The following is a 55,179-nucleotide window of genomic DNA, read 5'->3' on the forward strand; positions in this document are numbered from 1 at the left end:
GTCAAGGGTGGCCGCAGGCCATCGCGCAGCGACGCGACGCAGGAGCGCCCTTGAGGGACCGGCCCGACACGGAGAGACGATGAGACTGACGGGAACCCCCCAAACCCACTCTGATACCGCCCAGATGGCTCCCGCCACCGAAGCCCCCGCCGTGCGATCCGACCCTGCCCGCTCGGCTTCCGCCTGCCAAAGCCCCCGCCGCAGGTCCCGATCCCGGCCGCCGCACCGCTCCCGCCCCCGCAGCCCCCGCCGCACGCCCCGACCCGCACGCCCGGCTTCCGCCGCCCCCGTCCCGCCGCGCAGTGTCATTCCGCCCGCCCGGCTCCCGCCCACCGCAGCCCGCCCGCGCCCCGACCCGGCGCGAAGCCCGCCTCCCTACTGCCCCACGCGGCCGTCGATGCGTTCCCGTAGGAAGTCCGCGTGGCCGTTGTGGCGGGCGTACTCCTCGATCATGTGGACCAGGACCTCGCGCAGCTCCATCGGCTCCCCGCCGTTGTCGCCCGTGACGTCCAGGCTCGTGGCCTGGGCGACGAGTTGTTCCGCGAAGGCGACTTCGGCTCGCCAGGTCGCCCATGCGTCCGCGACCACCGCAGCGTCGGCCACCGCGCCGGTGAATTCCCCCGCGCGGTCCTCCTCCGAGCGGTAGTGCCGGCGTACGTCCTGGCCTGCCATGACCTGCCGGAACCAGTGCTGCTCGACGCCCGCGAGGTGACGTACGAGACCCAGCAGGGACAGGTTGGAGGGTTCCACCGAGCGCCGCGCGAGGGCCTCCGCATCGAGGCCCGCGCACTTCAGTGCCAGCGTCAGCCGCTGGTCGCGCAGGTAGCCGGCGAGCACGGCCCGCTCGCCCTGGAAGCCGCCGTCGGTCCGGGTGTCCTCATCGGGGTGGACGAACATGTTGGACCAGCCGAAGTGCCGGTCTGAGGAGGACGCGGGTGCGGGGCCGGCGGAGGGGCCCGTGGGGGCGGTGGTGTCGGTCACGCGCACGAGCGTGATCGTTGCGCGTGCCCCCCGCAACGGAATATCCGCCGCTGCTCCGCCCCGTCCCGCATCCGACCGCCGCTCCCACCTACCACCTCGCCGCGTTAGCCGCGTAAGCCCGTCAGCTGCGTCAGCCGCGCGAGCCGCCTCAGTCGCCTCAGCCCGCTATGGCCTCGTACAGCGAGAACACGGCCAGCGCCGCCATCACCGCGGCCGCGATCTTGGTGATCAGCCGCAGCGGAACGTACTTCATCAGGGTGCGCCCGCCCAGGATTCCGATGCCGGCGACCGCCCACAGGGCCAGGACGGCGCCGATGCCGACGGAGACGGGGTCGTCGTAGCGTGCGGCGAGGTTGGCGGTCATGATCTGGGTCAGGTCACCGAACTCCGCCACCAGGATCAGCATGAAGCCCGCCCCGGAGACCTTCCAGAAGGACTGGTCGGCAGGCGGCTTGACCTCCTCCTCCCCGTCGTCCTTCTTCAGGAGCAGCATCGCGGCGCCCGCGAGGAAGAGGACGCCGACGACGGCCTGGACGAGCCGGTGCGGGAGCAGGGTGAGCACGCTGCCTGCGGCGATGGCGAGGGCGACGTGTACGGCGAAGGCGGCGGCGACGCCGGCGAAGACGTAGGAGGCGCGGTAGCGCGTGCCGAGCATCAGGCCGGCGAGGGCCGTCTTGTCGGGGAGTTCGGCAAGGAAGACGACGCCGAAGGCGATCGCCGTGATGCTGAAGCTGAACACGGGGGTGGAACCTCAATCGGTCGGGCAGGACGCCATCGGGACCGAGAGACCTGGGGTGTATCAGGGGTCGCTTCGGCTCGGCGGCGCCCTGGCGTGCGTATGCGCGTACGGAACGCGCCTACACCTGAACAGGACACTGCGGCCGAAGGTCTCGCTGGCCGACCGCTGTGCGCGGCCTGCCTCCGGGCGCCGGCTGGGGTGACCCAGCAGTATGTCGACGGTCCGGCGAAGAGCTACTCCCCTTCTGCTCCGGACAGAATACGCGACGGCCCCGGCGCGCCGGGATGGGCCTTTGGTGCCTGCCGGCTCCGGATCTGCCCCGACTTACCCCGTCCTGCCTGGGCCGGCCCGACCCTGCCCCGTTCCGCCGGCCTCACCCCGCGCCATCCGCCTCACCGCGTTCCGCCCGCTCAACCCCCACACCGCCCGCCTTGCCGCGTTCCGCCCGTCCCACCCCGCGCCGCCCACCCCGCCCCGTTACGCCCCACCCTGCCCCGCAATGCCCCGCCCCAAGTATCCTCGCGGCCGCCTCACCCGTCCCTTTGGCCACGGAATCTCAACTTCCACTTAAATCCGGGGCGTTGCGCGCCTTGATGTGACGTGCTCATGTCGCCAGGCTGTCACCTGGCGCCCATCCCCGCGACATCCGGCGCCCCCAGCATGGTCACGCCCCACCGGGGCGCGTACGGCCACATCCCCCACCCCCAGGGAGCCCCACATGGCACTCATACCCCGCGTCTACGCGCGTCGAATCGGCGTGCTCGCGTCAGCAGCCGCGCTCGCCGCACTCACCTCCCTCCTGAACGCGCCGACCGCCCAGGCCGCCCCGCCCACCCCCATCAGCGCCTCGGCCGCCCGCTCGTACCTGGCGACGGTCACGCCCAAGGCGGAAGGGTCCACCAGCGGCTACAGCCGCGACCTCTTCCCGCACTGGAGCACCGTCTCCGGCAGCTGCAACACCCGGGAGACCGTCCTCAAGCGGGACGGCGTGAACGTGGTCCAGGACTCCGCCTGCGCCGCGGTGAGCGGAAGCTGGTACTCCGAGTACGACGGCGCCACCTGGACCGCGGCCTCCGACATCGACATCGACCACATGGTTGCCCTGGCGGAGGCCTGGCGTTCCGGCGCCAACGCCTGGACCACCAGCAAGCGCCAGCAGTTCGCCAACGACCTCACCCGCCCGCAGCTCATCGCGGTCACCGACAACGTCAACCAGGCCAAGGGCGACCTCGACCCCGGCAAGTGGCTGCCGCCGCGGACGGCCTACCGTTGTACATACGCGCGGATGTGGGTCCACGTGAAGCAGCACTGGGGCCTGAGCATGGACTCCGGTGAGAAGACGGCCCTGGTCAACCTCCTCAACGGCTGCTGAGAAGTCGGCCGATCTTTCCCCCGTCAGGGGGAGGCGTGGCTCCCCTTCCCCGTCGTAACGTGATCGAAGGGGTTACGGAGGAGGGGGAGTCGCATGGCCGGACTGCGTCTGGGGCCGCTGCTGCGCTACGTCGACTGGGACACGGGCGGGTCGGCCACGATATGGGTAGAGACGGACCGCCCGTGCACGACCGAGGTGCGGTGCGCCGACGGGGCGGGCGGCAGCACGCGCACCTTCCAGATAGCCGGTCACCACTACGCGCTGGTGCCGGTCACCGGCCTGACCCCGGGCGCGACGACGGCTTACGAAGTGTTTCTCGACGGCCGGCAGGTGTGGCCGCTGCCCGACAGCGGCTTCCCGCCGAGCACGATCACCGCTCCGGCCGTCACGGGCGCCGGCCGGCCGTCGCCCGGACTGCGTGTCACCTTCGGTTCCTGCCGGCAGGCCGCGCCGCCGGCCGGCCGGCACGGGCCGCACGGCGCGGACGCACTCGACACCCTCTCAGCGCGGCTCGCCGCCGATCCGGAGGCGGTGCGCCCAGACCTCTTGCTGCTGCTCGGCGACCAGGTGTACGCCGACGCGCTGTCCAAGGAGACCCGTCAGTGGCTCGTGGCCCGGCGGGATCTGCGGGAGCCTCCCGGCGCCCAGGTCGCGGACTACGAGGAGTACACCCGGCTGTACTACGAGTCCTGGCTCGACCCGGAGATCCGCTGGCTGCTGTCGACCGTCCCGAGCCTGCACATATTCGACGACCACGACGTCATCGACGACTGGAACACGAGCGCGTCGTGGGTGGCCGAGATGCGGGAGACGCCGTGGTGGCGGGAGCGTGTGCTCAGCGGCCTGATGTCGTACTGGGTGTACCAGCACCTGGGTAATCTCTCGCCCTCCGAGCTGGCGGCCGACGAGTTGTACGGGGCGATACGGCAGACCCCGGACGGTACGGACGCGCTACGGGCCTTCGCGTCCGCGGCGGACGCCGACCCGGCCACGGTGCGCTGGAGCTACCGGCGCGACTTCGGCCGGACCCGCCTGCTGATGGTGGACACCCGGGCCGCGCGGGTGCTGGCCGAGAACGGGCGGGCGATGCTCGATCCGACGGAGCAGCAGTGGCTCCGGGAGAACGCCCTCGCCGGGCACGGGGGTTATGACCACCTGCTGATCGGGTCCTCGCTGCCCTGGCTGATGCCCCCGCTGATCCACGATGCCGAGACGTGGAATGCCGCGCTGTGCCGTGGGGAGCGCGGGCCGCGGTGGGCCCGGATCGGGGAGAATCTGCGCCGGCGCAGCGACCTGGAGCACTGGGCGGCGTTCCCGGCCTCGTTCGCGGCGCTGACGGATCTGATCGAGGAGGTGGGGACGGGTCCCCGGGCACCGGCGACGGTGTGCGTGCTGTCGGGCGACGTCCATCACGCGTACGTGGCAGAGCCTCGGATACCGAGCACGGCCCGGGTGTTCCAGCTGACGTGTTCGCCGGTGCACAATTCCATCCACACCGCGGTGAAGTGGGGATTCCGGCTGGGCTGGTCGCGGACGGGGCGGTGGCTGGGACGAGGTTTCTCCCTGCACGGGCGGACGGGGCGGCCGCCCCTGAACTGGCGGCGTACGGGGGGACCCTGGTTCGGGAACCAGCTGATGACGCTCGCACTGTCCGGGCGGACGGCGCGGCTGCGGCTGGACCAGGCGCGCAAGAAGCGCGAAGGGGCGCGGCTGGTGACGGTGCTGGACCGGGAGCTCACCGGTACGGAGTAGCGGAACCCGTCGGGCGCCCGGCGTTACGGGGCGGCGCAGTTGACGGGGCGGCGGCGTGGGAGCCGCCCCGGGCACCCGGGGCATGAACGCCGGGCGTACGCTGTATGGCTGTCAGCCGCTCCTGCCGCTCCCCGCGACGTCGCGGCGCTTCGTGCCGCAGCACGTCAACCGGACTGGGGAGTCCCGTTTTGTTTGAGACGCTGGGGTCGCTGACCGCGAGCCCATGGATCTACGCCCTGGTGGCGGTGTCCGTCGTGCTCGACGTCTTCCTTCCGGTGCTGCCGAGCGGCGTGCTGGTGATCACCGCCGCAGCGGCCGCGGCGGCCGCCGGGGCGGCGGGGGCGGCGGGGCCGGTACCGGTGCCCGAGCAGGTGCCGGACATCCTGCTTCTGCTCGTGATCGCCACGACCGCCTCGGTGCTGGGGGACATGGCCGCGTACCGGCTGGCACGGCGCGGCGGAGCCCGGCTGGACCGGGCCATCGCCCGTTCCCGGCGGCTGACCCGGGCCCATGAGCGCCTCGGCACCGCTCTCGCGCGGGGTGGCGGCGCCCTGGTGGTGATCGCCCGCTTCGCCCCGGCCGGGCGCTCGGTGGTGTCCCTGGGCGCGGGCAAGACGCAGCGCAAGGTGGCGGAGTTCCTGCCCTGGTCGGTCCTGGCGGGCATGGCCTGGGCCGGTTACAGCGTGGCCCTCGGGTACTTCGGGACGCAGTGGCTCGGCACTCAGTGGCTCGGCAGCGCGGTCTCGATCGTCGCCCTCTTCGCCGCGGGCGCCGTGGCGGCCTTCCTCGTCCGCCGCCCGATTCCGCCGACGGCGGCTCCCGCAGCGTAGGCGGCGCGGGCAGCGTGGCGCGGCCCAGGCGGCGCGGCACGGCACGGGCGGGGCGGCACGGGCGGCGCGGCACGGGCGGCACGGCACGGGCGGGGCGGCACGGCACGGGCGGCCTCGTCGTGCTGGCCACCGCGGGTCCCCCGGGCGGAGCAGTGGGTCACCCGTTCACCCGGCCCCGATCGCCGCCCCCGCCCCTGGCTCCTAGCGTCCACAGCACGGCGCGCAACCGAATCCGCGTCACATCCGTGCCCTGGCCGCGCCGTTTCGAGGAGCCGAGGAGTTCTCTCCATGCCCGACAAGCCGCCTGCCACATCGCCCGCCACGCTGTCCGCCACCGCGCGTCGCCTGATGACCGTCGCCGCCGCGACCCTCATCGTCGCCGCCGCTCCCGCCACGCTCGCCTATGCCATCCCCTCCGCCGGCGTCTCCCCCTCCACCGTCGCCCCGGGCGGCCGGGTCGCCCTCAACGTCGAAGGCTGCGGCACCCGGACCGGCCGGGCCACGTCGACCGCCTTCGGCGAGGTACGGCTGGCCCCCGGCAACCTGGACGCCACCACCCTCTTCGGCACCGCCACCGTCCTGCGCAACGCCACTCAGGGCACGCACCGCGTCGTCTTCGAGTGCGGCGGCCCGGGCGGTGAGCGCGTCACCGTCTCGCTGCAGGTCGCCCCGGGCGCGGCACGCGGCGGCGCGGGCGGCAGCATCGGCTCGATGAACCCGTGGCAGATCGCAGTCGGCGGCGCCCTCGCCGCAGGTGCGCTCGGCGCCGGGGTGTGGGTGCTGCGCCGCCGCGCCGCGGCCTGATCCCGGGCCCAGGGCAGCGGCTCCGTACGAGGCGGACCCGCAGGCGCCTACCCGGCCTGCAGGTGGCGGGCCGGTGGGTTGCGGGCATGCAGGAGGCGGCTCGCGAGCCGCCGGCGACCTGCGGCGCCGCCCGCACGAGCGAGCCGCCTCGGGGTCACGCCGGGGCGGCCTGCCCCCGTACGTGTACCCCGTCGAGCAGCGCCGCGGTGGCTTCGGCGACGGCGTCCACCGCCGCTTCGAACACCTCGCGGTTGTGCGCGGCCGGCACCCGGAATCCGGACACCTTCCGTACGTACTGCAGGGCGGCGGCGCGGATCTCCTCCTCCGTCGCCTTCTCGGGGATGGCCGGCGGGCGCAACGTCTTAATGGAACGGCACATACCTCTACTATCCCGCTACCGGGGCAGCTCGGCCCCGGAAAGTTTCATGATCAGTCCCGCTTGGAGCCGGCCCTTCAGCCCCGGGTCCTCGACCGTCTCGAGCAGCCCGATGGCCTGCTGGGTCGTCTCGGCGGCCCGCCGGTCGTCGCGCAGGGAGGCGGTCTGGTCGGCCATGTGCTGGAGCGCGATGTCGGCCCGCCGGTGGAAAAGCTGCCCGATCAAGGTGGTCATCAATCCGGCCGAGCTTGTGACGATCCCGAGGTAGAACTCCCCGCCGGCTTCGGCGTTCCACACCGCCAGCCCCACCCCGACGAGCAGGATCGCCGCCCCGACCCCGGCGAACCGCTGGCTCGTCGCGAAGCTGCTGCGCGCCTGGGTCAGTCCGTAGGCGTAGTACTCCACCAGGATCGGGGTGAAGTCGTCCCGCCGGTCGCCGAGTCTCGCCGGGGCGCGGGGGTGCGGGAACCGGCCGACGTCCTCGAATTTCCCGGCCCCGGGCAGGGCGGAGGGACCGCCGGGTTCGCCGGGGCCGGCAAGGGTGCCGCCGGGGCCGGGCGGCTCGTTGAGATACGCGAGCAGGCGCGCCCGTTCCTCGGCCCGCTTCCGTTCGAACCCCGCCCCCAGGGAGCGCTCCAGCAACGTCAGCAGCACTGCCGCCGCGACCACCGCCACGACCACCCCACCCCACGCGAGCCACTCGCCCATCTCCCGACGATCCCACGCCCCGACGCAGCGGCCAAGGGCGCGGAAGCGCTGTGGCACAGTGGCTCAGTGGCTCAGTGGCCGAACAGCCTTCGGGAGAGCGGGTAGGTGGCAGGCATGCAGGAGCTCGGCAAGGGTGGGAACACGGCTATCGGCGCGGAGCGCATCACCGCCGAGCTGCACTGCGCGGGTGACCCCGTCGACCTCAGCGCCCTGTTGGTCGCGGTGGACGGCAGCGTCCGGTCCGACGGCGACATGGTCTTCTACAACCAGCCGTCGGCCGAGGCCGGTGCGGTCCGCCACCTCGCCGCCGACGCCGGCGGACCCGAGCGCATCGAGGTGACCCCGGGGGCCCTGCCCGCCGACGTGGACCGGGTGGTCCTGATCGGGAGTTGCGATCCCGACGACGCCGCCCGCACCTTCCGCACCGTGCAGGACGTACGGATCCGCGCCACTCAGGAGGGCGCCGGACCGGTCGAGTTCCCTCTCCCACCGCTCACCGACGGTGAACGCGCCGTCCTGCTCCTGGAGATCTACCGCCGCGGCGCCGGATGGAAGCTCCGCGCCATCGGCCAGGGTTACGCGGACGGCCTCGCGGGCCTGGCCACGGACTTCGGCGTGCAGGTGACGGAGCCGCCGACCGGGACCGTGACACCGGCGAGCGCCGAGCCGCGCCACGACGCTCCGCCCGCACCGGTACCTGCACCCACACCCGCATGGGCTCCGGCACCGGCACCGGCACCGGCACCGGCACCGAGCATGGTCAAACCCCCGCTCGGCGCAATCAGCCTCGACAAGGGCGGCCAGGCCTCGATCAGCCTGGACAAACAGGACCGCGACCTGATGGTCACCGCCGCCCTGGAGTGGGACGGCGGCAGCGCCCAGCGCCGGAAGCGTGGCGCCGACCTGGACCTGTACGCCCTGTTCGTGCCGGCGTCGCAGGCCCTGCGCGGCGTCACGGAACCCGGCACCCTCGTCAAGTCCCGCCACGTCCCCCAGGGCTCCCCCGTCGTCCCCTCTACCTCCGGGGGACCCAAGGCCCCCGGGGACGACACGGGCGTCGTCTACTACAAGCGACTCGGCTCGCTGAGCGAGCGGCCCTTCATCCGGCTGGACGGTGACGCGCGCGAGCCGGGCTGCGAGACGCTGCGGATCGTGCGCCCCGAGGAGCAGGGGTACGTCCTGCTCTGCGCGTACTCCGCGCTGAGCAACGGCTTCGGCTCGTTCCGCAGCTTCGGGGCGAAGGTGGTCGTCACGGACGGCCGCGGCTCCACGGTCACCGTGCCCCTCTTCGAGAACACCAAGACGCGCTACTGGGTCGCGATCGCCCTGGTCGACTTCACGGACTCGAACGCTGCGGCCATCCAGCACATCGAGGCCTACAGCGCCCGGATGACCGAACGCCGTCCGGTCCTGCACGCGGACGGCGCCATCGAGATGAACGGCGGCCCGGTGGAGTTCAAGCGCCCCTGACCGAACCCTCCCCGCCAGGCGGTGAGCATGCGTCGCTGATGCGGACGAACCATCCCGAACCTAGACTGGCCGAGGCATGAAAAGTCGCCGACGAGGGAGACCCACACCATGGCCAAGCGAGGCAACAAGCGGCGCGCCCGTAAGAAGAAGAAGGCCAACCACGGCAAGCGCCCCAACGCCTGACCCGAAGGAACGACCCCCGACCACACCCGGCCGGGGGTCTTCCCGCTGACTGCCGCGAACGGCTCCGACCGGACGGGCTTCCCGCCTGCGCGCCGGCCGTACCGGATCCATGTCGATGCCCTCCCCCAGCCGACTCCCGAGCCTGCCCCGTCGGCCATGCCATGAGGCGGGCATGGTGCAACCCTCCGGGCCGGCGCGAGAATTCAGCGCTTCATGGCCCTGTAGCGCTTGAGAAGCGCGCTGATCTTCCCCGGGTCCGCCCCGCCGTTCAGCTCGGCCAAGAGGCCGTCCGGGCACACCTCGTAATGATCACCCCACCAGCGCCGCCCTTTGTTGTCCCAGACGCGGTAGCCGCCGGGCACGCCTCTGGCCACGTAGCGCCGTCGGCTCACGTCCACGGTCCGACGTGCCTGGTACCGCGTTCGCGCATGTCTCCCCCTCGTGATGAGCATGGACCGCACAGTAACGCGAGGTCGGCTCGCTTCCGCGCTGCCGGCATTGCGCCCGACACCTGCATCGCTGCCCCCGCGTGCGCTCTCGCGGTTCCTCAAGGGGGGACCCTATGGGGGAATCAAAAGTCAGGGTCGGAGTGGGCGCTCCGAACGTGATACCGCCGTGCATCATGCGGGCTCACGAGCGCGCGCGGGACGGCCACCAAGGTGTCCACACTCAGACACTCAAGGCGTGTGGGCACGGTCTGCACGCCGTTCAGTACGAGAAGTTGGTCAGCGGCCTGGACCAACTCGGCCCGGAACCGGTGTCGTGCTCCTCGCCTACGCCTGCTCGATGGAACGCGGTGTGATGCGCCTGGAAAGGGGAGAGGCCGAGCTCCACTACTCCCGGCGTGGGAGATCGGAGATCGTGAGGCTCCGGTGGGAGAGCGTGGACCGGGTCATCCGACTGCACGACGCGCGGCACGGGACGGCGAGATCTAGATACAAAAGGCCCCCCGCCATGATCGGCGGGGGGCCTTCGTACTGGTGGGCGCGGACGGTTTCGAACCGCCGACATCTGCTTTGTAAGAGCAGCGCTCTACCCCTGAGCTACGCACCCGTGGATGAGTGGACAGCCTACATGGCGGGCACACCCCCCACGCAAACCCGTTCCCGTGGGGGAGAATGGATCGGGGCATGGCGGACACGGCACGGGAGAGGGATTGTGACGACGGCATCCCGGCGGTGGTTCGGTGGGCGGGACGAGAGTCGGCGGGCGGATGCGCAGGCGGCGAAGGATGCCGCCGCGGCCGCGTTCTACGAGCTGGATACGGCACAGCGGGATCTGCGGATCTCGATCGAGACGATCGCCGCGGCGGACGGGTCGCCCGCCGCGCGGCAGGCGACCGAGGGGTTCGCCGCGCTCGGGCAGCGGATCGACCAGGTCAGTCACGTCTACATCGAGGCGGTCGACGCGCACGACTTGGACCGGGCGGAGCTGGAGGCCTCGGTCGCCACGCGGGCGCGGGACCAGCTGACCCGGGCGCGCGACGAGCTGGTGCGGGTCAAGGGGGAGCTGGAGCGGTTCGCTCAGGGGCTGCAGCCGCTGCTGGACAAGGCCGAGACGCAGCTCGCGCGGGTTGCGCCGGCGCGGGAGCGGGCCAGGGCGGCGCTGATCGGAGCCAGCGAAGCGCTGGACGCCGTACGGGCCAAGGGGATGCGGGCCGATGATCTGGCGGCGCGGCTGGCGGCGCTGGGGCCCGAGCTGACCAAGCTGAACCAGGGCGCGGCACAGCACGGCGTGCAGGAGACGGTGCAGCGTGCCGACCGGATCCTGCGCGACGCGGAGGCGATACGGGCGGAGGCGGCGCGGCTGCCGGAGCGGGCGGCGGAGATCGACCGGCGGCTGGTGAGCCTGCGGACGCGCGCGCAGGCGCTGCGCAACCGGGCGGACCGGGTGGATCCAGTGCTGAGCGAGTTGCGGCGGCGGTTCGCCGCGGAGTGCTGGCAGGACCTGCAGCACGTCCCCGACCAGGCGGTACGGGAGGTAGCGGAGGCGGAGGACCGGCTCAAGGAGGCCGGCCGGGCGCGGGACGAGCAGCGCTGGGCCGAGGTCGGGACGCTGATCGAGGCGGTCCGCGGCTCGCTGGACGCGACGGACGAGGCGGTGTCGGCGGCGCAGGACCGGCTGACGCGGCTGGAGGCGGTGGCGCGGGATCCGCAGGCGGAGGTGGACCGGACCCGCTTCGCGATCCGGGACGCGCAGCGCCTCGCGATGGCGGGCCGCAGCGTGCCGGATCCGCGGCATGCTGGGCCGCTCGACGATGCGGTGGCGCGGGTGGGCAGGGCGCTGGCGGGCATCGAGGGGCGGCACCCGGACTACTGGGCGTTCCTCCTCGAGATGAAAGACGTACGGACGGCCGTGAACCGGGTGGTGAACGAGATCCGGGCGGAGCGCGGGCACGGCTGAAGCAGCGGCCGAGGCGGCCGGACCGGACCCGGTCGGGCGGAGCGCGGGCACGGCTGACGCAGCGGCCGAGGCGGCCGGACCGGACCCATTCAGGCGCAGCGACGGCAGGCCCATCCTGCCGCCGAAGGGGACGGACCGGACCCGGTCAGGCGCAGCGCGGGCAGGGCCGAGTTGTCCCGGGTCGCAGGGCGGCGGATGCTGGAGGGACGAGCCTGAGTGACGCCTGCCCGAGGGGTGGGCGTCCCGAGGCAGAGGAGGGCGCGGTATGGCTGCCCACACGTTCCACACGTCCCGTGCATCCCGGTCCCGCGGAACCGCGAGGGCCCCGGTCCCACATGAGCATGAGTCTCATGGCGGCTCCTATGCGCCTCATGCGCTCTACGGGTGCCACGAGCCCCACGAAAACTATGCGCCGTACACAGCCCACGAGCCCTATCCGCCGTCCCATCCACCCCAGGACTCCCCCGGGATGCTGCGGCGCCTTCTGCGTCCCGTCAATGCCCGGCTGGACGAGCATCTTCCCGTCGATCACAAGCTCAGCAAGGTCTACCGGGTCGGCGCCGGCCTGACCGGGCTGCTGCTGGTCGCGTTCGGCATCCTGGGGCTCATCGACCGGGTGGGGTTTTTCGACACCGGTGGGGACACGGTGCTCGCCCTGAACACCAACGGCGCGCTGAGTGTCCTCTCCATCTGCATCGGGGGGCTGCTGTTCGTCGGGATGGTGATCGGCGGGGTCTTCGCCTCCACGCTGAACATCGTGCTCGGGGTGGCGTTCATCCTGAGCGGATTCGTCAATCTCGCCCTGCTGGACACCGGTTTCAACTTCCTGGCCTTCGAGATCCAGAACGTGCTGTTCAGCTTCGTCGTCGGCGTGATGCTGATGTGGTTCGGGATGTACGGGCGGGTGGGCAGCGCCCTGCCGCACGACAATCCGTACTGGCGTGCCCGTCACCCCGAGCAGGCGGCCCGGGAGGACCGGGTACGGGCGGGCATCGGACGGCCCGTGGCGTAGCCGCACGCGAAAGCGTGCAGCGCACGCAGGCGGCGCACGTAGCGCAGCGGAGCCGGGCGCGCTTAGCCTGTGCGCATGCCTCGATACGAATACCGCTGCCGGACCTGCGACGACACCTTTGAGGTCAGCCGGCCCATGGCCGAGTCCTCCGCGCCCGCCGACTGCCCCGCCGGGCACGCCGACACCGTCAAGCTGTTGTCGGCCGTCGCCGTCGGCGGGACCAGCAGTGCGCCCGCGCCCGCCCGGGCGGCGGGCGGCGGGGGCTGCTGCGGTGGCGGCGGCTGCGGCTGATCCCCGGCCCGCCCGCCGGGCAGCACACCTAGCGCTTGCGCGACAGGGTGAGGCCGTCCGAGATCGCCAGGAGGACGGAGTCCATGCGCGGGTCCGCCGACACGTGGTCGTTGAAGGCGCGGACCCCCGCCGCCGAGCCGGTGGCCGACGCGTCGAGGACCGTGCCGTGGTACAGCGTGTTGTCGGTGACGATCAGGCCGCCCTGGCGCAGCCTCGGCACGAGTTCCTCCCAGTAGGCGATCTGGCTCTCCTTGTCGGCGTCCACGTAGGCCAGGTCGATGTGGGGATCGGCCGGCATCGCGCGCAGGGTCTCCAGGGCGGGTGCGATGCGCAGCTCGATGCGGTCCGCGACGCCCGCCTCCTCCCAGGCCTCCCTGGCGTACGCCGTCCACTCCTCGGAGACGTCGCAGGCGATGAGGCGGCCGTCGGCGGGGAGCGCCTGGGCCATGGAGAGGGCCGAGAAGCCGGTGAACGTGCCGACCTCGACGATGTGGCGCGCCCCCGTCAGCCGGACGAGGAAGGCCAGCAGCGGGCCCTGCTCCTCCGCCGACTGCATTCCGGCGACGTCCGGGAACTTGGCGTAGGTCGTCGCCACCAGCCCCCGCTGGACGGCGTTCAGCGGGGGGTTGTGGTCGAGCATGTACTGGTAGAGCTCGTCCGTGATCTTGGTGCTGTTGCCCTTGGTCATGCGCCCAGTCTGCCGAGTCGGTCCGCTTCGCGGGTGAATGCGCGCAGTATTTCCTCGCCGGCCAGGACGCCCGCCGTGGTCAGAGCCGTCACCGTGGGCGCCGTCCAGGCCGCGTCGGCCAGTTCGCCGTGGCCCGGGCGCCAGGCCGCGTCCGCCGCCAGCAGCAGGTCCGCGTCCAGCAGCGAATCGCCGGCGGCGAGGGTCGTGGAGGCGCCCGTGCGGCGGGCGACCTCGTACATCGCCGCGCTCTTGGTGAGCGGGCGCGGGACCGCGTAGATCTTCCGGCCCTGGAGCGAGACGGTCCAGCCGCGGATCTCGGACCACTCCGCCAGGGCCTTGAGCCATTCGTCGGGGACCAGGGCCCGCTCGACGACGAGGTATGCGAAGAGGTCCTCGGCCACGCGCGCCTTGCGCAGCCACTCCGGGTCGGCCGCGGACAGCAGGTGCTGGTGGATCTCCTCCAGCGGGGCGCACTCCTGCGCCAGGCGGGCGGCGACCTGCCGCCGCCAGTCCCGGTCCGGCACCCCGTCGACGAGCAGCTGCCCGCCGTTGGCGCAGATGGCGTAGCGGGCCGGGCGGCCGGGGAAGCGGATGCGCTGGTACTGCTTGCGGGTCCGGGTGGTCGTCGGGACGAAGACCACCGAGGGATCGGCCGTCAGCTCCGCCAGCAGTCCCGCCGCCGTTTCCGTCATGTAGGACAGCGGCTTGCTCTCGTGGACCTCGACGCACAGCAGCCGCGGGGCCTCCGGGTCGGGCATGGTCAGACCGAGGGCGGCCGTCGAGTAGATGAGCGTACGGTCGAGATCACTGGCTACGAGGACAGTCACTTCGAGGCCACAGCCTTTCCGTCGGCGCCCGTGGCGCCGCGCGTGAATCGGGGGTGGATGAGTCCTACGCAGGTGTAGGGGAGCCCGTCGACCTCTTCCACCGGGACCCCCCGCTGCTCGGCGAGCAGCCGTACGTGGTCCAGGTCGGCCCCGGCGCCACGCTGCGCCAGGATCTTCCACGGCACCCGGCGCAGCAGCACGCGGGTGGCCTCGCCGACGCCGGGCTTGACGAGGTTCACGTCGTGGATGCCGTACTCCTCGCTGATCCGCTCGACCGCCGCCCAGCCCTCCCAGGTCGGGGTGCGGTCGGCCGCGAGCAGCTCCTTGACCTCCTGGTCGACGGCGTCGGCCACCTCGTCGAAATGGGCGGCGACGGTGTCGACGAAGTCGACGGAGACGTCGGCTCCGGCGAGCTCGCGGTAGAACTTCGCGCCGTGGAAGTCGGCGGGTCCGACCAGGTCGGACCTCAGAACCGTACGCGAGATGAGACCGGAGACGGTGGAATTGAGACAGGCGGAGGGGATCAGGAAGTCCTCGCGGGTGCCGTACGTGGACACGCACGAGCCGGGGTCGGCGAGGACGACGATCTCCGGGTCGAAGCCCGGGAACTCCTGCAGGGCGACCTTCAGTTCGCGCGTGATGGCGCCCTTGCCGGTCCAGCCGTCGACGAAGACGACGTCGGCCGGATCGTGGTGGGCGGCCAGCCAGCGCAGGGCGTTCGCGTCGATGCCGCGGCCGCGCACGATGGAGACGGCGTAGTGCGGCAGGTCCAGGCCGTGGCGGGCGCGGGCCCAGCGGCGCATCAGGACGCCGACGGGGGTGCCGGCGCGGGCCAGGGAGACCAGTACCGGGGACGGGGAGCGCTCGGCGAGGACGGTCTCGGTGACCGTGCCGACGGCCCGGGCCATGCGGGCGGCCGAGGTGGTCAGCGCGCTGCGGTAGAGCTCCTGGTACTGGGCGGTCGGCTGGTATTCGACGGGCAGGGACTCGGCGTAGTGCGCGCCGCCCGCCTGGATCGCCTCTTCGCGCTCCTCCGTCGGGGCCTCCAGCTCGACGTCGGAGAAGTCCTGGAGCAGCCAGCCGACGTCCTCGGGGGCGTACGAGGAGAAGGCGGGGCCGCGCAGCGGCTGCTGCGCGATCGGCTCGTGCGCTTGCGTGGACGGCTCGTGCGAGGACGACTCGGTCATGGTCGGCTCGGTCATGGTCGGCTTCGGCTCCCGCCGGTCGGGTGTGTAGGACGGGACGACGGCCAGGACGACGCGGCCGGTGTGCGGGGCGAGGGCCGCGAGGAGTCCGGTCTGCAGCTCGGGGGTGTCCCCGACGGAGTCCACGACGGCGACGACGGCGTCGAAGCCGGCGCCGTGCGTGCTGTGGACGTTGTAGGCGTAGCGGTCACCGGGGCCGTCGGCCGGGGCGTCGTGGGCCGGGAAGACCAGCCGGGTGCGGATGGCGTAGCCGGGGTCGTCCACGGCGAGCACCGGGGAGCGCGTGGTGGTCGAGAAGCGGACCTCGCGGGCCGCCCCCGCCTCCTCCAGTGCCTTGGCGAGGCGCAGCGGGGCGTACATCAGCTCTTCGTTGCCGAGTACGAGGACCCGTCCGGGCGCGTCGCCGAGCGCGGCGGTGAGCCGGCCGGTCAGGTCCGGGAGGGCCGCCTCGAGCCGGGCGCGGTGGGTCGGGGTGAAGCCGTGGCGCCCGCCGTCGGGGACGTCCTTCGGCCAGTTCAGGTCGACGCGGGTGAGCGGCTGCGGGCCGTCTGCCGGGGTTCCGCCCAGGACCCCGCTCTTCGATCGCCGGAGGGGCTGGATCTGCCCGGCCCGGGCTTCGTACTCCTCGACCAGGGCCTGGCCCTTGGCCAGGACGCCGTCCGGGAGGGTCACCGTGCCCGAGGCCAGGGCTATGAGGTCCACCCGGGCGCCCAGCTCGGCGGCGAAGGCGGTGAGCCGGTCGCGGTCGGCCGGGGAGCGCATGTCGACGAGGGCGACGACCACGTAGTGCGAGCGGGGGTGGCGGGCGTGCAGGTCGCGGATGGTGTTGAGGACGGTGTTGCCGGTGGAGAACTCGTCGTCGACGAGGACCAGCGGGCCGCTGCCGGCGAGCAGCTGCGGGTCCTCGGGCAGCAGGAGGTGCGAGGTGGCGTGCGAGTGCGCCTCCTCGAATCCGCCGGCCGGCTCCACACCCGGCACCGGGCGGCGGGTGGAGTGCAGGTAGGGGGCGGGGCCCAGGCCGTCGGCCACGCAGTGGCCCAGTCCGGTGGCGGTCTCGGCGTAGCCGAGGACCACCGCGGTCGCGGCGGCGTCCTCGCCGAGCAGCTCCCGTACGCGTTCCCCGAGCCCGTACCCGGCGGCGTACACGACCTGCGGGGACTGCGGGACGTGCTTGCCCAGGACCTGCGAGACCAGCAGGTGCGCCCGCTTGGGGTTGCGCCGCAGGGCCAGTCCGAGCAGCTCCGTGAGCCGCGGACCCGGCGAACCCTGGGAGCCCTGCGATTCCCAGGGATCCCGGGCATCCTGCGGACCCCCCGGAGCACGCGGACCCCGCGGACCCCCTTGGGAGTCCTGCAGGCTCACGCCCAGCCGGTCCGCCACCCAGGTACCCGACCACACCGCTTCGATCGTCTCGCCCTTCCTCGTCGTCCGTGTCTTGGTCTGCTTCTTCATCAGCGTCTCTCGTGCCGGGGTCTGATCACACCTGGAGCCCGGCCGTGAGGAGGTCGACGAAGCCGACCTCCTCCTTCGCCACACCGAAGACCTCCGCGCGCAGCATGGTGCGCTCGGCCCAGGCCCGGTGGGGCTTCACCTCGTTCATCTTGTTCGTGTAGGCGGAACGCATCACTCCGCCGCCGCCGCGCTCGGGCCGCAGGATGTCCTGGGCGTCGCAGAACTCCTCGTGGGAGACCACCGACAGGGCGTGCACGGGCGTGACGTGGGCGGGGTGGATGCAGGTCTTCCCGAGCAGTCCGTTGGCCCGGTCGAGTTCGATCTCGCGCAGCAGTCCGTCCAGGTCGTGCTCGATCAGGGCGGTGCGCAACTCCTCCACGCCCTCTTCCAGGAAGGGGCTGCGGCGCAGCTGGGGCTTGAAGAGGCGTTGCTGGCTGCGGAAGTACTCCCAGACGGGGCCGGTCACGGTGAAGCCCGTCCCGTCGGCCCTGCTGAGGACGTTGACGACGTCGGCGATGACGCCCGCCACGATCTGGACGTCGTAGGCGGTCATGTCGGGGGTGCGCCGCAGGCCGTAGGCGGAGCAGAAGTCGGTCACACCGAGCCGCAGGGCCAGGACCCGCTCCCGGTAGGCGTTGACCGTGCGCGAGATGCCCGCGAGGGCCTCGACGCGGGTTTCGAGGTGGAGGAGTTCCGGAGTCTCCAGGACGGGCATGGCATACAGGCGGGGCGCTCCGCTGACGGCCTCCGCCTCGGCGACGGCTTCGAGGAAGGCGATACCGCGACGCTCGTCGAACTTCGGGAGAACGAATCCGGCCAGCCGCCGCACGGAGCCGCCCAGGCGGCGCACCAAGTCGGGTATCTGCTCGGGCGTGCGGACCCGGATGAAGAGCAGCGGGAGCTCCGCGGTGTCCGCCTCCAGGTCCGAGAACTGCCGGACGAGGTTCTCCTCGGCTCCGGCGACATCGGCGTCGCTGATGGAATCCTCCAGGCAGAGGACCATGGAGACGACTCCGCGGCCGGCCTGCTTGCGGATGTCCGCCGCGAGGGCGGGCCGGGTGGCCGGGCTGTACAGAGTGGCTCCCAGCGCCGCCGCGAGGACGCGGGCAGGCGAGGTTCCGGTGAATTCCGCCGGTTCCTGATGGAAGAGGTCCTTACGGACGGTGGGCGTTATGTGCCCAAAGTGACGCATGTGCTTCCCCCGTACTGCCTCGGCGGCCCAACTGGCATGGCCGGTAATAGTACGTACGAACGCGAGTCAAGAGTTCCTCGAGCACATGAAGTTCAGGTAACCCTCTTGCACCATGCCCAGGTCTCGCGTTCGATACAAGGCCCTACGGGGGGCCGCATTGTCCCGCTCCACCCCGGGAGGGCAGGATGACGTGCATGACGCACGCGATGCAGAAGGGCTCGAACATCCCGGTGGCCCCCCTGGCGGTCCGGGCGGTGCTGCGCTGGACCGGCGGCCCCGAGGTGCCGGACGTGGACGCCTCCGCGCTGCTCGTGGGCCCGGACGGCAGGGTGCGTTCGGACGAGGACTTCGTCTTCTACAACCAGCCCCGGCATCCCTCGGGGGCCGTCTGGCGGCTCGGCAAGAAGCAGATGGGTGACGCGATCACCGACGCCGTCCAGGCGGACCTGCGCACGGTCACGTCGGCGGTGGACCGGATCCTGGTGGTCGCCTCCGCCGAGGACGTCCCCTTCCAGCGGGTCCACGACCTGCGGATCCTCCTGTACGACGCCACCGCGACCGGCGGCTCCGAACCGCTGGCCTACTTCGACGTACGGCCCGAGACGGGCGCGGAGACCGCGCTGATCTGCGGCGAGCTGTACCGCCGGGGCGAGGGGTGGAAGTTCCGCGCGCTCGGCGAGGGCTACTCCGACGGGCTGGTGGGCCTGGCGACCGACCACGGGATCTCGGTCGACGAGAACGCCGCCGAGCCCGCCGCGAGCCCGGCGCCCGGGCCGACCTCCGATCAGACGGCCGCGATGGCCCCGCCCACGCAGGCCCCGCCGGCCGTGCAGCCCGCCTACGGATACCCGCAGCCGGTGTCCCCGGCCCCGGTGCCGGGCCCGGGCGGCGATCCGTCCTTCCGTCTGCCGGTGCAGGGGCCGCAGTTCATCCGCCGCTGACACCGCTGACACCGCTGACAGCACTGGCGTCGCGTCGCTGACACTGCTGACGCCACTGCCACCACTGGCGCCGTGGAGGGCGCCGAGGGCCCTGGGGTGCGCTGTCGGCTGCGGCCGCGCACGCCGGGCCCGGTCGCAGCCCGTCAGCTCTTGGCGCTCTTGTAGCCCCGCCCCCACTGGAGCCCCCAGCCGTACAGCCGGTCCAGCTCGGCCTGGAACCCGTACACGAACTTCACCTCGCGCCGCACGACGAGCTCGCCCTTGACCTTCTCCAGGGAGACCACCGCGCAGGAACGGGCCTGCGGGTGCCGCTCGTCCAGCGGGATCTCGATCCTCGGCCCCGTGACGGGGTAGAGGGTGACCATGGCGTGCGTCCGGTCGAAGGCCGGGGTCTGGTCGTAGATGTAGACGAAGACCAGCAGCCGTTTGATCTCGTCGGCGTGGTCGAGGTTGATGTAGAGGGTCTCCCCCGACGCCGAGCCGAACCGGTCGTCCCCGCTGAGCTTCACGTACGGCGGGTCGTTGAGGTCGCCCAGCAGGTTCCCCAGCGGCTGCACGGCGCCGCGGGTCCCGTCGGTCAGTTCGTACAGGCAGCCCATGTCGAGGTCGACGTTGACCATGCCCTGGGTGTGCGCCTGCACCATGTCCGGCTTGAACAGTTTGAACGGGTGCCGGAAGAGCTGGCCGCTCTGGCCGGAGCGGCCGCCGATGTCCGAGGTCCGCATGCGCCAGGACAGGTTGACGCGCAGATTGCCGTGGACGGCCCCCTGCTTGGTGAGCGACACCGTCGCATGCCGTTTGTTCAGCTCGATCGCGTTCGACGAGGCGCTGCCCGACTGGAACTGCACGGCGCGGCTGCCCAAGATGCCGTCGAAGAAGCCCATCCCCTACCCCCCTGGTCCTCTGATCCCCTGGTCCCGCGAAGCCTACGGAAGCGGGGCGGCCCGCCGGGTCCGTGAACCCGGTGGACCGCCCCGCAGTTGAGCGTTCCGCATTACCGCCGCGGTCATGCCTCGGCGGTGGAACCCTCCAGTTCCTCGCGCTTGTTGCGGCGCACCGAGGACCAGAAGGAGGCGGCGATCAGCACCACGCCGATGAGGCCGGTGATGATCTCGCTGATCTCGTGCTGGATGGTGACCAGCAGGATGACGGCGAGGGCGCCGATCGCGTAGTGCGCGCCGTGCTCCAGGTAGACGTAGTCGTCCAGCGTGCCCTGACGGACCAGGTAGACCGTGAGCGAACGGACGTACATGGCGCCGATGCCGAGGCCGAGCGCCATCCAGAAGATGTGGTTGGTGATGGCGAAGGCGCCGATGACCCCGTCGAAGGAGAACGAGGCGTCCAGGACCTCCAGGTAGAGGAAGAGGAAGAACGCGGCCTTGCCGGCCAGGCCGACGGCGGAGACGGGCTTGCCCTCGGCCTTGGCCTTCTCCTCCTCATCGTGCTCGCGTTCCTCTTCCTCCTCCAGCTTGTCCTCGAAGTACGAGGACAGGCCGCCGACGATGAGGTACGTGATCAGGCCGGCGACGCCGGCGAGCAGCACGGTGGCGGACTTGTCCGCGTGGCCGGTGCTGGTGTGGGCGTTGACGGCGAAGGTCATCGCCGAGACGAGCAGCGCGATCAGGGCGATGCAGACCGACAGCATGTCGACCTTGCCGAGCTTGGCCAGCGGACGCTCGAGCCAGGCGAGCCACTTGTGCTCCCGCTCCTCGAAGATGAAGTCGAGGAAGATCATCAGCAGGAACATGCCACCGAAGGCGGCGATGGCCGGGTGGGCATCGGTGACCAGGGCTTCGTACTGCTCCGGGTGGTCCAGCGCCAGCTCGATGGCCTCGATGGGCCCGACCTTGGCACTGATGGCGACGATCGCCACCGGGAACACCAGCCGCATTCCGAAGACGGCGATCAGGATGCCGACCGTGAGGAAGATCTTCTGCCAGAAGGCATTCATCTTCTTCAGGATTCCGGCATTGACGACCGCGTTGTCGAAGGACAGTGAGATCTCGAGGATCGACAGGATCAGTACGACCCCGAACGCCTCCCACCCCCACTGCCACGCGGCAAAGGCAAGGCCGAGCGCCGTGATGGCGAACGACCAGCCGAAGGTTTTCAGAACCACTGGCACCTGGCACCCCATGCGTCTGTGTACGGCTTTACGAAACGTTGACCCCGAAGTCTAGAGCGATGCCCCTGAGCCCCGACGCGTACCCCTGCCCCACGGCGCGGAACTTCCATTCACCGCCGTACCGGTAGACCTCGCCGAAGATCATCGCGGTTTCGCTGGAGGCGTCCTCGGAGAGGTCGTAGCGGGCCAGCTCCTGGCCGTCGGCCTGGTTCACCACGCGGATGAAGGCGTTGCTGACCTGGCCGAAGCTCTGCCGGCGGGCGTCCGCCTCGTGGATCGAGACCGGGAAGACGATCTTGTCCACGCGCTCCGGCACCTTGGTGAGGTCGATGATGATCGACTCGTCGTCGCCGTCACCCTCGCCCGTGAGGTTGTCACCCGTGTGTTCGACGGAGCCCTCGGGGCTCTTCAGGTTGTTGTAGAAGATGAAGTACTCGTCGCCCAGCACCCGGCCGCTGTTGCACAGCAGCGCGCTGGCGTCGAGGTCGAAGTCGGCTCCCGTGGTCGAGCGCGCGTCCCATCCGAGACCGATCAGAACCCTGGTGAGGTTCGGTGCGGCCTTGGACAGGGAGACATTGCCCCCCTTGGCGAGTGTGACGCCCATGTTGTGGTCCTCCCCGGACGACGGTGTGGCGGTGTGGCGGTGTGGCGGTGTGCCGGCTGCGGCGCGATGTCCGCAGGGTCAAGCGGGTAAAGCCGGTCCGGCGCCGTACACACAGTGCACGGCGCCGGACGGGTGAACTGCTCTCAGGCTCAGACGTTGACGCCGAAGTCCTGCGCGATGCCGCGCAGGCCCGAGGCGTAACCCTGGCCGATGGCGCGGAACTTCCACTCCGCACCGTTGCGGTACAGCTCGCCGAAGACCATGGCGGTCTCGGTCGAGGCGTCCTCGGAGAGGTCGTAGCGGGCGAGCTCGGTGTTGTCGGCCTGGTTCACCACGCGGATGTACGCGTTGCGGACCTGGCCGAAGCTCTGCTGACGGCTCTCGGCCTCGTAGATCGAGACCGGGAAGACGATCTTGGCGACGTCGGCCGGGACGCCGGCCAGGTTGACCTTGATCGCCTCGTCGTCGCCCTCGCCCTCACCGGTGGTGTTGTCACCGGTGTGCTCCACCGAGCCGTCAGGGCTCTTCAGGTTGTTGAAGAAGACGAAGTTCGCGTCGCTGGTGACCTTGCCCTGGTCGCTGGTCAGGATCGCGCTGGCGTCGAGGTCGAAGTCGACACCGGTGGTGGTGCGAGCATCCCAGCCCAGACCGACGATGACCGCCGTCAGGTTAGGCGCGGCCTTGGTCAGCGAGACGTTGCCGCCCTTGCTGAGGCTGACTCCCACGGGTCCTCCATTGGGTTCTGTGTGGGGCGGGGCCCCGTCGTGCGGTTGCTACCGGATCAACGTTCCGATCCTAGTGACGGGTTCCCGCCTGGTAAGCGGTTTTCGCAGGGAACTGCGCGAACGGCGCGGGCGGGTCCTCGCGGGCACGCCCGGAGCCGTTCAGAGGCTGTCGAGCGCCTTGATGTACTCGTTCAGGTCACGGGCGTCGGGCAGTCCGTTGACGACAGTCCAGCGCACCACGCCGTCCTTGTCGATGATGAACGTGCCCCGGACCGCGCATCCCTTGGCCTCGTCGAAGACCCCGTAGGCGCGGGAGGTCTCCCCGTGCGGCCAGAAGTCCGACAGCAGCGGGTACTCCAGGCCCTCCTGCTCCCCGAAGACCCGCAGGGTCGGCACGGAGTCGTTGGAGACGGCCAGGAGCTGCACGTCGTCGTTCTGGAAGCGCGGGAGCTGGTCGCGCAGCTCGCAGAGCTCGCCGGTGCAGACGCCGGTGAAGGCGAACGGGTAGAAGAGCAGCACCACTGCCTTCTCCCCCCGGAAGTCGGAGAGCCGCACGGTGGCACCGTGGTTGTCCTTGAGCTCGAAGTCCGGGGCCTTGTCGCCGACCTCGATGGCCATCTCGCATCCCTTCGTTCCTGCATGACTGCGTTGGGCTGTTCGGGTGAGACCCAGCCTATGGCGGCCGGGCCCGTGAACGCGCACACCCCGCCGACCGGGTCGACGGGGTGTGCGAGATGTCCTGCGGGACGCTGCTCAGCGCTTCTTGGCGGCAGTCTTGGGCGTCACCAGCTTCGTGGCGGCCCACTCCTTGCCGACGGGGGCGCCCTTGGCCAGCGAGAGACCGGCGGTCTCCGCGGCTTCCTGGATGTCGCTGGCCTCGACGTAACCGGGACGGCCCGTCTTGGGGGTCAGCAGCAGGATCAGTGCGCCGTCCTCGATCAGCTCGGTGGCATCGACCAGTGCGTCCGCCAGATCGGCGTCGGGTTCCTCTCGGAACCACAGCAGCACGGCGTCCGCGACGTCGTCGTAGTCCTCGTCGACGAGTTCGCCGACGAGCTCCTCGACGACGTCACGGAATTCCTGATCGACGTCGTCGTCGTAGCCGATCTCCTGGACCACCTGTTCGGACTGGAAACCCAGCCGGGCGGCCAGGCTCTCCGCGTGGTCCGCGGTCGCGCTCACGGGGTGCCTCCTGCTCATGTTCGGTGAATGTCTTCCGGGCGGCGCGCGTACGCGCAGCATTGGGCGTAGTCCACACGGGCGCGGCGGATCGCGCAAGTACCCGGCCGCCGAGACCGTCGAAACGGTGACGATTACGGCCGTCTCGCCGCAACTTTCAGCGTTCCCGTGTGCACCTCTGGTGATTCATCCCACACCATTCCAGCTCGTTCGGCATCATCGGCAACGCTTGACGGCTTTCCTACCTGTTTGAGGGACGAACGGCCTTACGGAGCCGGTGCCCTCCCCGAGCGTAAGGTGGCGGTTTGGCCGGACCCGTCACGGACCCCCGCCCCACCGCACCGGTCCCCTCCTCCGGGTTCCCGCAGTTTCCGGGGATTACCCAGTGGTACAGATGACGATTTCGCCCGAGCGTTAGACCATGGGAGGCGGCGAACCCCAGGCACGACTCCCCCGACAGCGAAGGAACAGCGTGGCTTCCGCATCCGATCGCAACCCGATCATCATTGGCGGCCTGCCGAGTCAGGTCCCGGACTTCGACCCGGAGGAGACGCAGGAGTGGCTCGACTCCCTGGACGCCGCAGTCGACGAACGGGGCCGTGAACGCGCCCGCTACCTGATGCTGCGGCTGATCGAGCGGGCCCGCGAGAAGCGCGTGGCCGTGCCGGAGATGCGCAGCACGGACTACGTCAACACGATCGCCACCAAGGACGAGCCGTTCTTCCCCGGCAACGAGGAGATCGAGCGCAAGGTCCTCAACGCCACCCGGTGGAACGCGGCCGTCATGGTCTCGCGGGCTCAGCGTCCCGGGATCGGCGTCGGCGGCCACATCGCCACGTTCGCCTCCTCCGCCTCCCTCTACGACGTGGGCTTCAACCACTTCTTCCGGGGCAAGGACGAGGGCGACGGCGGCGACCAGATCTTCTTCCAGGGCCACGCCTCCCCCGGCATCTACGCCCGCGCCTACCTCCTGGACCGGCTCACCGAGCAGCAGCTCGACGCGTTCCGGCAGGAGAAGTCGAAGGCCCCGTACGGCCTGTCCAGCTACCCGCACCCCCGGCTGATGCCGGACTTCTGGGAGTTCCCGACCGTCTCGATGGGCCTGGGTCCGCTCGGTGCGATCTACCAGGCGCGGATGAACCGGTACATGGAGGCGCGCGGTATCGCGGACACCTCCAAGTCCCACGTTTGGGCGTACCTCGGCGACGGCGAGATGGACGAGCCGGAGTCGCTCGGCCAGCTGTCCATCGCCGCCCGCGAGGGCCTGGACAATCTGACCTTCGTCGTCAACTGCAACCTCCAGCGCCTCGACGGCCCGGTGCGCGGCAACGGCAAGATCATCCAGGAGCTGGAGTCGCAGTTCCGCGGCGCCGGCTGGAACGTCATCAAGCTGATCTGGGACCGCTCCTGGGACCCGCTGCTGGCCCAGGACCGCGACGGCATCCTGGTCAACAAGATGAACACCACGCCCGACGGGCAGTTCCAGACGTACGCCACCGAATCGGGTGCGTACATCCGGGAGCACTTCTTCGGCGGGGACCACCGGCTGCGCGCGATGGTCGAGAACATGACCGACCAGCAGATCCAGCACCTGGGACGCGGCGGTCACGACCACAAGAAGGTGTACGCGGCGTACGCGGCGGCCAAGGCCCACAAGGGCCAGCCGACGGTGATCCTGGCGCAGACGGTCAAGGGCTGGACGCTCGGCCCGAACTTCGAGGGCCGCAACGCGACGCACCAGATGAAGAAGCTGACGGTCGACGACCTCAAGCGCTTCCGCGACCGCCTGCACATCCCGATCACGGACGCGCAGCTGGAGAGCGGCGCCCCGCCGTACTACCACCCGGGCCCGGACTCGCCGGAGATCCAGTACATGCACGACCAGCGCAGCGCGCTGGGCGGGTACGTGCCGACCCGCGTGGTGCGCGCGAAGCCGCTGCAGCTGCCGGGCGAGAGCGCGTACGCGGGTGCCAGGAAGGGCTCGGGACAGCAGTCGATCGCCACCACGATGGCCTTCGTCCGCATCCTGAAGGACCTGATGCGGGACAAGGAGATCGGCAAGCGCTTCGTACTGATCGCGCCCGACGAGTACCGCACCTTCGGCATGGACGCGTTCTTCCCGAGCGCCAAGATCTACAACCCGCTGGGCCAGCAGTACGAGGCGGTCGACCGCGACCTGCTCCTGGCGTACAAGGAGTCGCCGACCGGCCAGATGCTGCACGACGGCATCTCGGAGGCGGGCTGCACGGCGTCGCTGATCGCCGCGGGTTCGGCGTACGCGACGCACGGCGAGCCGCTGATCCCGGTCTACGTCTTCTACTCGATGTTCGGTTTCCAGCGCACGGGTGACCAGTTCTGGCAGATGGCCGACCAGCTCGCGCGCGGTTTCGTCCTCGGCGCGACCGCCGGGCGGACCACCCTCACGGGTGAGGGTCTGCAGCACGCCGACGGTCACTCCCAGCTGCTGGCCTCGACGAACCCCGGGTGCGTGGCGTACGACCCGGCCTACGGGTACGAGATCGCGCACATCGTCCAGGACGGGCTGCGGCGCATGTACGGGCCCGACGCGGAGGACGTCTTCTACTACCTGACCGTCTACAACGAGCCGATCCAGCACCCGGCCGAGCCGGCGGACGTCGACGTGGACGGCATCCTCAAGGGCATCCACCGGGTGTCCCGGGGCGGCTCGGGCGCCATCGGGGCGCAGCTCCTGGCCTCGGGCGTGGCGGTGCCGTGGGCGCTGGAGGCGCAGCGGATCCTGGCCGACGAGTGGAACGTCCGGGCGGACGTCTGGTCGGCGACCTCCTGGAACGAGCTGCGGCGCGAGGCCGTGGAGGTGGAGGAGCACAACCTGCTCCACCCGGAGGAGGAGCAGCGCGTTCCGTACGTGACGCGGAAGCTGTCGGGCGGGGAGGGGCCGTTCGTGGCGGTCTCGGACTGGATGCGGGCGGTTCCGGACCAGATCTCGCGGTGGGTGCCCGGCGCGTACACCTCGCTGGGCGCGGACGGCTTCGGCTTCGCGGACACGCGCGGGGCGGCCCGGCGCTTCTTCCACATCGACGCGCAGTCGGTGGTCCTGGCGACGCTCACCGAGCTCGCCAAGGAGGGGAAGATCGACCGCTCGGTGCTGAAGCAGGCGATCGACCGGTACCAGCTGCTGGACGTGGCGTCGGCGGACCCGGGCCCGGCGGGCGGCGACGCGTAGCACCTCCCCGGAGCCGTGAAATGTGAAGCATGAGGTGACCCCCGGCAGGGCCGGGGGTCACCTGCGTTTTATCCGTTCCTTACGATGCTGCGCATGAAGGAACCCTCCCGCCAGCTGCTGTGGGAGCGGCGGAGCCAGACCCCGCTGCTCCTCCTCGCCGTGGCCTTCGCCGTGGCGTACGCCGTGCCCATCGTCGCCCCCGACGCGAGTGAGGCCGTGCACCGGGCCTGCACCCGCGTGGAGTGGCTGGTGTGGGGGGTCTTCGCCGTCGACTACCTGGTCCGGCTGGGCCTCACGACGGACCGCAGGCACTTCGTACGGACCCACTGGCTGGACCTGGCCGCTGTGGTGCTGCCCCTCGTGCAGCCGCTGCGGCTGCTACGGCTGGTCGCCACGTTGATGCTGGTGGGCCGGCGGGCCCGGATGGCCCCGCAGATCCAGTTGACGACGTACGTGGCCGGGGCCGTCGTCGGACTGCTGATGTTCGGCTCGCTGGCGGTCCTCAGCGTGGAGCGGGACGCCCCGGACGGGAACATCAAGAACCTGGGCGACGCCGTGTGGTGGTCGTTCACCACGATGACGACGGTCGGGTACGGCGACCACTCGCCCACCACCGGCCTCGGCCGGGTTCTCGCGGTCGGTCTGATGCTGTCCGGGATCGCGCTGCTCGGTGTGGTGACCGCCAACATCGCCGCCTGGTTCATCTCCCGCTTCGAACGCGACGACCAGGCGGAGCGGCTCCAGCTCGCGGCCATCCGGGAACTCCAGGCGGAGGTACGGGCGCTGCGCGGCGAGGTCGCCCGGCTGGGCGGCGCGCCGGCCGCAGTCCCGGCCGCAGTCCCGGCCGCAGACGCGGGCGCCCGCATCCCCGGAGTCCCGGCCGCCATGCCCGCAGTCCCGGCCGAAGTCCCCGCAGTCCCGGCCGTAGTCCCCGCAGTCCCGACCGTAGTCCCCGCAGTCCCGACCGCGGCCGACCGGCCGAACGCCCCGGAGCCGCGGGACGCTACCTCTCCCACACCTTGAACGCCCGCACCTGGTAGGGCGACTGGGGCAGCCAGACCCCGTCGCCCGGATAGGTCTGGAACTCACCGGTCTCCGCGCACTCCGCCGACTGGTAGGTGGTCACCGGGCGGCCGGTGCGGTTGGTGAGGGACTGGGCGCTGGTCCCGGCGGGCAGCGCCGTGCAGCTGTTGATGTCGAGGGTGCTCAGCTCGTGGGTCTGCCGGGCGCCCTTGAAGTCCGGTTTCGCCCACAGGCACAGCTGCCCGGTCGCGCAGGCCCCGAGGGCCGGCGGGCCCGCGGCCTGAGCCGTGGTGGCCGTACTCGGGATGAGAGCGGTGAGGGCCAGGACGGTCGCGGCCAGGGTGGTGGTGACGCGCGTGGTTCCACACGTACGCATGACGGGTCAACTCCTTGTGGACGGCGGGCCTCCGGACCGTTTCCGGGGCTCCGCACACACCACGCTGACCTGCGGCGACGGGTCGGCGGAAGGGGCCGCGGCCGGGTCCACCCTGATAGGCGACGGCTCCGCGGGAACCGTCCGGCGGGGCTGTCGTGCGCACGGAGTTGACCCCTCCGGGAGGCCGGACACAGGGCCCTGGCCCGCCCCGGCACGGGTCCGGGCGCGGACCGGAGGGGTCCGGCGCGCACCGGGGCCGACCCGAACGTGTCACGGGTGACCGGTCGCCCGTGACACGCCGAGGGCGGCGACACGCCCCTCGCAAACGGCTCAACGGGACGGTCCGCGCCCCTGCGGTCACGGGTACTCTGACCGCCCACTCGGCGTCAGAAGGGAGACCCGTGGTGAGGACCGACGAGCGGGCGGCGCCGGCCGCGCCCGTGGCCGGACTGCGCGAACGCAAGAAGAGGCGCACCCGGGACGCACTGCTGCGCGCCGCCCTGCGGCTCTTCATCTCACAGGGGTACGAGCGGACCACCGTCGACGAGATCACCGACGCCGTGGACGTGTCCCAGCGCACCTTCTTCCGCTACTTCGCCAACAAGGAGGAGGTCGTCTTCGCCGTCCAGGACCTGGTCGAGTCGCACTTCGTCGCCGAGCTGCGCGGCCGGCCGGCCGCCGAGGGGCCGCTCGGAGCCTTGCGGGGGGCCGTGCTCGCCGCCTGGGACACCGTCGAGGAGGCCCTCTCCGAGGTGGTCACCGTCGATCTCTACATGCGCAGCTACCGGTTGATCGAGTCCACGCCGGCCCTGCTCGCCGTGCACCTGCGGCGCTCCGCCGAGCTGGAGGAACGGATCTCCCGGCTGATCGCCGCCCGGGAGGGCCTGGACGTGGACGCGGATCCGCGGCCGCGGGTGGCCGTCGCCGCGTTCTGCGGCGTGATGCGGGTCACGGGGCGCCTCTGGGGGCAGGGCGAGGACACCAGCGTGGAGGCGATCCGGCGGCTGACGGAGGCGTACCTCGACCGGATCGGCCCGGCGCTGGCCGCGAGCTGGCGCGGGGTCACGTAGCCGACGCGCGCGCACCGTAGCCGACGCGCGCACCACGGCCGGAGCACTCACCGATGCGTGCACCGCAGCACGATCGTCGCCGCCGATCCGACGCCTCGTCAGGTGGGGCGGGGGTCCCACGGTCGGCCGTGAGCCCTGTCACCCGCCGCGCCACGGCCGGAATCGGTCTCCTACGCTGGTCTCAGTGAATCTGCCCGGCTTTGCCCACCCCCCCGCCCCCGGCGCCGACCCGCGCCCTGCCGCCCTGCGCGCCCTGCTCGCGCTGGCGGTGGTCTTCGTCATGCTGGCTACCACCGGCTGGACGGCCGTGCACCGGCCCGAAGGGGGAACCCCGCTGCGGGCGACCGCGCTCGCCTCCTGGTCCAAGGCCCGGATCGACGGCCGCCCGGTGCCGCCCGCGGACGCTCCCGTACGGACGGTGGCACGCTTCTTCGCCGGCCTCGACGGCGCCCAGCGGGCCCGGCTCGCCGACGGCTACCCCCTCGTCGTCGGCAACCTCGACGGGGCTCCCGCCGCCATCCGCTACCGCGCCAACCTGCGTGGTCTGCAGCAGGCACGCATGGTCGAGGAGGCCCGCAGCCGCGATGTCGCCCTGACCCCGGCCGACCGGGAGGCGGCCGGCCGCCGCTCCCATCGCCTGGCCTCGCTCTCCGAGCCCGGCCGGCGGATCCTCGCCTTCGACCCGACCGGCGGCGGCCGCGTGGCCGAGGTCTTCGGCGACCTCGAGCATGCCGAACGGATCTCGGTGATCGTCCCCGGCGTCGACACCGACCTGATCACCTTCGAGCGCACCCAGCGCCGCCTGACCTCCCCCGTCGGCATGGCCGAGTCCCTGTACGGGGCCCAGCGAGCGGCCGACCCGGAGCGCCGGACGGCGGTCATCGCCTGGGCCGGATACACCGCGCCCGTGGGGGTCGGCATGGACGCCGCCACCGGCCGTATGGCCTTCGACGGCGCCGCCCGGCTGAAATCCCTGGCGGCCGCCCTGCCCGGGGACGCGAGCGTGGCGCTGTTCTGCCACAGCTACGGATCGGTGGTGTGCGGGGTCGCCGCGCGCGAGCTGCCGGAGCGGGTGACGGACGTGGTGGTGGCGGGCAGCCCCGGCATGCGCGCGGAGAACGTCGAAGGGCTGCACACCTCGGCGCGGGTCTGGGCGACGCGCGACGAGGGCGACTGGATCGCGGACGTACCGCATCTGGAGGTCGGCGGGCTGGGCCACGGTGCCGATCCGGTGTCCCCCGCATTCGGCGCGCGGCTGCTGTCCTCGGCCAGGGCCCGGAGTCACACCGGCTATTTCGCGCCAGGAACCGACTCAGTGGACAACTTCGCCAAAATCGGAACCGGTGGGTTCTCTTCCGTTGTGTGCGCGACCGGCGACGACGCCTGCCGGCGTGGAATTTCCGGGACAGAGCAGGACTGACGCGCGTAGAGGTACGGAAAACGGGCCCTGCACCGAGGGGGACGTCCGGGGGCCGCTCCCTTTACGATGTGCCGCATGGGTGACGTACTGGCCGGAAATCATGCCGTCTGGGAGTTCGACTCGGACTCGGTGCTCATCCGCTTCGCACGGGGGATAAGAACGCCGAGGACGCCGAGACTCCTGCACGCCCTGGGCCCGCGCCGGATCCCCCTCGAAGCGGTGTCCACGGTGACCGTGACCGCGGGGAAGCGGGACACGGTGGTGCTGCGCGCCGCCCCGCGGCCGGGCGCGGATCCGCTGATGGAGGCCGCCGCGGGGCAGCTGAAGGAGAGCGCCGACCCGTACCGGCTGGTGCTGCCGGGCGAGCGGGCGCCGCACGCCGCCGCGTTCGCCGAGGCCCTGCGCTCCCGGCTCGGGCCGGACGCCTCCGAGCCGGCCGAACGGTTCCTGGTCGACGTGCCGCAGCCGTCGGCCCAGCTGAAGGCGTACGACGCCCGGGTGGACTTCGACGGCTCGGCGATCACCTTCCACTGGTCGCGCACCGGCGCCACCGGCACCAAGTGGAAGGCGGGCGACCAGCGCTTCCCGCTGGCCGCCGTCACCGGCGTCGAGTGGAACTCCCCGGAGAGCCCCGGCGGCCACCTGCGGCTGCTGCTGCGGGAGCCCCGGCAGACCCCGGCGGACCCGCGCCCGGACCACGACCTCGCGGCGGCCGTCTTCGGCACGGGCTACGGGGCGGTGCACGAGTCGCTCCCCTTCGCCGCGGCCGTCCTCGCCGCCGTGCGCGGCCGTGCGCAGGTCACCGCACAGGTCACCGCCCCGGTCGCCGCGGGCTCCGTCCCGGCGCCGGCGCGCACCGGAAGCGACCGCTTGCGGCACCTGGGCGAACTGCACAGCGCGGGGCTCCTCACGGACGCGGAGTACGCGGCGCTGCTGGACCGCTTCCGGGCGGAGACCCGCTAGGGCGCGTCTTTCGGACCTTGCCGGGCCCACGCTGCCCGGCACGATCCGAAAGCCCGCCCCAGGCCCGTCAACACGCCTGACCGGGAAGCGGGTTTGCACCTGTCCCCTGCCTGGCCGGCTGGTGAAAGGTGCCGCAACGGCACCCCCGAGGTGCGGGTTACGCCTCCCGGGCCTCCGAGGTGAAGGTCATGTCCGGGTAGCGGTCCCCCACCACCCGGGCGGCGATCGGCTCCAGCAGGGCCAGCTGCGCCGGCGAGAGGGTGATCCGGGCGGCCGCGGTGTTCTCGCGCAGGCGGGCAGGCCTGCGGGTGCCCGGGATCGGGACCACCGTCAGCCCGTGCACCTGCGCCCGCTGCTGCACCCAGGCCAGCGCGATCTGTGCCGGGGTCGCGCCCAGCTCCTGCGCGACCTCCCGGACCGGGGCCAGCAGCGCCGCGTTGACCTTGGCGTTGTCGCCGGTGAACCGGGGCTGGTGGCGGCGGAAGTCGTCCTGCGACAGCTCCGCGGACGCGTCCGTGAAGGACCCGGTCAAGAATCCCCGGCCGAGCGGGGAGTAGGGCACGAGGGCCACGCCCAGCTCCGCCGCCGCGCCCACCGCGCTGCGCTCCACGTTCCGGCTGAACAGCGACCACTCCGACTGCAGGGCCGCGATCGGGTGCACGGCGTACGCCTCGCGCAGCTCCGCGCCGGTGACCTCGCTGAGCCCCAGGTGGCGCACCTTCCCCTCCTGCACCAGCTCCGCCATGGCGCCCACCGACTCGGCGAGCGGCACGGCCGGGTCGCGCCGGTGCATGTAGTAGAGGTCGATGACGTCCACGCCGAGGCGGCGCAGGCTGCCCTCGACAGCCCGGCGCAGGTAGGCGCGGTCGTTGCGGACGCCCCGGTAGTGGGGGTCGTCGTTGCGCTCTATGGCGAACTTCGTCGCCAGGGTGATCTCGTCGCGGTGGGCGGCCACGAACGGAGCGAGGAACTCCTCGTTCCGCCCCCGCCCGTAGACGTCCGCGGTGTCGAAGAGGGTGACCCCTGCGGCCAGCGCCGCGTCCAGGGTCTGGCGGGCGGTCGCCTCGTCGGTGTCCCCGTAGAACTCGCTCATGCCCATGCAGCCGAGGCCCTGGACGCCGACCGGCGGGCCGCCCTTGCCCAGTTCGGCCCGTCCGAGGGCCTGGGTGGTGTGGATGGGGTCGTTGGTGTGGGTGGTGTCGTGCTCCGTCATCGGTGTGCCTTCCCCGCGACCGTCTTCATCGCATACAGGTCGATCTTGTAGTCCAGTACGCCGAGTGCGTCCCTCAGCTCGTGGAGCCGCGCCCGCACGTCGCGGCGCGTCCGTTCCAGCAGCTCGCGGCGCTCCTCGACGGTGTGCTCGCCCTCGCGGACCAGTTCGGCGTAGCGGACCATGTCCGCCACCGACATCCCGGTGGTGCGCAGCTTGCCCACGAAGGCCAGCCAGTCGAGGTCCTTGTCGGTGAAGCGCCGCTGCCCCGAGTGGGAACGGTCCACGTGCGGCATCAGACCGATCCGCTCGTACCAGCGCAGGGTGTGCTGGGTCAGACCGGTCCGGGCCTCGACCTCGCTGATCGTGTACCGCGTCTGCGTCAGGCTCTGGCTCATGGGCCCCACGCTAAAACCCTTGAGTGCACTCCAAGCAAGTAGGCTCGGCCGCATGGACAGCATGGAACCCGGCAACGGCATGGAAAGCCTGCGGATCATCGAGACCTGGCCGGCGCCGACCGCCGCGGCGGCCGTCGTACGCGCCGACGGGAGCCTGGTCGGCTCCCACGGGCCGGTGGACCACCGCTTCGCGCTGGCCTCGGTCACCAAGCCGCTCGCCGCGTACGCCGCCCTCGTCGCGTACGAGGAGGGGGCGATCGAGCTGGACGAGCCGGCCGGCCCCGAGGGGTCGACGGTCCGTCACCTGCTCGCGCACACCAGCGGCCTGGCCTTCGACGAGCACCGCGTGTCGGCCCCGCCCGGAGAGCGCCGGCTGTACTCGAACGCCGGTTTCGAGGTGCTCGGCGATCACATCGCCAAGGCCACCGGCATCCCCTTCGCGGATTACGTGCACCAGGCCGTGTTCGAGCCGCTGGGCATGACGTCGACCACCCTGGACGGCTCGCCCGCCAAGGACGGCGTGTCCACCGTCTCCGACCTCCTGCGGTTCGCCGCCGAACTGCAGGCGCCCCGGCTGCTCGACGTCCGCACGGTCGCCGCGGCCACCTCCGTGGTCCACCCCGGGCTCAAGGGCGTCCTGCCGGGGTACGGGCACCAGTCCCCCAACGACTGGGGGCTCGGCGTGGAGATCCGCGACGGCAAGTCCCCGCACTGGACGGGCGCCACGTCCTCGCCCCGCACCTTCGGCCACTTCGGCCAGGCCGGCACCTTCCTGTGGGTGGACCCGGACGCGGGCGCCGCGTGCGTGGCACTGACGGACCGCGCCTTCGGCCCGTGGGCCGTCGCGGCCTGGCCCCCCTTCACGGACGCGGTGCTGGCCGAGCTGGCCTCGCGCTAAGAGGAGAATTCCCAGATCAGCAGTTCCCCCGGGGACCCGGCGGTGATCTTCAGGTCCCGCTCGGCGGTGATCCGCACCGAGTCCCCGGGGCCCAGCTCCACCCCGTCCAGGCGCAGGTCCCCGCGTACCACGTGCAGGTGGACCCGCTCCGCCGCCGGCAGTGCGATCCGCTCGCCCGCGCCGGGCCGCCGCACGTGCAGCACGGCGCCCGCCGCCGGAACTTCGTAGGGTGTGGCGTCGGAGAGGCCCCGGACCACCTCGTACGAGGGCTCGCCGCCCGCGGCGAGGGGCGCGAGCCACATCTGCACGAAGCGCAGCCGCCCCTCGCCGTCGTTGCGCTCCACGTGCCGCGCGCCGGATCCGGCGCTGAGCCGCTGGACGTCCCCGGCCCGGAGGAGGGTCTTCTCGCCGGTGCCGTCCTGGTGGGTGAGCTCGCCTTCGACCACCCAGGTCACGATCTCGGTGTGGCTGTGCGGGTGCTCGTCGAAGCCGGCGCCGGGGGCGAGAGTCTCCTCGTTGCAGGCGAGGACGGGGCCGAAGCGCAGATTGTCCGGGTCGTAGAAGGACCCGAAGGAGAAGGCGTGCCGGGTCGTGATCCCGGCGGCCGGGTCCCCGCCCTCGTACCGGTCGGCGCCGCGGCGTACATCAATCATGGGGGCCACGGTAGCCCCGGCGATGCGGCCGGGCGCGGCGCGGACACGGGACCGGACTCCGCACAGCCTTCCCGATAAGGCAGTCTTGTCCCGTGCCCCAACCCGAACGTGAGCATTCGCCCGCCACCCATCCCGCGCATCCCGCTCCCGCCCATCCGCACACCGCGACGCTGCGCCGACTGGAGAAGTCCTCCGGGCGGCTCGCCGCCAACGCGATCGCGCGCATGGACGAGACCCTGCCGTGGTACCGGGCGATGCCACCCGAGAACCGGTCGTGGATCGGCCTGGTCGCCCAGGCCGGCATCGCTGCGTTCACGGAGTGGTTCCGGCACCCGGAGACTCCGCAGGCGATCTCCACCGACGTCTTCGGTACGGCTCCGCGCGAGCTGACCCGGGCGATCACCCTGCGCCAGACCGTCGAGATGGTCCGCACGACGATCGAGGTCATGGAGACCGCGATCGAGGAGGTGGCGGCGCCGGGTGACGAGTCGATCCTGCGCGAGGCGCTGCTGGTGTACGCCCGGGAGATCGCCTTCGCGACCGCCCAGGTGTACGCGCAGGCCGCCGAGGCGCGCGGCGCGTGGGACGCCCGCCTGGAGTCCCTGGTCGTCAACGCGGTGCTGTCCGGTGAGGCCGACGAGGGCGCGCTGTCCCGGGCGGCGGCGCTGGGCTGGAACTCTCCGGAGCACGTGTGCGTGGTGCTCGGCACCGCTCCGGAGGGGGACAGCGAGCTGACGGTCGAGGCGATCCGGCGTGCGGCCCGCCACCACAAGCTCCAGGTCCTCACCGGTGTGCTCGGGGACCGTCTGGTCGTCATCGCGGGCGGCAGCGACAACCCGATGCAGGTCGCCAAGTCCCTGATCGGCCCGTTCGCGGCCGGTCCGGTGGTGGCCGGCCCGGTGGTGTCCGACCTGCTGAACGCGACGAAGTCCGCGCAGGCCGCGGCGGCGGGCCTGAAGGCCTGCACGGCGTGGCAGGATGCTCCGCGGCCGGTCCTGGCGGACGATCTCCTCCCGGAACGCGCGATCGCCTCCGATCCCGCCGCCAGGGAACAACTGGTGGAGGAGATCTACAGACCGCTCGAGGAGGCGGGGTCGGCGCTGCTGGAAACGCTCAGCGTCTACCTGGAGCAGGCGAGCAGCCTCGAAGGGGCAGCTCGGATGCTGTTCGTGCACCCCAACACGGTGCGCTACCGGCTCCGACGTGTGACCGACGTCACCGGATGGTCGCCTTCCGATGTCCGTTCGGCGTTCACGCTGCGGATCGCCCTGATTCTGGGGCGTCTGGCCGACGGCGATCCTCAGTCCTAGACTTTTGTCGGACATCAACAATTACCCCGACGGTTCTTCGTCCCTGTCCCCACGGGCGGCAGGGACCATCCACAAGAGAGAGTGTGAGGGTGCTCGTACTCGTCGCTCCCGGCCAAGGCGCTCAGACGCCCGGCTTCCTGACTCCCTGGCTCGACCTTCCCGGTGCCGCCGACCGCGTCGCCGCCTGGTCGGACGCCATCGGGCTGGACCTTGCCCACTACGGCACGAACGCTGACGCCGACGAGATCCGCGACACGGCCGTGGCCCAGCCCCTGCTGGTCGCCGCGGGTCTGCTGTCCGCCTCGGCACTGGGTTCCCCCTCTGCCTTCGGCGCCGTCGCGGGCCACAGCGTCGGTGAGATCACCGCCGCCGCCTATGCCGGCGTCCTGTCCGAGGCCGACGCGCTGTCGTTCGTCCGGACCCGCGGTCTGGGCATGGCCGAGGCCGCCGCCGTCACCGAGACCGGCATGGCCGCGGTCCTCGGCGGCGAGCGCGACGTCGTCGTCGCGCACTTGGAGAAGCTGGGCCTGACCCCGGCCAACATCAACGGCGCGGGCCAGATCGTGGCCGCCGGCACCATGGAGCAGATCGCCGCTCTGGAGGCCGAGAAGCCCGAAGGCTCCATGAAGGTCGTCGCCCTCAAGGTCGCGGGCGCCTTCCACACGCACCACATGGCCCCCGCGGTCGCGACGCTGGCGAAGGCGGCCGAGGCCCTCTCCCCGGCGGACCCGGCGCTGAAGTACGTCTCGAACAAGGACGGCCTTGTCGTCACCACGGGCGCCGACGTCGTCGCCCGCCTGGTCGGCCAGGTCGCGAACCCGGTCCGCTGGGACCTGTGCATGGAGACGTTCGCCGAGCTGGGCGTCACGGGGATGATCGAGCTCTGCCCCGGCGGCACCCTGACGGGTCTGGCCAAGCGCGCGCTCAAGGGCGTACCGAGCGTGGCTCTGAAGACCCCGGACGATCTCGACAAGGCCGCGGCGCTCATCGCCGAACTGACGGCCTGAGAGAAGGAGCCCACACAGCATGTCCAAGATCAAGCCGGCCAAGGGCTCCCCGTACGCCCGCATCCTCGGCGTCGGCGGCTACCGGCCGACCCGCGTGGTGCCCAACGAGGTCATCCTCGAGACCATCGACTCGTCCGACGAGTGGATCCGCTCCCGTTCCGGCATCGCGACCCGCCACTGGGCCTCGCCCCAGGAGACGGTCGCCGCGATGTCGGTTGAGGCCTCCGGGAAGGCGCTGGCGGACGCCGGTGTCGCCCCGGAGCAGATCGGTGCCGTGATCGTCTCGACGGTCTCGCACTTCAAGCAGACGCCGGCCGTCGCGACCGAGATCGCGCACCGGATCGGCGCGGTCAAGCCCGCGGCCTTCGACATCTCCGCGGGCTGCGCCGGTTTCGGCTACGGTCTGACCCTTGCCAAGGGCATGGTCGTGGAGGGTTCGGCGCAGTACGTCCTCGTCATCGGCGTGGAGCGGCTCTCGGACCTGACGGACCTGGAGGACCGCGCGACGGCCTTCCTGTTCGGCGACGGCGCCGGCGCCGTGGTCGTCGGCCCCTCGGACGAGCCGGCCATCGGCCCCACGGTGTGGGGTTCGGAGGGCGACAAGTCCGACACGATCAAGCAGACCGTGCCGTGGGACGAGTACCTCGGCAGGGACGGCGGCGAGAAGTTCCCGGCCATCACCCAGGAGGGCCAGGCGGTCTTCCGCTGGGCCGTCTTCGAGATGGCCAAGGTGGCCCAGCAGGCGCTCGACGCCGCCGGGATCACCGCGGACGACCTGGACGTCTTCATTCCGCACCAGGCAAACATGCGGATCATCGACTCGATGGTGAAGACTCTGAAGCTGCCGGAGCACGTCACGGTCGCCCGGGACGTGGAGACCACCGGCAACACCTCGGCCGCCTCGATCCCGCTCGCTATGGAGCGGCTCCTGGCGACCGGAGCGGCGAAGAGCGGCGACACCGCGCTCGTCATCGGCTTCGGGGCGGGACTCGTCTACGCCGCGACGGTCGTTACCCTCCCCTAGGGCCCGGATCCACATCCCGGTCTGCTTTACCCCGTTACCCAGAGAAGGAGCGCCACATGGCCGCCACGCAGGAAGAGATCGTCGAGGGTCTCGCGGAGATCGTCAACGAGATCGCCGGTATCCCGACCGAGGACGTCCAGATCGAGAAGTCGTTCACCGACGACCTCGACGTCGACTCCCTGTCCATGGTCGAGGTCGTCGTCGCCGCCGAAGAGCGCTTCGACGTCAAGATCCCGGACGAGGACGTCAAGAACCTCAAGACGGTCGGCGACGCCGCGGACTACATCCTCAAGCACCAGGCCTGAGCCTGACGAGCGTTTGTCGCCACCTGGCGGTGGCGCCGTGACAATTCAGCACCCCCTGAGACGTGGAGAAAGAATTCCTGTGAGCCCGACCAATCGCACCGTGGTCGTCACCGGTATCGGCGCAACCACTCCGCTGGGTGGCGACAGCGCTTCGACCTGGGAAGGTCTGCTTGCCGGCCGTTCCGGCGTAAAGCCCCTCGAGGGTGAGCGCTTCGCCGAACTCCCGGTACGCATCGCCGCCCCGGTCGCCGTGGACCCCAGCGAGGTCCTGGCCCGGCCGCTGGCCCGCAAGCTGGACCGCTCGGCGCAGTTCGCCGTCATCGCGGCCCGTGAGGCGTGGGCCGACGCCGGCTACACCGCCCCGGCCGGCACGGTGACATCAGCCGCCGACGCGGCGGGCGCGTCCATCGCACCCGAGCGCCTGGGCACCGTGATCGCCTCCGGCATCGGCGGTGTCACCACTCTGCTCGACCAGTACGACGTACTGAAGGAAAAGGGTGTGCGCCGGGTCTCCCCGCACACCGTCCCCATGCTCATGCCGAACGGCCCGTCGGCCAACGTCGGCCTGGAGGTCAACGCCCAGGCGGGCGTGCACACTCCGGTGAGCGCCTGCGCGTCCGGCGCCGAGGCCATCGGCTACGCCGTCGAGATGATCCGTACCGGCCGCGCCGACGTGGTCGTCGCGGGCGGCACCGAGGCGGCGATCCACCCGCTGCCGATCGCCGCGTTCGCCAACATGATGGCGATGTCCAAGAACAACGAGAACCCCGAGCAGGCGTCGCGCCCGTACGACAAGGGCCGTGACGGCTTCGTCCTGGGCGAGGGCGCGGGCGTCGTCATCCTGGAGTCCGCCGAGCACGCCGCCGCGCGCGGAGCCCGGGTCTACTGCGAGGTGCTGGGCCAGGGCCTGTCCGCGGACAGCCACCACATCGCGCAGCCGGAGCCGACCGGTCGCGGTGTCGCTGCCGCGGTGCAGAACCTGCTCGACAACACGGGTCTCGACCCGGCCGAGCTGGTCCACCTGAACGCGCACGCCACGTCCACCCCGCAGGGTGACACGGCCGAGCTGAAGGCTCTGCGCAAGGTGCTGGGCGACGACCTCGACCACATCGCGATCTCCGCGACCAAGTCGATGACCGGTCACCTGCTGGGCGGCGCGGGCGGTATCGAGACCGTCGCGACCGTGCTGGCGCTCTACCACCGGCTGGCCCCGCCGACGATCAACGTCGACGAGCTCGACGAGGACATCGACGCGGACATCGTGCGCGGCGAGCCTCGCAAGCTGCCGGCCGACGGCCCGATCTCCGCGATCAACAACTCCTTCGGCTTCGGCGGACACAACGTCACCCTGGCGTTCCGTAGCGTCTAGCGCGGTTGCTCGACCGACGGTCACGGTGTGCGTCGTCCGTACACCGCAGAAGGCCCACCCGGGTGATGCCGGGTGGGCCTTCTGCGTGGGGCCTGGACTCAGACGACCTGGTGGAGCCAGCGCACGGGGGCGCCCTCGCCCGCGTAGCGGAAGGGCTCCAGTTCGTCGTCCCAGGGCTTGCCGAGCAGTTTGGCGATCTCCGCCTCCAGGTCGGTCTCGCCGCGTGCGGACCGGGCGAGGGCGGCGCGCAGCCGGTCCTCCGGGATCAGGATGTCGCCGTGCATGCCGGTGACGGCGTGGAAGATGCCGAGCTCCGGGGTGGAGCTGTAGCGCTCGCCCTCGGCGTTCGGACAGGGCTCCGCGGTCACCTCGAAGCGCAGCAGGTGCCAGCCGCGCAGCGCGGAGGCGAGTTTCGAGGCGGTGCCCGCTTCGGCCTGCCAGGAGAACTCGGCTCTCCAGGTGCCCGGGGAGGCGGGCTGCCTGATCCAGTCGAGGTTCACCCTCACCCCGAGCACGCCCGCAACAGCCCATTCCACGTGCGGGCAGAGCGCGCGCGGTGCGGAATGCACGTACAGAACTCCACGTGTCGTCACCGGGACCTCCAGTGGTGGACGAGGTCGGGAATAAACTCCAGAAAACGGACAGTATGTGACGTGATGTAATGTAACGGAAATTATTTGACATTGCGCTACGGGACCTGCGGCCGAAACGCCACGGGAAAAAGCTACCGTGCGCCAGGGGTCATGGTGTGACGTACGGTCGCTCCGAAGCCCGTCATCACACAGCTTTCACTCACCAGGACCCCCCGAACGACGCGGGGGCCACAAGGAGGCGTCCTTCCCATGCGCACCACCGCTCCGCGCCGCCGCGCACGCCGTACTCTCGCGGGCGCGGGCACGGCGGTGGTGCTGCTGGCCGGGGCCGTGGGCGGGTGCAGCGCGGGCGGGTCGGGCGACCGGGGCGATCGCGGGGCGCAGGCCGCGCCGCGGTGGAACACGGCGCCCGCCTCGATCGCTGCCGTGGGCGACTCCATCACACGCGGTTTCGACGCCTGTTCGGTGCTGGCCGACTGCCCCGAGGCCTCCTGGGCCACCGGGAACGACCCCTCGGTCCGCTCGCTGGCCATCCGGCTGCTCGGGGTCGCCGAGGCGCCGACCCGCAGCTGGAACTACGCGGTGACCGGCTCGCGGATGGCGGACCTGCCGGGTCAGCTCGCCTCGGCCGCCGCACACAAGCCCGACCTGGTCACGGTGATGGTGGGCTCGAACGACGCCTGCCGGCCCACGGCTTCGACGATGACGCCGGTGGCGGAGTTCCGGGCCGGATTCGAGAAGGCCCTCGCGGATCTGCGGGCCGCCTCCCCCGCCTCCCAGGTGTACGTCTCCAGCGTGCCGGACCTTCAACGGCTGTGGGAGCAGGGCAAGGACAGCCCGATGATCCGGCAGATCTGGAAGCTGGGCATCTGTCAGTCGATGCTGGCGGATCCGCTGTCGGCGACCACGGGTGCCACGGCCCGGCGCGAGCAGGTGCGGGCGCGGGTGGTCGAGTACAACGAGGTGCTGCGCCAGGTCTGCGCGAAGGACGCGCTGTGCCGCTACGACGGCGGCGCGGTGTTCCAGTACCCCTTCGCGGCGGAGCAGTTGAGTCGCTGGGACTGGTTCCATCCGGGCAAGGACGGTCAGGCGCGGCTGGCGGAACTGGCGCACCGCCAGGTGACGGCGGCCGAGCCGCTGCGTTGACGCTCGTGTGCGCGAAGGTCCGGAGGCGGGTGTCAGGGCCCGCCCCCGGACCGGCTTTTCAGGGGTGATTTCCGGCCATACGGTGTGTCACGCCACGTCGAGCGTCGCCGTCAGCCGGGTGTCCCCGTGCGCGTGGCTCGCGCGGACCTCGTAGGCGCCGCCGATCCGCCGCCAGCCGCGGGCCTCCTCGTCCCAGATCTCGAAGGCCCGGGCGGGCAGGGCGATCTCGGCCTCGACGGTCTCGCCGGGGCCCGCCGCGACGCCCGCGAAGCCGGCGAGCCAGCTCGCCGGCCGCTCCACGCCGTCGGCCACGGGCGCCAGATAGACCTGGACGACCTCGCGGCCGGGCCGGGTGCCGGTGTTGGTGACGCGGACCCGGACCGTGTCGGCGGTCGCCTCCAGGGACTCGTACGCCCAGTCGGTGTAGCCGAGGCCGTGCCCGAAGGGGTAGGCGGGGGCGACGGCGTGCTTCTCGTACGCCCGGTAGCCGATGAAGAGCCCCTCGCGGTACTCCAGTCGCCCGTCGGTGGGGACGACCTCGGTGACGGGCGCGTCCTCGTACCGGGCGGGCCACGTGGTGGGCAGCCGCCCGCCCGGCTCCACGTCGCCGAAGAGTACGTCGGCCAGCGCGGCCCCGCCCTCCTGCCCGGGGAACCAGGTCAGGAGCACGGCGGCGACGTCCTCTCGCCACGGGAGCTCCACCGGCGAACCGGCGTTGACGACGACCACGGTGTTCGGGTTGACGGCGGCGACGGCGCGCACCAGGTCGTCCTGGCGCCCCGGGAGCCTGAGATCGCGCCGGTCGAAGCCCTCGGACTCCACGCGCTCGGTGGTGGCGACGACCACGACGGCGGTGTCGGCGGCGCGGGCGGCCGCCACGGCCTCGGCGATCAGCTCGTCGGCGTCGCGCTGCGGACCGAGGTGGAGCAGCGAGAACATGATCGCCTTGAGCGGCAGCGCGGTCACGTCGGGGACCTGGTAGGTCAGTGACACCTCGACGGGCTCACCCTCGGCGAGGGTGACGCGGGCGCGCTCGCAGGGGGCGCCGAAGAAGGCCTCGAAGGGATCGGCCTCGTCGCCCATCTCCTGGACGCCGCTCCAGAGGGTCCGGCCGCCGACGGAGAGGGTGAAGGCGCCGAGTCCGCGGGTCCCGAAGGCGTGCTCCCCGCTCTCGCGCGGCAGGAACGTCCCTGTGACCTCGATGCTCGCCATGGCCTCGTACGTGACACCCGCGGGCAGGTCGTCGCCGATCCACTGGACCTGGCCGGACGGCAGACTGCCCTCGCCGAGGACCGCCCCGGAGGCGTCGCGGCAGACGGCGCGGAGCGCGAAGCCCTTGTCGGCGGGGGTGGGTTCGTCGGAGGGGTCGGCGCCGACGGCGTAGGTCAGGGCCCCGTCCGGGAGGGCCGCGGTGAGGCCGTCGAGCGGGGAGACCACCCGCTCGGGGAAGACGGTGGCGCTGCCGCCGCCGAGGACGCGGGCGTCGCGGGCGGCGGCCCCGATGAGGGCGACGGTACCGCCGGCCGTCGCGTCGAGCGGCAGCACTGCCTGGTTCCTGACCAGGACGAAGCCGCGGGCGGCGAGTTCGCGGGCCAGTGCCTGGCCGTCGATCGGGGCCGGGGCGGCCTCGACGACGGCGGGGGCGCCCTCCAGGAGGCCGACGCGGGCGGCGAGGCGCAGGACGTTGCGGACGGCCTCGTCGACGGCGGACTCGGGGACCTCCCCGGCACGGACGGCTTCGGCGAGGGCGAGTCCGTAGACGGTGGTGGGGCCGGGCATGGCCACGTCGAGGCCGCCCTCGATGTCGCCGGTGGTGGAGCGGGCGGCCATCCAGTCGGAGACGTTGAAGCCGTCGAAGCCCCATTCGCCGCGCAGTACCTCGTTCACCAGGTACCGGTGCTCGGTCATGGTCGTGCCGTTCACCTGGTTGTACGCGGTCATGATGCCCCAGGGGTGGGCGTTGGCGACGATGGCCTCGAAGGGCGCCAGGTAGAGCTCGCGCAGCGGGCGCGGGGCGATGACGCCGTCGACGGTGAACCGGTCGGTCTCGGCGTCGTTGCCGACGAAGTGCTTGACGGTGGTGCCGACCCCGCCCTCCTGGACGCCGGTCACGTAGCCGCTGCCGATGGCGCCGGTGAGGTGGGGGTCCTCGGAGTAGCACTCGAAGTGGCGGCCGCCGAGCGGGGAGCGGTGCAGGTTGACGGTGGGTGCGAGGAGGACGTGGACGCCCTTGCGGCGGGCCTCCTGGGCGAGGAGCCGGCCGGCGTGCCGGGCGAGTTCGGGATCCCAGGCCGCGGCGAGCGCGGTCGGGGAGGGCAGGGCGATGGACGGGTCGTCGGCGGTCCAGCGCACGCCGCGGACTCCGATGGGGCCGTCCGACATGACCAGGGACTGCAGCCCGATGCCGGGGACGGCCGGCAGGGACCACATGTCGTGGCCGGCCAGCAGGCGGGCCTTCGTGTCGAGGTCCAGTTTCCCCAGCGCCGCCTCCACGGCGTCGTTGCGTATCTGATCGCGGACCTGATCGGCATCGGTCACGGCCGTGCCTCCTCGTTGAGTGCGGGTGCGAGTGCGGGTGCGGTGCGGTGCGGTGCGGTGACCCTCATCGTGGACCTGTTGCCTGTTGAACGGTAGGGTTTGTGATCTGTTCGTGACCTTTGGATGCCGTACGGTCCTGCTGGCGGGAGTGAAAGGGAAGGGGTGCCGGGCGATGGTCAGGGCGAGGAGCGAGGAGCGCCGCGGGGAGATCGTCCGCGCGGCCGTCGAGGTGATCGCGGAGCGCGGCTACCGCGGTGCGTCCCTGAGCACGGTCGCCGAGCGCGTGGGCCTGACCCAGCAGGGGCTGTTGCACTACTTCCCGACCAAGGAGGCCCTGCTGGTCGCCGTGCTGGAGGAGCGCGACCGCTGGGACACCGGCGGCGGCTCGCGCGCCTCGGCCGGCGCCTGGCGGCTGGACCTGCTGGCCTCGCTGGTGGACTACAACGCCATGCGGCCGGGCATCGTGCAGACCTTCTCGGCGCTGCTGGGCGAGAGCGTCACCGACGGACACCCGGCGCGGGAGTTCTTCACCGAGCGCTACGCACAGGTCCGCTCGGAGATGGCGGCGGTGCTGCGCGCCGAGTTCGGCGACCGCCTCCCCTCGGGCCTGACCCCGGAACAGGCGGCCCCCCTGCTGACGGCGGTCATGGACGGCCTGCAGTATCAGTGGCTGCTGGCCCCGGAATCGGTGGACATGCCGGCCGCCTTCCGCTCCTTCCTGACGCTCCTGCGGGGCCCGGGGGCCCCCGGCTGACCCCGTCGGCCCGCCGGATACCTTGATCATCGACAAGGTCCGACGAGAGGGGTGGGTCCTCCATGGGAATGTCCGGATGGGCGAAGACGACCGCCGGGGCGCTGACCGCACTGCTGCTCGCCGCCGGCCCGGGGACGCCGTCGGCCGTCGCCGCCGGAGCGGGAGACCTCCAGGTCATGTCCTGGAACATGTGCGGCTCGCAGCGTTCCACCTGGCATTGCGGGGGCACCGGCACGCCGCAGGACAAGATCGACGTGGTCAGGCACCACGTCCAGAACGACTCCGTCCAGGTCGCACTGCTCCAGGAGGTGTGCGAGGACGACCTCACCGCACTCATGGGCCAGTTGGGCCCGGGCTGGAACAAGAGCTTCGCCCCGTACCGGTGGTCGCAGGGAGCCGCCGGCAAGTGGAACAGCCGCTGCGGCGAGGACGACGGGCGGGCCGACCGCATCGGAACCGCGATCGTGGTCAAGGGCCCGATGGCGGAGGCGCGGGAGTACCCGGTGACGCAGCCGTACGTCGGCCAGCAGAGCCCCTTCCAGTGCGCGACGGCGGTCTCCTGGAGCGTGCGGGTGTGCGCTGTCCACGCGGCGCGCCTGGGCAGCAACCCGGACCACCCGGACTGGGACTACCGGGACGACCAGTTCGCGGAGATCAAGGCCATCGTGGACACCTTCCCCCGGACGGTCTTCGGGGGCGACTTCAACGCGCTGTCCCCTGACGCCGCGAACACCAGGGACGCCTGGGTGTGGCCGGCAGGGCTCTACTCCACCGGCCGCGGCCTCGACGCCGCCGGCTACCAGGAGTGCGACCAGGAGCAGACGGACTCACCGCGCACCGGCCGGGCCACGCACTCCTTCGGCGGGAAGATCGACTACCTCTTCAGCAGCGAGACCCGGCGCTGGTGCACGGTGACCGACACGGCCTTCTCCGACCACCACGTCGTGATCGAGTCGGTGACCGTCTCACCGGCCCCGGGCCGCCCCACCCCGCCGAGCACGTGAGGATCGCCGCAGCGCAGATGACCTGCGTTCCCGCCGATGTCCCCGCCAACGCCGCGCGGGCCGCCGCCCTCACGGCCGTGGCCCGCGAGGAGGGCGCCGAGCTGGTCGTCTTCCCCGAGTTCACGCTCACCGGGTACGAGCCGGCCGCGCTGGCCGCCGATCCGGGTCTGTGGACGGCCGCCGACGACCCCCGCCTGGATCCGCTGCGCTCCGCCGGGATCGCCACCGTGGTCAGCGTCGCCCTGCCCACCGGCGGCCCGCGGCCGGCCATCGCGACGCTGGTGTACGGCGCGGACGGCGCGCACATGACGACGTATGAGAAGCAGCACCTCTTCCGGCACGAGCAGGAGGTCTTCCAGCCCGGCGAGGGCGACGGTCGCTTCGCGCTCGGGGGGATCCGCTTCTCGCTGGGCATCTGCTACGACAACCACTTCCCCGACCTGCCGGGCCGGGGAGCGGCCGACGGCTGCCGGGTCCACCTGGCGAGCTCCCTGTACGGGACGGGCGACGGGATCCGCGAACGCGCCACCGTGTACCCGGGGATCGCCCGGGAGCACGGCTTGTACGTGGTCCTCGCCAACCACGTCGGCCCGGCGGGCCCGTGGACCGGCTGCGGCCGCGCGGCCGTGTGGGCGCCGGGCGGCGCCCTGCTGGCCGAGGCGGACGACCGTACGCCGTCCGTGGTGACCGCCGAAGTCGCCCCCGCCGTCTGACCGGTACGTCAGGCGGGCTCGGGCACCCGCGAGTGGCGGCCCGAACGCGGGGTGCCGAGGTCCGGGAGCTGCGGCGCGGCGGTCGTGCGGTCCGAGGCGAGGGCGGGCACCACGACGGTGAGGGCCGCCACCGCGTACACGCCGGTCCAGAGCACCCAGCCGCCGGGCGGGGCCCAGTGCGCATGCGTCGCCACCCACGAACCGCCGGTGCCGACGGTGAACCGGCGCAGCGTCCAGTAGAACGCCGCCACGTCGGCCAGCGCGAGGCCTGCGACGCAGAAGCCGGCCAGCCGGCGCCAGGGAAGGCCTCGCTCGGGGGCGCGCGTGGCGCAGATCAGCACCGCCATCAGCGGCAGGCCGACGGCGAAGGGCAGCAGGTAACGGCCCTGCCACACCATGCCGATCCGCTCCGCCTGCGAGGCCTGCGCGGCCACCGGCACCATCACGACGGCCACGAGCATGCCGAGCACGGCCACGACGTCGCGCTTGCGGCCGTAGACCAGCGCCAGCGCCACGAGCGTCGCGAGCACCGCCGTCCACACCAGATACATGAGGGCCGGGCCGGGGGTGTCCAGCCATCCGAAGAACCCGAGCATCTGCTTGATGTACACCTCGGTGTTGCCGAGGGTCTTCTTCGCGGCCAAGCCCGAGGTGAGCGAGTCGGGGATGTCGATCTTCGAGTTGTCCGGATGCCTCGCCGCCCAGAGCAGCGCACCGGCCGTCGCCACGCCCAGGAGGGCCGTCCAGAGCCACAGTGCCTTGCGGCGCACCACCGATCCCAGCACTCCGCGCCGCTGCGTCAGCAACAGGCAGAAGACGACCGCCCCGCCGAACCAGATCAGTCCGAGCGGCCGGATGTTGATCAGTACCAGACCGCCGACGCCGAGCCGGGCGAGCCGGCGGTTCAGCAGCACCGGGTCGGGCGACAGCACGATCGACAGCAGGGCCGTCCACACCAGGATCCCGGCGGCGATCTCGCCGCCGCTGGGGTTGACCATGCCGGACATGTACAGCGTCATCGGCGTGGCCGCGGCGAGCACGCCGAGCATCGCCAGCGAGCGGCGGCGCCATTCGGCGGCCGTGACCACCGCGCTGGCCAGCAGGGCCGAGCAGAGCAGCGCCGACATGAAGCGCATGAGGTACAGCCCCTTGGGGCCCTCGGCCAGCAGGCTCGGCCAGCCGGTCACCAGGTAGTAGGCCGGGTGGTAGCGGCCGGCCGCCGTGGTGGTCTGCACGGTCTTCTCGGAGGTGCCGAGCGACGGCGCACAGGACGCGGGCTTCGACTCCCGCCACGAGTAGCACTCGTGCACCGTGGGCAGGTTGCGGTACCACTCCGGAAGCTGCACCCCGGTCTCGGCGAACTGCCCCTCGATGCCCGCCACCGTGTGCGGGACCATCACCTGGGGTCCGCCGATCTGTCCCCGGGCGACGGCTGCGGCACGGATGAAGTGCGCGTGTTCGTCGGGGGAGCTGCCAAGGGGGCTGGCGGCGGACCAGGAGCCCGTGAGCGCGAAGAACAGCGCGAACGCGATCAGCCAGAGCCGTTTGGGTGTTCTGGCCGACCAGTCGGCCAGCCGCGTCAGTGCGGAGATCATCGGTTCCCCCGGGTCATCGGATGAAGCTCAGCCAGCTCTGGTCGCCGTCCTTGGAGCAGGTGCCGCCGGGCGCGTACTTCGGGCAGCTCCCGTCCCGCTCGGTGATGGTGTGCGACACCCAGGGCAGGATCCGGTAGGTGTTCTCCTTGGCCGGCATGTAGCGGTCGGCCATCGAGGAGGAGACCGTTCCGAGGAGCAGCAGCAGGGCGCACAGCGCTCCGATCACCGCACCCTCGCGACCGGGGAAGCCGGTGCTCGCCGTACCCCCTGAGGCGCCGGAGCCGGCCCCGGCTCCGGACCGGGTTTCGGAACCGGGCTGGGTTTCGGAGCCGGGCGGGGCCTCGGACCGGCGCGCGGCCATCCGCTGGGAGACCAGGTGGACGACCAGGGCGCACAGCAGCAGCCCGCAGTAGAGCAGCTGGTTGTTCGTGCGGGTGTAGAGCTGGACGGTCTGCGTCTCGTACATGTGGGAGGCGATGTACATGCGCATCACCCACGCACTGATGAACATCGCGGCGATGGTGACGACCATCGGCTTGCGCAGGCCCAGCCAGATCGCGGCACCGAGGCAGACGAAGGTGACCAGGGCGAACAGCCCGACCCCGCCGTACTCGCCGGGCGGCGGCCATTCGCCGACCTTGCCGGGCATGTCCGTGCGCCACATGAGGTAGTACGCCGGGTCGGTGAAGTTGTCGAACCGGAAGTTGTAGTCCTTGGTGGTCTGGCCCTCGGTCAGCATGACCACGAGGTAGCGCCCGGCGACCACGAGGAAGGCCGCCAGGGAGGCACCGAGGAAGGCCGCGCCCTTGAGGCGGCCGAGCCGGCCGGCCCGCCACGGGAAGTACAGCAGGGCGGCGAACAGCACACCCGCCGCGCTCCACAGGAACCAGCCCGAGTAGGTAAGGAACAGCACGCCGAGCAGCGCTCCGAAGCCGGCGCCCTTGAGGAGGAGCGGCCGCCAGCCCTGCGATCCGCTGCGGCTCAGCGACACCACCAGCGCCACCAGGACCGGCACCAGCACCACGAGCACCGTCTGGCTGTACGGCTTGTACGCGTCGATCAGCGCGAAGGCCGGGGCCACGCCGAAGGCGAGGGCCCGGACCGGGCCGAGCAGCATGCGCCAGCAGAGGTAGACCAGGGGGCCGAAGGCGGCGGCGCCGAGGATCTGGAGGTCCTTGAAGGCGTACGCGGTGTTGCCGCCGCGGAACCACTCGGCGTAGTAGCCGAGCGTGTAGAGGGGGGCCGGCGGGTAGACCGGGGAGCCCGAAGGGCGGCCGTTGGCCACCGCGTGGGCCCACTCGACGATGCGGCCGCTGTCGCCGTTGAGCCCGAACATCGGCCAGGGCGTGCCGTGGAGCGCGACGACCGCGCCGGCGGCGACGAAGCCGCTGGCGAGACCTGCGAGGGCGGCGGCGGCGAACCGGGCGGCCAGGTCGAAGTGCCGGCCCTTGCGCAGCCGCACGGCCAGCGCCACCGCGGCGATGAACAGAAGTCCGACGAGCGCGAACCGCAGCTGGATCGCGGCGAGGCCGCTGACCTGCGCGATCCGGTTCAGGGGGTTGAGCTCGAAGCCGCGGGCCAGCAGCGGAAGCACGAGCGCCGCGGCGAAGGCGACGAGGGCTTCGAGGAGCAGGAGCGTGCCGCGGGAACCGAGCCCGCGTCGGCTCGCCGGTATCGGGCGGGCGGGCGCGGCCGGTCCGCCCGGGGGCAGCACGGCCACCGTGCCCTCGGTACTGACTGTCACTGCTGTGTCCCTACTGCTGGTCGGTCCTCGGCCCGGCGGCCGGTCGTGGCTCGGCAAGCCGCTGCCCGGCTCCCGGCCCGGCCGAAGCTCCGGGCCAGGGCGAACTCAAGGGCGGTGAGAGACAGCCTTGGCACTTGCTCCCGTGCATACTACGGGCCCGCCCGGGGTAGGCGGGGGCCGGTAACCGATCACCGTTCGGCAACGCGGGGCTAGGCGGAATCCGCGAGCAGGTGCTTCGCACCCCACTCCCCCAGGGCCTCCAGGGCCGCGTTGAGCTCCCGGCCCAGCGGCGTCAGGGAGTACTCGACGCGCGGCGGAACCTCGTCGTACACCTCGCGGTGCACGATGCCGTCGGTCTCCAGCTCGCGCAGCTGGGCGGCGAGCACCTTCTCGGAGACACCGGGGACGAGCCTGCGCAGTTCACCGAAGCGGCGCGGGCACTGCTCCAGCTCCCACAGGAGCGATACCTTCCACTTGCCGTCGATCACGGACATCGCCGCGGCGATCCCGCAGTGATCCGCACCGGGCCTTCGTGTCACCGCCATCGCGCACCCCTCCCCACCTGCTTGCTCACCTTGGGGTAACCACCCACTCCAAGGTGCGTACTTGAGCGTCTCCCGGCCTGCCACCAGGCTAAACGCCATGACCGACAACGCACCGAAGAACTCGCTCACCCTGCTCGGACTCGGCGACATGGGCACCGCCCTGGCCCGCACCTGGCTCGCCGCCGGGCACTCCCCGACCGTCTGGAACCGCACCGCCGCCAAGGCCGGGGCGCTGGCCGCCGAAGGGGCCCTCGTCGCGGCGAGCCCGGCCGAGGCCGTCGCCGCGAACGGACTGGTCGTGGTCTGCCTGCTGGACGACGCCACCGTCGGCTCCGCCCTGGACGGCATCGACCTGACCGGCAAGGACCTGGTCAACCTCACCACCGGCACTCCGGCCGAGGGACGCGCACGCGCCGCCTGGGCCGAGGAGCGCGGCGCCCGGTTCGTGGACGGCGGGATCATGGCCACCCCGACGATGATCGGCGTCCCGGAGGCCGGGGGCTACGTCTTCTACAGCGGCTCGCGCGCACTCTTCGACACCCACCGGGCGACGCTGGAGGTGCCGGCCGGGGCCCGCTTCGTCGGCGAGGACCCCGGTCACGCGGCCCTGCACGACGTGGCGCTGCTCAGCGCGATGTACGGGATGTTCGCCGGCATCTCGCACGCCTACGCGCTGATCGAGGGCGAGGACATCGCCCCGAAGGACCTGGCCCCGCTGCTGTCCGAGTGGCTCGGCGCGATGGGCTTCTTCGTCGGCAACGCGGCCGAGCGGCTGACCACGCGGGACTTCACCACCGGGGTGGTGTCCAACCTGGCGATGCAGACCGCGGCCACCGGCACCCTGCTGCGCACGGCCGAGCAGCAGGGGGTCAGCGCCGAGCTGATCGCCCCGTACCTGGACCTGATGCACCGCCGGCTGGCCGCCGATCCGGCCGCCCACGGCGGTGAGGACACGGCGGGGGCGATCACGCTGCTGAAGCGGTAGGACGGTCGGGGAGCGGCGTTACGAGTACGCCGGCGGGGGCGGTCCGAAGCCTGCGGGGGTGGTTTCGGCGGCCGGAGCCTCGTCGGTCCGCATGAGGTCGCGCGCCATCAGCGTGGCCCCGGCCACGGCGCCCGGCATCAGGAGCACCGCGACCAGCGGCACCAGGAACGCGAGCACCAGCGGCACTCCGAAGCCCAGCACCAGCATCCGCCGCGACCGCAGCAGCGCCAGCCGGTCGGGGAGGTCCACCTTGCGCCGCTGCAGGGCCACGGCGGTGAGTTCCTGGGTGAGGAAGTACCCGGAGACGCAGAACCCGAGCACCGGGACGACGGTCTGCCCGATCACCGGGATGAAACCGAGGGCGAAGAGCACGATCCCGTACAGCAGGACCCGGCCGAGCACCTTCACGCTGTCGCGGGCCGAGATCCACAGCTCCAGCCAGAGCGGGAGCCCCGACTCGGGGACCTCGCCGCCCTCGGTGCGGTCGACCTGCTCCGAGAGGGACTCGTAGAAGGGCTGGCCGATCAGCAGGGTAACGGCGGTGAAGGTGATCACCGCGAGGAAGAGCCCCAGGCTGAAGAGCAGCGCGGTCAGGAAGCCTCGGAAGATGGCGAGCCACGGGGAGGACCAGCCGTCGGCGAAGGGGGTGGCCCAGGCGGTCAGGTCGTCGGCGCCGTAGCCGAGGCCGATCAGCGCGCCGACGTAGAGGATGAACGACACGAGCCCGGGCAGCAGCCCGAAACCGAACCACCGGCCGTGTCCGAACACCCATCGCTGTCCGGCCAGCAGATACCGGAAGCCCCCCGCAAGATCATGCATGGGGCCAGTTTACGGCGAAGGCCGCACCCGTCGGGGTGCGGCCTTCGCTGAGCTGCGCCGGATCAGACGGCGAGCTCGACGGTGATGTTGCCGCGGGTGGCCTTGGAGTACGGGCAGACCTCGTGGGCCTTCTCGATGAGGTCCTTGGCGGTGGCGGCGTCCACGTTCGGGATCACGGCGGAGATCTTGACGATCAGACCGAAGCCCTCGTCGTTCTTGCCGATGCCGACCTCGGCGGTGACCGTGGAGCCGGAGATGTCGGCGTTCACGTTCTTGGCGACGACGCCCAGGGCGCCCTGGAAGCAGGCGCTGTAGCCGGCGGCGAACAGCTGCTCCGGGTTGGTACCGGCGCCGCTGCCACCGAGCTCCTTCGGCGGGTTCACGACGACGTCGAGCTGACCGTCGTGGGTGGCGACGCGGCCGTCACGGCCGTTCTCGGCGGTGGCCACAGCGGTGTACGCGACGTCGGACTGCTGGATGGACATGAAGAATGATCCTCCTGGTAATCGCCGCGACTCGCGCCCACGGTCACGACGGTTGTGGAGTGAGCCTAACCGGTGAAAGAAACGATCATCTTTCCGGTGTTCTCGCCGCGGAGCATGCCGAGGAAGGCCGAGGTGGCGTTCTCGACGCCCTCGACGACCGTCTCGTCGTAGCGCAGCTCACCGGAACGCAGCCATCCGGCGACGTCCTGGACGAACTGCTGCTGCAGTCCGGCGTGGTCGTTGACGAGGATGCCCTGCAGCCGCAGGCGCTTGCCGATGACCTGCATCAGGTTGCGCGGGCCGGGGGCGGCCTCGGTGTCGTTGTAGTGGGCGATCGCGCCGCACAGGGTGGCCCGGCCGTTCACGTTCATGGAGGAGATGGCGGCCTCCAGGTGGTCCCCGCCGACGTTGTCGAAGTAGACGTCGATGCCCTCGGGGGCCGAGTCCCTCAGCTGCACGCCGACGGGGCCGTTCTTGTAGTTGAAGGCGGCGTCGAAGCCGTACTTCTCCGTGAGGAGCGTCACCTTCTCGTCCGAGCCGGCGGAGCCGATCACCCGGGACGCGCCCTTGATCTTGGCGAACTGGCCCACGAGGCCGCCGACCGCACCCGCGGCGCCGGAGACGAAGACGGCGTCGCCCTCCTTGAAGGAGGCGACCTCGAAGAGCCCGGCGTAGGCGGTCAGGCCCGGCATGCCGAGGACGCCGAGGTAGGCGGAGAGCGGGGCGAGCGCGGCGTCCACCTTGGTGGCGTGCGCGGCGTCGAGCTCCGCGTACTCACGCCAGCCCAGGCCGTGCAGGACGTGGTCGCCGACGGTGAAGCCCTCGGCGTTGGAGGCGACGACCTCGCCGACCGCTCCGCCGTCCATGGGCCGGTCCAGCTGGAAGGGCGGGATGTACGACTTCACGTCGTTCATCCGGCCGCGCATGTACGGGTCCACGGACATGTGCAGGTTGCGCACGAGGATCCGGCCGGCGGCCGGCTCGGCGGACACGGGCACCTCGCGCAGGGCGAAGTCCTCGGCGACGGGCCAGCCCTGCGGGCGGCGGACGAGGTGCCACTCGCGGCTGACGGCGGGGATCTCAGACATGCGGCGCTCCTGGTAAGGACGGAATTGCTTCACTAGGTGAAACAACCATGCGCCTGGATATTTCATGTTGTCAAGTAAATGGGTACGCTGGTTCCATGCCCAGTCGTCGCGTAGACCCAGTGACCGTCGAGGTCGTCGAACTCATCGGCGACGTCGTGACCCGGTACCACCTGGAGTACGAGCACGCGGCCGCCAGCCATCAGCTGACCGGCGCCCAGGCCAAGGTGCTGAATCTGCTCTCGCTGGAGCCCATGCCGATGCGCCGCATCGCGCAGAAGCTGCGGTGCGAGCCCTCGAACGTGACCGGGATCGTCGACCGGCTGGAGCGGGGAGGGCTGGTCGAGCGCCGCCCGGACCCCGCCGACCGGCGGGTCAAGCTGGCCGCCCCCACCGAGGAGGGTCTCCAGACGGCGGAGCGGCTGCGCGAGTCGCTGGACTTCGCGCGCGAACCGCTGGCCGGGCTGTCCCCGGCGGAGCGGGCGGTGCTGCGGGACCTGCTCAAGCGGATGCTGGGAGGCTAGGGCGTACGTCGCGGATCGTGTCGGCCCGTCACGCTCCGAAAGACACGCAAGCCCTGGTCAGTCGCCCCAGCACAGCATGCCCAGGAAGCCGCAGTCCTTGGTCGGTGTGGGCGTGGGGGCGGGCTTCGTCGGGGACGGGGGCTGCGACGTCGGCGCATCGCCCGAGACGCTCTCCGAGGGCTGCCCCGTCGCGCCCTGTACGGATTTCCCCGGGCCGGGGGTGCCGGACACCGGCCCCGAGGTCGCGGGTGCGGGGGCGGAGGGTGTCAGCCCCGGCTGCGCGACGCCCCCGGTCGGCGCCCCGGGCCCGGCCTTCTTCGTCCCTGGGGCGGCCTTCGCCGTGGCCTTGCCGGACCCCGTGGGCGCACCGGCCGTCGGCAGATCCGGCAGGGGGGCCGGCTGCTGGGGGCCGTCGTCGGTCAGCACCACCTTGGCGGCCCGGTCGGTGCGGTCCCCGTCGGTGGCCATCCGGGCCACCGCCAGCGAGCCGCCGAGGGCGATCAGCAGCCCGAGCGAGATGGTCAGCACGGTCCGGCGGCGCCGTCGGTGCGTGGCCCGG

General features: G+C 71.7%; 55 protein-coding genes and 1 tRNA gene (1 of these 56 only partly in view). 27 read left to right on the top strand and 29 right to left on the bottom strand.

Annotated elements, in window-relative coordinates; translation table 11 throughout:
• Positions 1–375: 375 nt before the first annotated feature.
• Together ACWGIF_RS20165 and ACWGIF_RS20170 are read right to left on the bottom strand one after the other, a co-directional pair.
• Positions 376–897, bottom strand: a complete 522-nt coding sequence (locus tag ACWGIF_RS20165) for a DinB family protein (RefSeq protein WP_453499258.1) — start codon at positions 895–897, stop codon at positions 376–378.
• A 241-nt stretch (positions 898–1,138) separates the two neighbouring features.
• On the bottom strand, positions 1,139–1,720 hold the full coding sequence (locus tag ACWGIF_RS20170) for a TMEM165/GDT1 family protein (protein ID WP_453499172.1): 582 nt from the start codon (positions 1,718–1,720) through the stop codon (positions 1,139–1,141).
• A 727-nt stretch (positions 1,721–2,447) separates the two neighbouring features.
• On the opposite strand from ACWGIF_RS20170, the gene ACWGIF_RS20175 reads away from it, so the two are divergent.
• The 4 genes from ACWGIF_RS20175 (at position 2,448) to ACWGIF_RS20190 (ending at position 6,478) form a co-directional block, all read left to right on the top strand.
• Positions 2,448–3,092, top strand: a complete 645-nt coding sequence (locus ACWGIF_RS20175; protein WP_453499260.1) for an HNH endonuclease family protein — start codon at positions 2,448–2,450, stop codon at positions 3,090–3,092.
• A 93-nt stretch (positions 3,093–3,185) separates the two neighbouring features.
• Positions 3,186–4,844: an alkaline phosphatase D family protein gene (locus ACWGIF_RS20180; protein WP_453499174.1), complete on the top strand. Its 1,659-nt coding sequence runs from the start codon at positions 3,186–3,188 to the stop codon at positions 4,842–4,844.
• 188 nt (positions 4,845–5,032) lie between these two features.
• A complete protein-coding gene (locus ACWGIF_RS20185; RefSeq protein ID WP_453499176.1) occupies positions 5,033–5,674 on the top strand; it encodes a DedA family protein in 642 nt (213 codons plus the stop codon).
• Between the two features lie 288 nt (positions 5,675–5,962).
• Complete coding sequence (locus ACWGIF_RS20190; protein ID WP_453499178.1) at positions 5,963–6,478, top strand: hypothetical protein; 516 nt, start codon at positions 5,963–5,965, stop codon at positions 6,476–6,478.
• A 154-nt stretch (positions 6,479–6,632) separates the two neighbouring features.
• Here ACWGIF_RS20190 and ACWGIF_RS20195 read toward each other — a convergent pair whose 3' ends face one another.
• Together ACWGIF_RS20195 and ACWGIF_RS20200 are read right to left on the bottom strand one after the other, a co-directional pair.
• Positions 6,633–6,857, bottom strand: a complete 225-nt coding sequence (locus tag ACWGIF_RS20195; protein ID WP_266484671.1) for a DUF2277 domain-containing protein — start codon at positions 6,855–6,857, stop codon at positions 6,633–6,635.
• A 15-nt stretch (positions 6,858–6,872) separates the two neighbouring features.
• A complete protein-coding gene (locus ACWGIF_RS20200; protein WP_453499180.1) occupies positions 6,873–7,562 on the bottom strand; it encodes a TRADD-N-associated membrane domain-containing protein in 690 nt (229 codons plus the stop codon).
• A 114-nt stretch (positions 7,563–7,676) separates the two neighbouring features.
• Between ACWGIF_RS20200 and ACWGIF_RS20205 the strand changes: the two genes are divergently transcribed.
• Together ACWGIF_RS20205 and ACWGIF_RS20210 are read left to right on the top strand one after the other, a co-directional pair.
• A complete protein-coding gene (locus tag ACWGIF_RS20205; RefSeq protein ID WP_453499262.1) occupies positions 7,677–9,032 on the top strand; it encodes a TerD family protein in 1,356 nt (451 codons plus the stop codon).
• A gap of 108 nt (positions 9,033–9,140) precedes the next feature.
• Entirely contained in the window at positions 9,141–9,215 is a 75-nt protein-coding gene (locus tag ACWGIF_RS20210) for a 50S ribosomal protein bL37 (RefSeq protein WP_100661309.1), read from the top strand.
• A gap of 203 nt (positions 9,216–9,418) precedes the next feature.
• On the opposite strand, the gene ACWGIF_RS20215 is transcribed toward ACWGIF_RS20210, so the two are convergent.
• Together ACWGIF_RS20215 and ACWGIF_RS20220 are read right to left on the bottom strand one after the other, a co-directional pair.
• A complete protein-coding gene (locus ACWGIF_RS20215; protein WP_453499182.1) occupies positions 9,419–9,607 on the bottom strand; it encodes a hypothetical protein in 189 nt (62 codons plus the stop codon).
• A gap of 586 nt (positions 9,608–10,193) precedes the next feature.
• Positions 10,194–10,268 (bottom strand) — tRNA-Val (locus ACWGIF_RS20220).
• 105 nt (positions 10,269–10,373) lie between these two features.
• Here ACWGIF_RS20220 and ACWGIF_RS20225 point away from each other — a divergent pair.
• The 3 genes from ACWGIF_RS20225 to ACWGIF_RS20235 all read left to right on the top strand — a co-directional run bounded on the left by ACWGIF_RS20225 (position 10,374) and on the right by ACWGIF_RS20235 (position 12,921).
• Entirely contained in the window at positions 10,374–11,618 is a 1,245-nt protein-coding gene (locus tag ACWGIF_RS20225) for a hypothetical protein (protein WP_453499184.1), read from the top strand.
• A gap of 469 nt (positions 11,619–12,087) precedes the next feature.
• Complete coding sequence (locus tag ACWGIF_RS20230; protein ID WP_453499186.1) at positions 12,088–12,630, top strand: DUF4383 domain-containing protein; 543 nt, start codon at positions 12,088–12,090, stop codon at positions 12,628–12,630.
• A 75-nt stretch (positions 12,631–12,705) separates the two neighbouring features.
• Entirely contained in the window at positions 12,706–12,921 is a 216-nt protein-coding gene (locus ACWGIF_RS20235; RefSeq protein ID WP_362806105.1) for an FmdB family zinc ribbon protein, read from the top strand.
• Positions 12,922–12,949: 28 nt separating this feature from the next.
• Here ACWGIF_RS20235 and ACWGIF_RS20240 read toward each other — a convergent pair whose 3' ends face one another.
• Genes ACWGIF_RS20240 through ACWGIF_RS20255 form a run of 4 tightly spaced genes read right to left on the bottom strand, consistent with a single transcriptional unit; the run spans position 12,950 to position 18,285 of the window.
• Complete coding sequence (locus tag ACWGIF_RS20240; RefSeq protein WP_453499188.1) at positions 12,950–13,609, bottom strand: O-methyltransferase; 660 nt, start codon at positions 13,607–13,609, stop codon at positions 12,950–12,952.
• Positions 13,606–14,436 carry an HAD family hydrolase gene (locus tag ACWGIF_RS20245; RefSeq protein ID WP_453499190.1) on the bottom strand — a complete coding sequence of 277 codons (831 nt, stop codon included), beginning with the start codon at positions 14,434–14,436 and terminating at the stop codon, positions 13,606–13,608. Before ACWGIF_RS20245 ends, ACWGIF_RS20240 begins: the two co-directional genes overlap by 4 nt.
• Positions 14,433–17,093 (bottom strand): phosphoribosyltransferase, encoded by a 2,661-nt coding sequence (locus ACWGIF_RS20250; RefSeq protein ID WP_453499192.1) that lies wholly within the window; start codon positions 17,091–17,093, stop codon positions 14,433–14,435. Before ACWGIF_RS20250 ends, ACWGIF_RS20245 begins: the two co-directional genes overlap by 4 nt.
• A gap of 25 nt (positions 17,094–17,118) precedes the next feature.
• Positions 17,119–18,285: an HpcH/HpaI aldolase/citrate lyase family protein gene (locus tag ACWGIF_RS20255; RefSeq protein WP_453499194.1), complete on the bottom strand. Its 1,167-nt coding sequence runs from the start codon at positions 18,283–18,285 to the stop codon at positions 17,119–17,121.
• A 194-nt stretch (positions 18,286–18,479) separates the two neighbouring features.
• Here ACWGIF_RS20255 and ACWGIF_RS20260 point away from each other — a divergent pair, with 194 nt between their 5' ends.
• Entirely contained in the window at positions 18,480–19,226 is a 747-nt protein-coding gene (locus ACWGIF_RS20260; protein ID WP_453499196.1) for a TerD family protein, read from the top strand.
• 143 nt (positions 19,227–19,369) lie between these two features.
• On the opposite strand, the gene ACWGIF_RS20265 is transcribed toward ACWGIF_RS20260, so the two are convergent.
• The 6 genes from ACWGIF_RS20265 to ACWGIF_RS20290 all read right to left on the bottom strand — a co-directional run bounded on the left by ACWGIF_RS20265 (position 19,370) and on the right by ACWGIF_RS20290 (position 23,862).
• Positions 19,370–20,110: a TerD family protein gene (locus ACWGIF_RS20265; RefSeq protein ID WP_453499198.1), complete on the bottom strand. Its 741-nt coding sequence runs from the start codon at positions 20,108–20,110 to the stop codon at positions 19,370–19,372.
• A 122-nt stretch (positions 20,111–20,232) separates the two neighbouring features.
• A complete protein-coding gene (locus tag ACWGIF_RS20270; protein WP_453499264.1) occupies positions 20,233–21,345 on the bottom strand; it encodes a DUF475 domain-containing protein in 1,113 nt (370 codons plus the stop codon).
• A gap of 34 nt (positions 21,346–21,379) precedes the next feature.
• Complete coding sequence (locus ACWGIF_RS20275) at positions 21,380–21,955, bottom strand: TerD family protein (RefSeq protein ID WP_453499200.1); 576 nt, start codon at positions 21,953–21,955, stop codon at positions 21,380–21,382.
• Positions 21,956–22,104: 149 nt separating this feature from the next.
• Entirely contained in the window at positions 22,105–22,680 is a 576-nt protein-coding gene (locus ACWGIF_RS20280) for a TerD family protein (RefSeq protein ID WP_030009302.1), read from the bottom strand.
• Between the two features lie 159 nt (positions 22,681–22,839).
• Positions 22,840–23,298: a peroxiredoxin gene (locus ACWGIF_RS20285; protein WP_030657023.1), complete on the bottom strand. Its 459-nt coding sequence runs from the start codon at positions 23,296–23,298 to the stop codon at positions 22,840–22,842.
• 135 nt (positions 23,299–23,433) lie between these two features.
• Positions 23,434–23,862 carry a DUF3052 domain-containing protein gene (locus ACWGIF_RS20290; RefSeq protein WP_326590983.1) on the bottom strand — a complete coding sequence of 143 codons (429 nt, stop codon included), beginning with the start codon at positions 23,860–23,862 and terminating at the stop codon, positions 23,434–23,436.
• A gap of 469 nt (positions 23,863–24,331) precedes the next feature.
• Here ACWGIF_RS20290 and aceE point away from each other — a divergent pair, with 469 nt between their 5' ends.
• Both aceE and ACWGIF_RS20300 read left to right on the top strand, forming a co-directional pair.
• Positions 24,332–27,064, top strand: coding sequence for a pyruvate dehydrogenase (acetyl-transferring), homodimeric type (gene aceE / locus ACWGIF_RS20295; protein ID WP_453499203.1), 2,733 nt, complete (start codon positions 24,332–24,334; stop codon positions 27,062–27,064).
• A 93-nt stretch (positions 27,065–27,157) separates the two neighbouring features.
• A complete protein-coding gene (locus tag ACWGIF_RS20300; RefSeq protein WP_453499205.1) occupies positions 27,158–28,087 on the top strand; it encodes a potassium channel family protein in 930 nt (309 codons plus the stop codon).
• On the opposite strand, the gene ACWGIF_RS20305 is transcribed toward ACWGIF_RS20300, so the two are convergent.
• Positions 28,068–28,463, bottom strand: a complete 396-nt coding sequence (locus ACWGIF_RS20305) for a peptidase inhibitor family I36 protein (RefSeq protein ID WP_453499207.1) — start codon at positions 28,461–28,463, stop codon at positions 28,068–28,070. The genes ACWGIF_RS20300 and ACWGIF_RS20305 overlap by 20 nt on opposite strands.
• 404 nt (positions 28,464–28,867) lie before the next feature.
• On the opposite strand from ACWGIF_RS20305, the gene ACWGIF_RS20310 reads away from it, so the two are divergent.
• The 3 genes from ACWGIF_RS20310 (at position 28,868) to ACWGIF_RS20320 (ending at position 31,916) form a co-directional block, all read left to right on the top strand.
• Positions 28,868–29,533: a TetR/AcrR family transcriptional regulator gene (locus tag ACWGIF_RS20310; RefSeq protein ID WP_453499209.1), complete on the top strand. Its 666-nt coding sequence runs from the start codon at positions 28,868–28,870 to the stop codon at positions 29,531–29,533.
• 280 nt (positions 29,534–29,813) lie between these two features.
• Positions 29,814–30,953, top strand: coding sequence for an alpha/beta hydrolase (locus tag ACWGIF_RS20315; protein ID WP_453499266.1), 1,140 nt, complete (start codon positions 29,814–29,816; stop codon positions 30,951–30,953).
• Between the two features lie 75 nt (positions 30,954–31,028).
• Complete coding sequence (locus ACWGIF_RS20320) at positions 31,029–31,916, top strand: DUF4429 domain-containing protein (RefSeq protein WP_453499211.1); 888 nt, start codon at positions 31,029–31,031, stop codon at positions 31,914–31,916.
• 157 nt (positions 31,917–32,073) lie between these two features.
• On the opposite strand, the gene ACWGIF_RS20325 is transcribed toward ACWGIF_RS20320, so the two are convergent.
• Together ACWGIF_RS20325 and ACWGIF_RS20330 are read right to left on the bottom strand one after the other, a co-directional pair.
• Positions 32,074–33,129, bottom strand: coding sequence for an aldo/keto reductase (locus tag ACWGIF_RS20325; protein ID WP_453499213.1), 1,056 nt, complete (start codon positions 33,127–33,129; stop codon positions 32,074–32,076).
• Positions 33,126–33,524 carry a MerR family transcriptional regulator gene (locus ACWGIF_RS20330; protein ID WP_453499215.1) on the bottom strand — a complete coding sequence of 133 codons (399 nt, stop codon included), beginning with the start codon at positions 33,522–33,524 and terminating at the stop codon, positions 33,126–33,128. Before ACWGIF_RS20330 ends, ACWGIF_RS20325 begins: the two co-directional genes overlap by 4 nt.
• A gap of 79 nt (positions 33,525–33,603) precedes the next feature.
• Between ACWGIF_RS20330 and ACWGIF_RS20335 the strand changes: the two genes are divergently transcribed.
• Positions 33,604–34,422 carry a serine hydrolase domain-containing protein gene (locus tag ACWGIF_RS20335; RefSeq protein WP_453499268.1) on the top strand — a complete coding sequence of 273 codons (819 nt, stop codon included), beginning with the start codon at positions 33,604–33,606 and terminating at the stop codon, positions 34,420–34,422.
• Here the strand turns inward: ACWGIF_RS20335 and ACWGIF_RS20340 are convergent.
• Complete coding sequence (locus tag ACWGIF_RS20340; protein ID WP_453499217.1) at positions 34,419–35,075, bottom strand: pirin family protein; 657 nt, start codon at positions 35,073–35,075, stop codon at positions 34,419–34,421. The two genes, ACWGIF_RS20335 and ACWGIF_RS20340, sit on opposite strands and share 4 nt — an antisense overlap.
• A 92-nt stretch (positions 35,076–35,167) precedes the next feature.
• Here ACWGIF_RS20340 and ACWGIF_RS20345 point away from each other — a divergent pair, with 92 nt between their 5' ends.
• From ACWGIF_RS20345 to ACWGIF_RS20365, 5 genes are all read left to right on the top strand, one after another.
• Positions 35,168–36,385: a PucR family transcriptional regulator gene (locus ACWGIF_RS20345; protein WP_453499219.1), complete on the top strand. Its 1,218-nt coding sequence runs from the start codon at positions 35,168–35,170 to the stop codon at positions 36,383–36,385.
• Between the two features lie 89 nt (positions 36,386–36,474).
• Entirely contained in the window at positions 36,475–37,392 is a 918-nt protein-coding gene (locus tag ACWGIF_RS20350; protein WP_453499221.1) for an ACP S-malonyltransferase, read from the top strand.
• A gap of 19 nt (positions 37,393–37,411) precedes the next feature.
• Positions 37,412–38,416: a beta-ketoacyl-ACP synthase 3 gene (locus ACWGIF_RS20355; RefSeq protein WP_453499223.1), complete on the top strand. Its 1,005-nt coding sequence runs from the start codon at positions 37,412–37,414 to the stop codon at positions 38,414–38,416.
• Positions 38,417–38,472: 56 nt separating this feature from the next.
• Entirely contained in the window at positions 38,473–38,721 is a 249-nt protein-coding gene (locus ACWGIF_RS20360) for an acyl carrier protein (RefSeq protein WP_326590969.1), read from the top strand.
• Between the two features lie 79 nt (positions 38,722–38,800).
• On the top strand, positions 38,801–40,090 hold the full coding sequence (locus ACWGIF_RS20365) for a beta-ketoacyl-[acyl-carrier-protein] synthase family protein (RefSeq protein WP_453499225.1): 1,290 nt from the start codon (positions 38,801–38,803) through the stop codon (positions 40,088–40,090).
• A 98-nt stretch (positions 40,091–40,188) separates the two neighbouring features.
• Here ACWGIF_RS20365 and ACWGIF_RS20370 read toward each other — a convergent pair whose 3' ends face one another.
• A complete protein-coding gene (locus ACWGIF_RS20370) occupies positions 40,189–40,683 on the bottom strand; it encodes a DUF3145 domain-containing protein (RefSeq protein ID WP_052875531.1) in 495 nt (164 codons plus the stop codon).
• Between the two features lie 249 nt (positions 40,684–40,932).
• On the opposite strand from ACWGIF_RS20370, the gene ACWGIF_RS20375 reads away from it, so the two are divergent.
• Positions 40,933–41,829, top strand: a complete 897-nt coding sequence (locus tag ACWGIF_RS20375) for an SGNH/GDSL hydrolase family protein (RefSeq protein WP_453499227.1) — start codon at positions 40,933–40,935, stop codon at positions 41,827–41,829.
• An 87-nt stretch (positions 41,830–41,916) separates the two neighbouring features.
• Here ACWGIF_RS20375 and ACWGIF_RS20380 read toward each other — a convergent pair whose 3' ends face one another.
• Positions 41,917–44,367 (bottom strand): beta-glucosidase, encoded by a 2,451-nt coding sequence (locus ACWGIF_RS20380; RefSeq protein WP_453499229.1) that lies wholly within the window; start codon positions 44,365–44,367, stop codon positions 41,917–41,919.
• 172 nt (positions 44,368–44,539) lie between these two features.
• On the opposite strand from ACWGIF_RS20380, the gene ACWGIF_RS20385 reads away from it, so the two are divergent.
• The 3 genes from ACWGIF_RS20385 (at position 44,540) to ACWGIF_RS20395 (ending at position 46,838) form a co-directional block, all read left to right on the top strand.
• Positions 44,540–45,121, top strand: a complete 582-nt coding sequence (locus ACWGIF_RS20385) for a TetR/AcrR family transcriptional regulator (RefSeq protein WP_453499231.1) — start codon at positions 44,540–44,542, stop codon at positions 45,119–45,121.
• A gap of 62 nt (positions 45,122–45,183) precedes the next feature.
• The gene (locus ACWGIF_RS20390; protein WP_453499233.1) at positions 45,184–46,125 is read left to right on the top strand and encodes an endonuclease/exonuclease/phosphatase family protein; all 942 of its coding nucleotides are present in this window, start codon (positions 45,184–45,186) and stop codon (positions 46,123–46,125) included.
• Positions 46,122–46,838: a carbon-nitrogen hydrolase family protein gene (locus tag ACWGIF_RS20395; RefSeq protein WP_453499235.1), complete on the top strand. Its 717-nt coding sequence runs from the start codon at positions 46,122–46,124 to the stop codon at positions 46,836–46,838. Before ACWGIF_RS20390 ends, ACWGIF_RS20395 begins: the two co-directional genes overlap by 4 nt.
• Before the next feature lie 8 nt (positions 46,839–46,846).
• On the opposite strand, the gene ACWGIF_RS20400 is transcribed toward ACWGIF_RS20395, so the two are convergent.
• From ACWGIF_RS20400 to ACWGIF_RS20410, 3 genes are all read right to left on the bottom strand, one after another.
• Positions 46,847–48,433, bottom strand: coding sequence for a DUF2142 domain-containing protein (locus ACWGIF_RS20400; protein WP_453499237.1), 1,587 nt, complete (start codon positions 48,431–48,433; stop codon positions 46,847–46,849).
• Positions 48,434–48,446: 13 nt separating this feature from the next.
• On the bottom strand, positions 48,447–50,177 hold the full coding sequence (locus ACWGIF_RS20405) for a hypothetical protein (RefSeq protein WP_453499239.1): 1,731 nt from the start codon (positions 50,175–50,177) through the stop codon (positions 48,447–48,449).
• Positions 50,178–50,386: 209 nt separating this feature from the next.
• On the bottom strand, positions 50,387–50,722 hold the full coding sequence (locus tag ACWGIF_RS20410) for a winged helix-turn-helix transcriptional regulator (RefSeq protein ID WP_453499241.1): 336 nt from the start codon (positions 50,720–50,722) through the stop codon (positions 50,387–50,389).
• 97 nt (positions 50,723–50,819) lie between these two features.
• Here ACWGIF_RS20410 and ACWGIF_RS20415 point away from each other — a divergent pair, with 97 nt between their 5' ends.
• Entirely contained in the window at positions 50,820–51,707 is an 888-nt protein-coding gene (locus tag ACWGIF_RS20415) for an NAD(P)-dependent oxidoreductase (RefSeq protein ID WP_453499243.1), read from the top strand.
• 18 nt (positions 51,708–51,725) lie between these two features.
• Here ACWGIF_RS20415 and ACWGIF_RS20420 read toward each other — a convergent pair whose 3' ends face one another.
• The 3 genes from ACWGIF_RS20420 to ACWGIF_RS20430 all read right to left on the bottom strand — a co-directional run bounded on the left by ACWGIF_RS20420 (position 51,726) and on the right by ACWGIF_RS20430 (position 54,099).
• The gene (locus tag ACWGIF_RS20420; protein ID WP_453499245.1) at positions 51,726–52,526 is read right to left on the bottom strand and encodes an EI24 domain-containing protein; all 801 of its coding nucleotides are present in this window, start codon (positions 52,524–52,526) and stop codon (positions 51,726–51,728) included.
• 62 nt (positions 52,527–52,588) lie between these two features.
• On the bottom strand, positions 52,589–53,011 hold the full coding sequence (locus tag ACWGIF_RS20425; RefSeq protein WP_327413801.1) for an organic hydroperoxide resistance protein: 423 nt from the start codon (positions 53,009–53,011) through the stop codon (positions 52,589–52,591).
• 65 nt (positions 53,012–53,076) lie between these two features.
• Entirely contained in the window at positions 53,077–54,099 is a 1,023-nt protein-coding gene (locus ACWGIF_RS20430) for an NADP-dependent oxidoreductase (protein ID WP_453499248.1), read from the bottom strand.
• A gap of 95 nt (positions 54,100–54,194) precedes the next feature.
• Between ACWGIF_RS20430 and ACWGIF_RS20435 the strand changes: the two genes are divergently transcribed.
• A complete protein-coding gene (locus tag ACWGIF_RS20435; RefSeq protein ID WP_453499250.1) occupies positions 54,195–54,620 on the top strand; it encodes a MarR family winged helix-turn-helix transcriptional regulator in 426 nt (141 codons plus the stop codon).
• A gap of 57 nt (positions 54,621–54,677) precedes the next feature.
• Here ACWGIF_RS20435 and ACWGIF_RS20440 read toward each other — a convergent pair whose 3' ends face one another.
• Positions 54,678–55,179 carry the 3' portion of an SCO2400 family protein gene (locus tag ACWGIF_RS20440; RefSeq protein ID WP_453499252.1) on the bottom strand. 227 nt of this gene lie beyond the right edge of the window, so the window shows 502 of its 729 coding nt (coding positions 228–729); the start codon falls outside the window, past its right edge; its stop codon occupies positions 54,678–54,680.

The sequence above is a fragment of the Streptomyces sp. NPDC054849 genome (assembly GCF_053610945.1).

What these genes read in the sequence shown, in the direction of transcription:
- ACWGIF_RS20165 (WP_453499258.1), bottom strand. Translation starts at nt 897, where the DNA reads ATGTTCGTCCACCCCGATGAGGACACCCGGACCGACGGCGGCTTCCAG.
- ACWGIF_RS20180 (WP_453499174.1), top strand. Translation starts at nt 3,186, where the DNA reads ATGGCCGGACTGCGTCTGGGGCCGCTGCTGCGCTACGTCGACTGGGAC.
- ACWGIF_RS20190 (WP_453499178.1), top strand. Translation starts at nt 5,963, where the DNA reads ATGCCCGACAAGCCGCCTGCCACATCGCCCGCCACGCTGTCCGCCACC.
- ACWGIF_RS20195 (WP_266484671.1), bottom strand. Translation starts at nt 6,857, where the DNA reads ATGTGCCGTTCCATTAAGACGTTGCGCCCGCCGGCCATCCCCGAGAAG.
- ACWGIF_RS20200 (WP_453499180.1), bottom strand. Translation starts at nt 7,562, where the DNA reads ATGGGCGAGTGGCTCGCGTGGGGTGGGGTGGTCGTGGCGGTGGTCGCG.
- ACWGIF_RS20205 (WP_453499262.1), top strand. Translation starts at nt 7,677, where the DNA reads ATGCAGGAGCTCGGCAAGGGTGGGAACACGGCTATCGGCGCGGAGCGC.
- ACWGIF_RS20230 (WP_453499186.1), top strand. Translation starts at nt 12,088, where the DNA reads ATGCTGCGGCGCCTTCTGCGTCCCGTCAATGCCCGGCTGGACGAGCAT.
- ACWGIF_RS20235 (WP_362806105.1), top strand. Translation starts at nt 12,706, where the DNA reads ATGCCTCGATACGAATACCGCTGCCGGACCTGCGACGACACCTTTGAG.
- ACWGIF_RS20240 (WP_453499188.1), bottom strand. Translation starts at nt 13,609, where the DNA reads ATGACCAAGGGCAACAGCACCAAGATCACGGACGAGCTCTACCAGTAC.
- ACWGIF_RS20250 (WP_453499192.1), bottom strand. Translation starts at nt 17,093, where the DNA reads ATGAAGAAGCAGACCAAGACACGGACGACGAGGAAGGGCGAGACGATC.
- ACWGIF_RS20255 (WP_453499194.1), bottom strand. Translation starts at nt 18,285, where the DNA reads ATGCGTCACTTTGGGCACATAACGCCCACCGTCCGTAAGGACCTCTTC.
- ACWGIF_RS20260 (WP_453499196.1), top strand. Translation starts at nt 18,480, where the DNA reads ATGACGCACGCGATGCAGAAGGGCTCGAACATCCCGGTGGCCCCCCTG.
- ACWGIF_RS20265 (WP_453499198.1), bottom strand. Translation starts at nt 20,110, where the DNA reads ATGGGCTTCTTCGACGGCATCTTGGGCAGCCGCGCCGTGCAGTTCCAG.
- ACWGIF_RS20275 (WP_453499200.1), bottom strand. Translation starts at nt 21,955, where the DNA reads ATGGGCGTCACACTCGCCAAGGGGGGCAATGTCTCCCTGTCCAAGGCC.
- ACWGIF_RS20285 (WP_030657023.1), bottom strand. Translation starts at nt 23,298, where the DNA reads ATGGCCATCGAGGTCGGCGACAAGGCCCCGGACTTCGAGCTCAAGGAC.
- ACWGIF_RS20300 (WP_453499205.1), top strand. Translation starts at nt 27,158, where the DNA reads ATGAAGGAACCCTCCCGCCAGCTGCTGTGGGAGCGGCGGAGCCAGACC.
- ACWGIF_RS20305 (WP_453499207.1), bottom strand. Translation starts at nt 28,463, where the DNA reads ATGCGTACGTGTGGAACCACGCGCGTCACCACCACCCTGGCCGCGACC.
- ACWGIF_RS20315 (WP_453499266.1), top strand. Translation starts at nt 29,814, where the DNA reads ATGCTGGCTACCACCGGCTGGACGGCCGTGCACCGGCCCGAAGGGGGA.
- ACWGIF_RS20320 (WP_453499211.1), top strand. Translation starts at nt 31,029, where the DNA reads ATGGGTGACGTACTGGCCGGAAATCATGCCGTCTGGGAGTTCGACTCG.
- ACWGIF_RS20325 (WP_453499213.1), bottom strand. Translation starts at nt 33,129, where the DNA reads ATGACGGAGCACGACACCACCCACACCAACGACCCCATCCACACCACC.
- ACWGIF_RS20330 (WP_453499215.1), bottom strand. Translation starts at nt 33,524, where the DNA reads ATGAGCCAGAGCCTGACGCAGACGCGGTACACGATCAGCGAGGTCGAG.
- ACWGIF_RS20335 (WP_453499268.1), top strand. Translation starts at nt 33,604, where the DNA reads ATGGAAAGCCTGCGGATCATCGAGACCTGGCCGGCGCCGACCGCCGCG.
- ACWGIF_RS20340 (WP_453499217.1), bottom strand. Translation starts at nt 35,075, where the DNA reads ATGATTGATGTACGCCGCGGCGCCGACCGGTACGAGGGCGGGGACCCG.
- ACWGIF_RS20355 (WP_453499223.1), top strand. Translation starts at nt 37,412, where the DNA reads ATGTCCAAGATCAAGCCGGCCAAGGGCTCCCCGTACGCCCGCATCCTC.
- ACWGIF_RS20360 (WP_326590969.1), top strand. Translation starts at nt 38,473, where the DNA reads ATGGCCGCCACGCAGGAAGAGATCGTCGAGGGTCTCGCGGAGATCGTC.
- ACWGIF_RS20375 (WP_453499227.1), top strand. Translation starts at nt 40,933, where the DNA reads ATGCGCACCACCGCTCCGCGCCGCCGCGCACGCCGTACTCTCGCGGGC.
- ACWGIF_RS20385 (WP_453499231.1), top strand. Translation starts at nt 44,540, where the DNA reads ATGGTCAGGGCGAGGAGCGAGGAGCGCCGCGGGGAGATCGTCCGCGCG.
- ACWGIF_RS20390 (WP_453499233.1), top strand. Translation starts at nt 45,184, where the DNA reads ATGGGAATGTCCGGATGGGCGAAGACGACCGCCGGGGCGCTGACCGCA.
- ACWGIF_RS20400 (WP_453499237.1), bottom strand. Translation starts at nt 48,433, where the DNA reads ATGATCTCCGCACTGACGCGGCTGGCCGACTGGTCGGCCAGAACACCC.
- ACWGIF_RS20410 (WP_453499241.1), bottom strand. Translation starts at nt 50,722, where the DNA reads ATGGCGGTGACACGAAGGCCCGGTGCGGATCACTGCGGGATCGCCGCG.
- ACWGIF_RS20415 (WP_453499243.1), top strand. Translation starts at nt 50,820, where the DNA reads ATGACCGACAACGCACCGAAGAACTCGCTCACCCTGCTCGGACTCGGC.
- ACWGIF_RS20420 (WP_453499245.1), bottom strand. Translation starts at nt 52,526, where the DNA reads ATGCATGATCTTGCGGGGGGCTTCCGGTATCTGCTGGCCGGACAGCGA.
- ACWGIF_RS20425 (WP_327413801.1), bottom strand. Translation starts at nt 53,011, where the DNA reads ATGTCCATCCAGCAGTCCGACGTCGCGTACACCGCTGTGGCCACCGCC.
- ACWGIF_RS20430 (WP_453499248.1), bottom strand. Translation starts at nt 54,099, where the DNA reads ATGTCTGAGATCCCCGCCGTCAGCCGCGAGTGGCACCTCGTCCGCCGC.
- ACWGIF_RS20435 (WP_453499250.1), top strand. Translation starts at nt 54,195, where the DNA reads ATGCCCAGTCGTCGCGTAGACCCAGTGACCGTCGAGGTCGTCGAACTC.